The organism is Pararhizobium sp., from assembly GCF_035497515.1.
GTDB lineage: Bacteria > Pseudomonadota > Alphaproteobacteria > Rhizobiales > Rhizobiaceae > Pararhizobium.
Genome location: NZ_DATJDJ010000169.1, coordinates 1 through 57,671 on the forward strand (window position 1 = coordinate 1; position 57,671 = coordinate 57,671).

A 57,671-nucleotide genomic window follows, 5' to 3' on the forward strand; every position below is an offset into this window, starting at 1 on the left:
CGCGCGTCTCTCGGATGCCAAACATTTCTGGACCCGCGACCAGGGCAATCTGCCAGACCTCGAAACGCTTCAAGCCTCCGCCGCGAAATTCGACCTCGACCTGAAAAAGCCGCTCGACCAGCGCATGGCCAAGCTGGATGCGTTGAACGTGACGTTCCACGCCAAGCTGGGCACGCAGGGTGATCGCGTTGCGCGCATTCGAGCATTGGCTGCCGAATTGGCCAAGGCAACCGGAGCCGACCCGGTCCTTGTCGATCGCGCCGTGGTGCTGGCGAAGGCGGACCTACGGACCGAAGCTGTCGGGGAGTTCCCTGAACTGCAGGGCCTCATGGGCCGCAAGTATGCGACTCTGCAGGGCGAGGACGCATCCGTCGCAGCCGCGATCGAGGATCACTGGAAACCCAACGGCCCCTCCGACCGCCTCCCAGGCGACGCCGTCGGCCTGACGGTGGCGCTGGCCGACAAGCTGGATACGCTAGTCGGTTTCTGGGCGATCGACGAAAAGCCGACGGGTTCGAAGGACCCGTATGCGCTGCGGCGTGCGGCTTTAGGCGTGATCCGGATGATGCTGGAGCGAAAGGTTCGGTTGGATCTTGCAAAAGTATTTTTCTCCCATTTTGATTTGGTGGTGTTTTTAGGCGGTGCATTTTCAATCTTTAAAGAAGAAAAGCAGATGGGCGGCGGTTTCTCTGGAAGCTCCATCTCCACACTTGGAATGGCGAGATCAATCGCAAAAAACCTTCCTCAAAATGTAGCAGTCAAGCAAATTTGGGAAGAGTATCAAAGAGCAATGGATCGAACCAGCAAGTTAGAGAGCTACTTGCGGGAAGGTTATCAGTTGCAAATAATTAATTCGAAGGCTGACATTAGGCCGGACGTAGTCATATCTGACCTCCTCTCCTTCTTCCACGACCGCCTCAAGGTCTATCTGCGTGACCTCGGCGCCCGCCATGATCTGATCGATGCTGTGCTGACGCCGGAGGCTGACGACCTCCTGATGGTCGCCCGCCGCGTCGAGGCGCTCACCGCCTTCATCACCTCGGAAGAGGGCCTGAACCTGCTCGCCGGCACCAAGCGTGCGACGCAACTGCTCGCCGCCGAGGAAAAGAAGGGCACGCAGGTCGCCGCAACCGTCGATGCGGCGCTCTTGAAGCTCGATGCCGAAAAGGCGCTTTACGCTGCGGTGACACAGGCTTCGTCAGACGCCAGCAAGGCCATTGCCAGCGAGGACTTCCGGTCAGCGATGGAAGCGCTCTCGACCCTGCGCGGCCCGGTGGACCAGTTCTTTGCCGATGTGCTCGTCAACGACGAGGACCCGGCCATCCGCGCCAATCGTCTTGCGCTGCTCGGCCAGATCCGCGCGGCAACGGGAACGGTGGCGGATTTCTCGAAGATCGCGGGATAGGATCACTCCGGGCGAGCTTGCCAAAAGTTCCATATAGGTTACCATGTAATGCCGGAACTGAAAGAATATCTGAATGTCGATGGTACCAGTCCCTTTGCAGATTGGTTCAATGACCTCGATGCTCAGGCTGCCGCGCGTATCGTTGTCTCATTGAACCGCCTGCAGCGTGGCAATATTTCCAAGGTCAAAGGAATTGGCGGCGGACTGCAGGAATTGAAGATCGACTATGGTCCCGGTTACCGGGTCTATTTCGGAATCATGGGCAATGTGTTGATACTCTTGCTGGGTGGCGGCACGAAGAAGCGCCAGCAGCGCGACATAGACGACGCCCATGCGCGATGGCTGATCTACAAACGTCGGAAAACGGAGACGTGAACATGACGCTGACACGGGATTTTCGCGAAACGATCAAGGCGCGCGCCGATCGCGATGAAGCTTTCCGCTCCGCCTTGCTCTCCGAAGCGCTCGATCTGCTCCTGTCCGGCAATCTGGATGACGGCAAGGCCGTGCTGCGTGATTACATCAATGCGACCATCGGTTTCGAGACACTGGCCGAAAGCGTCGGCATCCCGTCCAAAAGCCTGATGCGCATGTTCAGTGCCAAGGGCAATCCTCGTGCCGACAATCTGTTTAACGTGATCATGCATTTGCAACATGCGGCGGGCATTCGCGTTTCCGTGGAAGTGACCGAAGAGGCGGCATGACCGGCAAGCCAAGCCGCTTGTGCATATTTAAAGTGCTAAAGCGACCTTTGCGCGTCATATTTGACGCGCGGCGCTTTAACGGGATCGCGGTCTTTTCCGACAGGCAGATCAAGGATCTGGCAGCGCGTCTTGAAATACAGGGTTGATGGGCCGCCGCGTTTTCGACATTCGCCGTCATGGAAAATGGCAAAAAAATTGCGCCCCCGCTTCTCTCAGGGACGCAATTTCTCGCCTGGAGGCGAATGCCCGATTCAGCCGCAAAGCACGACTGGCTAGGGCAGGGACTGTTGAGGTCGAATTATTTTAACCGAAGTTCGAACTTTTCGAGATCAACTTCTTGTGAATGGCTGTCTTGCGGCGTGAGCGACGCCATGCTGGCCATGGACGCGGTCTCGAGCGAGCCTGTTTTCGCTGCCGTATCGATGACCGGTGTTGTCGTTGCCGCGGCTTCGGATTGCACCGGCTTTTCGGCTGTTATGGCGGTCTGCAGCGGTTGTTTCAAAGGCGCGGTCTTCGCTTCCGCAGCCTTGATATCATCGTCCGAAGCCTTGCTGATGAAGACCACGGGGGAGCCGCCGAGCCAGGCTTCGGTGCGCACCACCTTCATCTCGCCGTTGATGTTCTTCAGTTCCGTCCGCTCCGAGCCATGGGCGATTTCCGGAACGACATAGAGGTTCTTCCTGGCCACGACCGGTGCAGTGCAATCGGGACAGGAAAAATGTGCGACGCTGCGGTCATCGGTCGGACCGGTTGCGAGGTTTTCAATGGAAGACGCGCTGGCGACGCCGGCGCAGGCCAGGCTGGCGAGAGTGAACAACAGGGCGCGCATAGGCAGTCTCCTCTGAAATCTTCAGACGAAAATATCCGTTCTCCGTTACGTTCCCGTCAGGAGAATTGGTAAAGATTGAATGAGTTTCTTGTTTTCAGGCCGTCTTCTCGCGGGCGACAGCCTGCCAGCCGATATCCCGGCGACAGAAGCCGTTGTCCCAAACCACCTGGTCGAGCGTCGTATAGGCCATGTCCTTGGCGGCACTGACGCTTCCGCCCACGGCTGTGACATTCAGCACGCGGCCCCCGGTCGCCACCAACTGCCCGTCTTTCACCGCCGTGCCAGCATGGAACACCTTCGTGGTGTCGCCCGCCGACGGCAGGCTGGCGATCGGCGTGTTTTTCTCATAGGCGGCGGGATAACCCTTCGACGCCATGACAACCGTCAGGGCGACATCGTCACGCCATTCGGCGCTGACGGAAGCAAGCGTGCCTGTCGCGGCCGCGTGGAGCAGCGGCAGCAGATCGCTCTTCAGCCGCATCATCAGCACCTGGCATTCCGGATCGCCGAAACGGACATTGTATTCGATCAGTTCCGGTCCCTTGGCGGTGATCATCAGTCCGGCGAACAGCACGCCGGTGAAGGGGTGGCCGCTGTCGGCCATGCCAGATATCGTCGGTTCGATGATCTCGCGCATGGTGCGCTCGACCATGTCTGATGTCATCACCGGGGCGGGTGAATAGGCGCCCATGCCGCCGGTGTTCGGGCCGGTATCGCCATCGCCGACGCGCTTGTGATCCTGCGCCGACGCCAGTGCCAGCGCGGTCTTGCCGTCGCACAGGCAGAAAAAGCTTGCTTCCTCGCCGTCGAGATAGGCCTCGACCACGACCTCGGCGCCGGCCGCACCGAACGCGCCGGAAAAGCAGCTGTCGACGGCATCCAGCGCCTCGTCAAGCGTCATCGCGACCGTCACGCCCTTGCCGGCGGCCAGACCATCCGCCTTGATGACGATCGGCGCGCCCTGTGCGCGGATATAGTTTTTTGCCGGCTCGGCGGCGGTAAAGCGCTGATAGGCACCAGTCGGGATGTTGTACTTGGCGCAGATATCCTTGGTAAAGCCCTTGGAGCCTTCAAGCTGGGCTGCAGCTGCTGATGGTCCGAAGACGGCGATGCCGCCGGCGCGCAGCGTGTCGGCAAGGCCGGCCACCAGCGGCGCTTCCGGACCAACGACGACAAAATCGATCGCTTCAGTCTTGCAGAAGGAAAGAACCGCGTCGTTGTCCTCGGTCTCGAGGTCGACGATCGTTGCCTCCTCGGCAATGCCGGGATTACCGGGAGCAGCATAAAGTGCTGACAGAAGAGGCGACTGGGCCAGCTTCCATGCCAAGGCATGTTCACGTCCGCCCGACCCGATCAAAAGAACTCTCATCGCCTGCTCCCGCGCCTTACGTGTTGAAAAGGCGGTTAAGGCGAGGGGGGCGCAAGGTCAAGGAGAAATCCGGGCTATACCAGCATTCCCGGCGTTCAGAGCGGATCGGAGGTCCCGGCGCGGCGCCTGCGATCACCGGCCAGAATGCGGTCGCCGTCACGGCCGCTGATTTCGGCCGTTCGTTTCAGTGCCCAGATCGCCAGATCCGACAGTGTTTGCGGCTTGCTGATGAGATAGCCCTGAAAATGATCGCAACCGGCCGCCGTCAGCATGGCCAGCTTCTCGTTGCTATCCACGCCTTCGCCGACAACCGCCATGTCCTGGGCGTGGCAAAGGGCGATCATGGCTTTCAGGGCCGGCAGCGATTCCTCGTTGGCGAGATTGTCCACCAGCGCCCGGTCGAGCTTGATCGTGTCGGCGGTATATTCGATGATCTGCTGGACGGAGGTATAGCCCGCGCCAAAGTCGTCGATCGAAATACGGAAACCGCGCTCGCGCAGGCTCTCGATATTGCGATGCAACTGGTCGCCAAGCTTGACCGCGTAGGTTTCCGTCAGCTCGATCTCGATCGTCCGTGGATCGAGCCCGTGTTCCTCCAGGCAATTGACGAAATAATCGCTGATCGACTTGGAGTGCAGTTCGGCCGAGGAAATATTGATGGCCAGCACGGTCTCCGGCCCGAACAGCGCCTTCAGGCTGTTGTGTTCGGACATGGCGCGGTTGATCACCCACCAGTCGATCTTGGTGAACAGGCCATTGCTCTCGGCGATCGGCACGAATTCGTCCGGCGTCACATTGCCGAGCACCGGGGAAACCCAGCGCAGCAGGGCCTCGCAACCCGTCACCTTGCCGCCGGCATCGACGATGGGCATGTAGACGAGGTGGAATTGTTCGTCGGGATCGACCAGCCGCAGCTCTTCCTGGATATGGCGAACCCGGTCGCGCTTGTCCTGCAGCGCCCGGGAGAAGCGCGAGGAACGGTTCTTGCCATTGGTCTTCGCCTGATACATCGCCGCATCCGCGTTCGAGACCAATTCGGCGAGATTGGTCGCATCCGTCGGACAGATGGCGACGCCGATGCTGGCCGTGACGGGATAATGCTTGCCGCGGACTTCAAAGCCGTTCGAGAAAAGATCAAGGATCGCGTTGCATGTTTCCCGGACCGTTCCGTCATGCGGTGTCGATTGCAAGAGAATGGCGAATTCGTCACCGGAAAGCCGCGCAATGACCATGGGAGCCAAGGCGCGGCGAATGACGATCGAACCGACAGAAACTTCAATCCGCGCCGCCAGCATTTTCAGGAGTTCGTCGCCGACCTCGTGGCCGTACTTGTCGTTGACGAACTTGAAATTGTCGATGTCGATGAAGAGCAGGCTGCAATGCCGGCCTTCGGTTATCACGTCATGGACGATATCGGCGGCAAGTGTGTTGAAGTGGCCGCGATTGCTGATGCCTGTCAGCGTGTCGGTCCAGGATGCATGCTGCACCAGCTTCAGAGCGCGCTGTGACTGGTCGTGCAATTGCTTGATATTGCCTGTTAAACGGCCGATTTCACCGGCAGCGCCGGTTTCCCTGATGCCTTCGTTCGTGCCGTTCATGACGGCCGTCACCTGCAGGTCGAGCGCCGAGATCGGATTGGTGATGAAACGCCGGATCAGCCCGATCATCAGCCCGACGGAGACGAGGCTCATGACCAGCGCGCCAAAACCGAGCAGCAGCTTCAGTTGGTCCATATTGCCGGACTGGCGATTTTCAGGCGCCGACAGTGTCGCAAACACCGATGGCGCAAGACGGACGGAAGCGGAAAGATCCTCGCGGGCAACCAGCAGCGGTGCGGTGTCAAATTCGATCCCGGCTCCATATTCGGCCTCCAGCGTCTTCTGCATATCGAGAAACTGGGTGGGTTCGATCGCGACCTGCACCAGCAGTGCGCTTGCCTTGGCACTCGGCAACGGCCGGCTGAAAGTGGCGGGGTCGATGAATTCGGAATAGACGATCAGTTGTCGCGTCTGCTCGGCGTGAAGGAATGTCCAGTCCCTGAGCTGGCTGCCGCCCGTCAGCCGGCGCGCCAGTGAAAACTGCGCCTCGCCGATCTCGGCGAAGGGATCTTCGCTGTTTTCGAAATAGTAACCGGTCGACATGTCTGGATTGAGGATGGCGAAGGAGACGAATTTCTTCGGATCGTCGGACAGCGAGCCGATGCTCTGCTGCAGCCGCAGGCTCAGCGCATTGTTGCGATAGGCCTCATCGGTCTCGGACACGAACAGGCGCACCGCGTTGCCCTCGAGGATCGAATAGAGAAAGCTGCGACTCTGGGCGACTTCGCTGCGGAAGATGGCGGCCATGTGATCGAGTTGCTGCGACAGGCGTGCCCGTTCGAGCGCCAGCACGAAATGCCCCTGCGCGATATAGACCGACACGGCGGCAAGCAGGTAGCCTGCCAGTACGACCGGAAAGATCAGGAAAAAAGCGCGTTTGCCAAGCGTCACTGGAAGTTTGCCATCGAGCTGATGATGCGCCGGCGGGTCTGGATCGACTGGACGGAAAGCTCCTTCTGGTACTGGCTCCTGGCAAGAATGTCGGCCGGCGTATAGATTTCCGGATTGTCGCGCATCTCGGCCGGAATGAGTTTCAACGCCGCTTCGCTGGCGGTCGGCATGGTCAGGCTTTCGGCATTGGCGGCAGCGCTTTCGGCCGAGCCGATATAATCGAGCAGTTGCAGGGCAAGCGCTTTGCGCGGCGAGGCCGACGTCACCGCCATGCAGTCGAGCCAGGACAGCGTACCTTCCTTCGGCACGGCATAGCGCCAGACGCCGGGCGTGCCGGCTTTCTCGTTCAGCACATGCTGGTCGCCGCTATAGGCGAGCGCCATGTAGATGCTCTTGCCGTAGCCGGGGTTCTGGATCGAGGTGATCACGTAATCGTAGGTCAGCACGAACGGTGCCTGCTTCTTCATCACTTCGAAAGCGGCCTTCAGCGTCTCGTTATCATTGGCGTTGATCGACTTGCCGAGCAGGACGAGGGGCGCAATGAAGGCCTCGTTGTGATCGTCGTACATGGCGATGTGCTTTTTCAGCGCCGGTGCCGGCGCCATCAGGTCGCTCCAGGAGGTCGGTGTGGTCTTCACCATGTCGGACCGGTAGACGATGCCCATCGTGCCCCAGAGATAGGGCATGGCATAGCCGGCGCATCGCGCATTCCAGTCAGGCTTGTAGTCCTTCAGCGACGCGACATTCCTGTCCGATAGCGGCTCCAGAACACCCCGTTTGCCGAACAGCTCGGCGCCGTTCTCGCCGACCACGGCCAAATCGATGTTACTGTTCGGATCCGACAGCACCGCGTCGCGCGCATCGCCGCTGTCGTAATAAATCTGATTGACGGTAACGCCGGTCTTTTCCGTCCAGCGATCAAGGATGTTCTGGTCGATATAGGATTCCCATATCAGCAGATTGAGCGTTTCGGCATGTCCCGGCGATGCTGCAAACGAAGCGCCCAGAGCGGCGGAAACGGCAAGGAATGCTATGCGCATGAAGATCACCCCGATAGTCCCAGGTGAACCTTAGCGCGCAATGCTTGATGAATACTTACAAGGGGATGCACTTATTCAGCTTTGCCGAATGAGCGACAATATTGATTATCTAAAGTTGTATTTTTAGCGGATTCCCTTTTTGAAATATTTTGTTGCGATGGCGACCTCAGCGCATTTCGTGCATGGGGCGCCGGCAATAAGTCTACGCGTCAGAGATCGAAACGTGACGGTTTCGGGCTGCGAGACAAGCCTTCGAATTTATATGTCGGCGCCACTGTGAAGCGGCGCCGTTGTGAAAAGGTCATAGGGGAGTGTAAGGACGATATGAATATTCTCAACTCACCAACGTCAGGCTCTGTCTTTGGCAGATCAGACGTCAAAGCTCTTCCCTCGCCCAAATAGTGCTTACAGTGGACGCTCGAAAGCAAAAAAATATTCGTGCCCCACATTTTCGCGGGGGCGCCTGTATGAAAGACCGCTTAAGACGAACGGTGCCATGGCTTCAACGTAAAATTTGATCGGCCATCCCCAACCCGAATTACGAAATCTCACTCGATCCTTTGAAATAAGCGCGTCAAATATGATCGTCGAGCCCGGCTTGTGGCAAATTTCCTTGAGGTTGTTGAGATATGTTGTTTTTTCATCGGGATGGACATGGATCGCGACATGAGTCGAATACAGCACATCGCATTGAGCGGCGATCACTTTATCTAACGTGGATTTAATTGAACCTATTGTAGGACGCTTTTCTTCAAGTAAATCCGCGCCGATTAACTCTCTGCCGTATGAGATAAAATCCTCAGTCACATCCAATCCAAAAAAACATCCTTTTGGCTGTCGTTTGAGGAAGTGAGCACCAATTCTAAGGCTTCCGCAGCCGTAGTCGCAAACGGTTGCAGTCTCGGAAATCCGATGAAATTCCAACAGTTCGTTGACGATGGGTTTGCCTGCCTCCCACCAGTCGCTGTCCACCTGCAGTCGTGGGCCGAGTGTGGGATGCGGCCGGCCCTTGCTTATGCCGGCGGCCGTCTTCCGCGCGGAGAAAAGAGAATATTCGCCACCGGGATTCTTCTTCAGCCATTCTGCAAATGCCGCGTCATCGAATTGAGTTTGCTCAGTCATAACAGTCAGACGCCTATTGCTTGTGTGAACGCCGTCGCAGACGCAGCGCGTCGCGCGCTCGGCTGCGAAATCCCAGTTATCACAACACCGGCATTCCGACTGAGTCAATCTGACATCTCCGAGCCCCCCTCAATTCGCGGACCTCGTTGTCGATTGTCTGGAGTTTCCCCTGCCTCGCGTCATGAAGCTCGTCAGGGGAAGCCCCGTTTTCAGATTTACCGATGGCTCGGCAGCTTCGGCAGGAAGACGGTGAGCAAGCCGAGCAGGGGCATGTAGGAGCAGACGGTATAGACGAACTCGATGCCTTCCCGGTCGGCGAAGACGCCGAGGACCGCGGCGCCGATGCCGCCGAAGCCGAAGGCAAAGCCGAAGAACATGCCGGCGATCAGGCCGACGCGGCCGGGCACCAGTTCCTGTGCGAACACCACGATGGCGGAGAAGGCCGAGGAGAAGATGAAACCGATCAGGATGACCAGTGCTGCCGTCCAGAACAGGTTGGCATAGGGCAGCAGCAGTGCAAACGGGATGACGCCAAGGATCGAGAACCATATGACGAAGCGGGCGCCGAAACGGTCACCGATCGGCCCGCCGAAGATCACGCCGGCAGCCGAAGCGCCGAGGAACAGGAAGAGGAGCAACTGTGCGTCCTGAACGCCGAGACCGAACTTATCGATCGTGAAGAAGGTGAAATAGCTGGACAGGCTGGAGAGATAAGCATTCTTCGTCGCCGTCAGGATGACCAGCACGATCAGCGTCCACATGACTTGGCTGCGGGGCAGGGGTAGCGTGCGGCTGACGACCTTGCGACCGGCTGAGCTGCGGCGATGGCGCGTGTACCAGACGCTGACCCAGGACAGGACGACGAAACCGGTCAGCGCGATGATCGAGAACCAGCTGAGGCTGTGCTGGCCTTGCGGGACGACGATGAAGGCGGCGAGCAGCGGCCCGATCGCCGTGCCGGTATTGCCGCCGACCTGGAACAGTGACTGCGCCAGACCATGACGGCCACCGGAGGCAAGCCGGGCGATGCGCGATGCTTCCGGATGGAAGATGGCCGAGCCGATGCCGATCAGGCAGGCGCCGATGACCAGGACATAGAATTCATGGGCATTGGCAAGTGTGATCAGGCCGGCGCAGGTCGACAGCATGGCCGATGGCAGCGAGAACGGCATGGGCCAGCGATCGGTGACGACGCCAACGGCGGGCTGCAGCAGCGATGCGGTAACCTGGAAGGCGAAGGTCAGGAGGCCGATCTGCACGAAGTCGAGCGCGTAATTCGCCTTGAGCAGCGGATAGAGCGAAGTCAGCAGCGATTGCATGATGTCGTTCATCATGTGGCAGAAGCTGACGGCGAGAATGACGGAAACAGCCGTCTTTTCCGCGTTGATCGGAGCGCCCGATGTAATACTGGCCATGGCTGGTGTTCCTTGCCCGTCGTTCACGTATTTTTGGATAAACACCGTCTCTACAATGCTTGAACATGGCCTGCTTTCGTGCTCTGGTCGCATACTTTCGAGAGTGGGCCAAATGCGAACAATCGACCTGACCGGTGCGGCAGTCCAGGACCAACAAGACCATTTCGCCAGCCTGTCCTGGATCGAAACGGCCAATGAGCCGGTCGTGGCGCTTGGGCGTGTCTATCCCGCCGGCTTCCGGGTTCCGGCCCACAGCCACGGCAAGGCGCAGCTCTGGTGCGCGCGCAGCGGTGTCGTGCTGGTCAGCACCACCCGTGGGCGCTGGATGATCCCGCCCGGTCACGCGCTGCTCATTCCCGCCGGCCTCGAGCATTCGACCGAGATGATCAGCGACGTGCGCATGCATTCGATCTATGTCGGCTCGTCCGTCGTCGATGTTCCAGATACGCGCGTGCTGGAAGTGACGACCCTTGCCGCAAGCCTGATCGAGGAACTGGTATTGTCGGATGACAAGCCGATGTCCGAGCGGCGCCAGTTGTTGATCATGGAATTGCTGCTCGACGAGATCGGTCGCCTGCCGGAGCGGCCGCTTGGCCTGCCGTTTCCCGGTAACGAGCGGCTCACCCGCCTGTGCCGGCATTTTCTGAAAGCGCCCGCCGCCAACGCCGGCATCGACGACTGGGCGGGCGCGCTCGGCATGAGCCGTCGTTCCTTCACCCGGTTGTTTCGCGCCGAGACCGGCGTCAGCTTCGTCACCTGGCGACAGCAGGCCTGCCTTTTCGCCTCGCTACCGCGTCTCGCGGCAGGAGAGCCGGTGACCAATGTGGCGCTCGACGCCGGCTATGAAAACATTGCTGCATTCACCACGATGTTCCGCCGCATGCTCGGCAGTTCACCCAGCACCTATCTTAAATCCCGCGCGGCCTGAACGTACCAGAACACGTCGATCGGTCCTAAGCCTATGATGTTGTTGAATATAAGCGGAGCTTCATGGGAAAGAATGGCTAAAGGCATCTGGTTAACGGGATGGTAGGGAGGCAAGGCCTATAACGCCCCGAAACGATCCATGACAGTTTGCCCTTTCGTTGCCGGGACCCCTTGGCATCGGGCGTCCAAGGGCTTGTACCCGGAGTTGCCGCCTTGTTCCGTCCGTCTGCTTTCTTTCTCTCCGTTGGCCTGATTTTCGCCGTTCCGCTGTCTGCCGAAGCGCAGGACGGGCAGCATTTCTGGTCGGGCGACTGGTATTTAAAGGTCGGTGCAACCGGTTTTATCGGGCCGAAATATGATGGCGGCTCGGATCGCCTGTTCCAGGCCGCCCCCCTGATCTCGTTCGGACGCGCCGGCAGCACCGTGCGGTTCTCCTCGCGCAATGACAATCCCGCCTTCGCTTTCGTGGACCAAGGCGCGTTCCGCGCCGGTGTGGCCGGCAAGCTGATCTTCGAGCGCGACGAGGATACGTCCTCCGACCTGAAGGGGCTCGATCCCGTGCGCTTCGGCGGCGAACTCGGCGGTTTCGCCGAAGTCTATCCGACGGACTGGCTGCGCATCCGCGCCGAACTGCGCCAGGGCATCCGCAGCCATCATGGTCTGGTCGCCGACGTGGCGGCCGATGGTTTCGTCGATGTCAGCGACAATGTCCGTCTGTCGGCCGGTCCGCGCCTGTCGGCGGCGACCAGCGATTATTTCGACGCCTATTACGGGGTAAGCTCATCTGAAGCGGCAAAATCCGGCTATTCCAAATATACGCCCTCCGGCGGTATCGGTTCCGTCGGTGCCGGTGCCGCGATCACATGGAAGGCGACCGAAAAGCTCGATACCAGTGCCTTCGTTGAATACAAGCGCCTGATGGGGCCTGCGGCGGATTCGAGCATCGTCAACGAGGGCGGCAGCCGCAACCAGTTGCTCTTTGGCCTTGCGGCGACCTATCGCTTCGATTTCTCGCTGGATTGAGATATTGCCGCAGGCGCGCGGCACCTGATCGCTTGACCGCGCGGGCCCGCCGCTGCAAACAGGCGGCATGAGCACCAGTCCTGCCGATTCCCGTCCAGCAGATTCCGAGCGCGTTTTCGATGCGCCGTCCAACAATTGGGTCTACCGCGTCCTGCCAAGGCTGCTCTGGCCCTATGCGCAGCTCGCCCGCTGGGACAGGCCGATCGGCTGGCAATTGCTGATGTGGCCCTGCTTCTGGTCGGCGGGGCTCGCAGCCAATGCGGCGGCATCGCTCGGCACGTTCTCGGCGGGCCGGTTCGTCCTGCACCTCACCCTGTTCTTCATCGGCGCGGTCGCCATGCGCGGTGCGGGCTGCACCTATAATGACATCATAGACCACGATATCGACATGGAAGTGGCGCGCACCCGGTCGCGACCGCTGCCCTCCGGCCGCGTGACGCGGTTTCAGGCCAAGGTCTTCATGGTGCTGCAGGCGCTGGCCGGACTGCTCGTGCTGTTGCAGTTCAACGGCTTTTCCATTTTCCTCGGCGTGTTTTCGCTGGTGTTCATCGCGGTCTATCCATTTGCCAAGCGCTTTACCGACTGGCCGCAATTCTTCCTCGGGCTGGCCTTTTCCTGGGGCGCGCTGATGGGATGGTCTGCCGAGTTCGGCAGCATCGGTATCGTGGCGGTCGTGCTTTATCTGGCGGCGATCGCCTGGACGGTCGGTTACGACACCATCTATGCCTATCAGGACAAGGAGGACGACGAATTGATCGGTGTCCGTTCGACGGCCCGGCGCTTCGGGGATCGTCCGCGTCCGTGGTTGTTCGGTCTCTACGGGCTGACGGTTTTCCTGCTGTTCGTCGCCTTTGCCTTCGCCGGCGCCGGCTTTCTTGCCTATGTCGGCCTTCTGGTCGCGGCCGTACTGCTGTTCTACCAGATCCTGGTGCTCGACATCCACGACGCCACGCAGTGCCTCGCGCTGTTCAAGTTCAACGGCATTGTCGGCCTGATCGTCTTCATCGGGCTTTGCGCGGCCCTTGTTGTCCGGCTGATATAAAAAACCCTCCGGCCGGGCCGGAGGGCAAGGGTCCACCGCAGCAAACCATCATATTCAAGCCCAGCTCAAGTCCGTGTCGCGGCTCTTCTTCATCCGAGTGAAGCGGGCGGAAATCGCGGCAATCGCCGCGTGGATGAATGTGCGCATGGCTGTCTCCTTCTCGTTGCTGCACTGTGCTGGCCGCATATGGCATCAAGAAGGCTTTGCCGGTGTTTCCGGAAGATCATCCGTAACCGGCTGAAAATACAAAAACAAAAAACCGGCCGCAGGGGACGGCCGGTCTTTTGCACTGGAGGAGCTGTCGAGGATTGTGTCGAAAATCAGTTGCGGGCGATGATTTCCCGGCCGTCGATTTTCATGGTCACGCCGAGGCTGCCGGTGGAGCGGCGCATCAGGAAACGCGGGCGGCGATCGTTAAAAAGCGAATGGCGGCGACGTGGCTTGATTTCGCGGGTGCGGACCTCGCCGAGATGATCTTCCAGCGGCCGGGCAACGCCGTCGGCTTCGACCATCAGCATCGGGATGCGGTAGGCTTCCGACCAGCTGCGCCAATCGGCGGCGATGTCGGCGAGATCGTGGGCGACCAGCAGCGGAATGCACAGGTCCGGATCGTCATGGTGAAGTTCGAGCGTCACGGTCACATCTCCATCTCCGTGGTCGATGGCACGGGCCGCAACACCCTTGAAGGCGCGGGCGGGCAGGGCGATCGACAGGGGCAATCCGCTGGACGGCAGAACCTTGCGCATGACAGCGCCGCGCTCGTCAAGACTGATGGTGACATTGCTCGACTGTCCGCGCAAGCTGTAGCTTGCCTGCTGGGGAAAGCGTTTCGGATCCAGTCGCAGCGTGGTTTCGACCCAAGCCGGTTGAGAAAGTGTCTTCAGCATTTCAATCGCCCTTGTTTTCCTTGAGAGCCGGTTCCCGGTCTTCTCTTCGGGACTTTTCGTCCTCTGTGACCTCAAGATAGGCGGCTCCCGTTTGAGACGACTTAAAAATCGCAGTTAAAAAACTTTGCATTTCCTGATGGTTAGCAAAGACCAACGCGGCACGGTTTCTCAAATGTGAAAAAAATCTGCGGCATTTCGCATAGGCCGGCACGCCTTTGGGAAAGCCACGCGCAAGGCAAACCGTCCATCCTGCCGGCGGTTATGACCGCAGGGTGCGGGATTGCGTCCGTTCGGATGGCGTTCCGTCAACAGTTTCAGGCGATCGGCAGAGCGGCAATGGTTTCCACTTATATCGACTATAATCTCATTACCCGCGATATGAAGACGAGCCTGCAGCGCACCTCCGAACAGGTGCTGGTTGCCCGCGAAAGCCAGTATTACAAGGAGAATATCGGCAAGGTCACGTCGATCGACGACTTCCTCGGCGACTACCGGCTCTACTCCTACGCCATGAAAGCGCATGGCCTGGAAGACATGACCTATGCCACGGCTTTCATGCGCAAGGTGCTGGAAAGCGACCTCAGCGACGATAGCAGCTACGCCAACATGCTGACGGACGAACGTTATCGCAATTTCGCGATGGCCTTCAGTTTCTCGCAATCGACGGAAGTGGTCCAAAGCGACGCACAGGAAGACGCGCTGATCGGTCTCTACAACCAGACCATCGCCAACCAGGATGATGCAGTCAAATCGGACTCGGTCTATTTTAACGCAGTGATGGACACCGTCACCAATGTCGACCAGCTCTGGCAGAACGAGAAGCTTAAGAATTACGTCCTCACCGCCTTCGGCTACGATCCGAAATATATGGACTATGCCCATTTCAAGGGCGTGGTCACCAGCGATGTCAGCGATTCCAGCAGCTATGTGAACGTCAAGGCGGCGGCCTACATCCAGGGCCTGCAGGACAAGATCACCGCCGTCCAGAACGGCGCCACGCCGGCGGATCTCGCCAACAGCAGCAGCGCCGCCAGCAAGCTGATCGCGCAGTATCAGGCTCAGATCAACAACGCACCGGACTACAGGCCGCTCGCCGCCGCCTTCAATTTCCAGGATGACGGGACGCTCGCCAGCGGCGACAAGGCGATGTCGGATGCGCAGAAGGCATCGACCAACGAGGCCTATGTCTTCCAGCAGCCGCGCCTGTCCTCTTCGGCCGCGCAGTTGAACAAGCTCTATTACGATTCGACCATCTCGACGGTGGACAATGTCAGCGACATCATCGGCAACAGCCGGATGTTCGCCTATCTGCGCATCGCCTATGCCCTGCCGTCGGGTTTCCTGACATCGACATTCGAAAACATCGTCACCAGCGATCTGAGCGACCCCACCAGCTACGCCAATACGCAGGGCGGCGAATACAACGTCATCTACAAGGAACTGGCGGCGGCCTTCAACTTCCAGGCGGATGGAACTGTGACTGCCGGTAATGCCCAGACGGCAGCCCAGACGGCGAAAACCGATGCCCTATGGACAGCCCGATATGACGATGCCGACGAGGCGGCCGACGAGGCGCTGATCACGTCCTACAAGACGCTGATCAGCCTCGTTTCCGATGTCGATGGTCTCCTGGCCGATGCCAAGATCATGAAGCTGGTGCTGACAGCCGTCGGACTGGAGGATGAAGGCGATTCCGCGCGCAAGCTGAGGAAGGTGCTGACCAGCGATCTCACCGATCCCAGGAGCTATGTCTATACGCTCAAGGACGACCGATACGTCGAGCTCGCCAAGGCCTTCAACTTCAAGGCCGACGGAACATTGGGCACGCCGATGCTGGCTCAGTCGGAATCGGAAATCCTCAACACCGCCAAGTCCTATGTCATCGAGAAAAGTCGGTTCGGCACGGAAGACGACAAGACCAAGGCGACGGAGGAGTCGAAATATTACAGTGCCGAGGTCGAGAAGGTCAAAACGCTCGGCGACCTCCTGTCCAATCGACGCCTGGTCGATTTCATCGTCGTCGCCGCGGGTCTCGACCCGGAAGAGGTGACGACGGACTATCTGCGCCAGATGTTCGAATCCGATTTCGACGATCCCGGCAGCTTCATCAACACCGAGCCGGACACCGAAATCTACAAGCAGATCGTTTCGTCCTACAATTTCGACAGCGAAGGCAATCTCGCCAGGCCGGGGCAGGGCATCCAGACGCGGCGCGGCCTGTTGGAGACAGAAAACCTCTATCTCAACCAGACGCTGGAAGAGGAAAAGGGCGAGGACAATGCCGGCGTGCGCCTGGCGCTTTATTTCCGCCGCATGGCAGAGGGCGTCAATACCGCCTACGATCTTCTCGCAGACAGCGCGCTGCTGCAGGTCATCCAGACGACCTTCAGCATCCCCGAGGAAATGTCGAGCGCTGATGTCGACGTCCAGTACGCCTATATCAACAGGGTACTCGAGATCGAGGACCTGCACGATCCGGAAAAACTGGGAAAGCTGCTGCAGCGGTTCACCGCGCTCTATGACATCGAAAACAATGTCGATGTTTCCGGCGCGGAACTGATCCTGTCGAGCCGCGGGGGCGGCGGGATCAGCGCCGATACGCTGATGAGCCTGTCCCAGCTCCGCCTCGGCGGCTAATTGTTTATCACCCTTGAGCCTTCAGGACCTTGTCGGGATTCATGATCCCGGCAGGGTCGAAGGCGTGCTTGATCCGCTGCATCAGGTCGATCTCGATCGGCGCGCGCACCTCGGCCAGTTCGTCGCGCTTCAGCTGGCCGATGCCGTGCTCGGCCGAGATCGAACCGTTGTAGCGCAGCACGATGCCGTGAACGATCGTATTCATCTCGCGCCAGCGGGCGATGAAGGCGTCCTTGTCGGCGCCGATGGGTTGCGAGATATTGTAGTGAATATTGCCGTCGCCTATATGGCCGAAGGAGCAGATGCGGGCGCCGGGAATGGCTGCCATCACCGCCGCGTCAGCCTCCGCCATAAAGGCGGGAATGCTGGACACCGGCACCGAGACATCATGCTTGATCGATCCGCCTTCCGGCTTCTGCGCCGGTGACATGCTTTCGCGCATGTGCCAGAGACTCCTGCGCTGGGTTTCGTTGGTCGCGATCACCGCGTTTTCGACCAGCCCGCTGGCGATTTCCGCCTCCAGCAGCGCCTGCATCATCCGCTCGGCGCTCTCGGCCGAATCGGAGGTGGAAATGTCGATCAGCGCGTACCAGGCATGCGTCGTCTCCATCGGATCGCGGACGCCGGGAATGTGCTTTGCCGTGAACTCGACGCCAAGGCGCGGCATCAGCTCGAAGCCGGTCAACGCCGGGCCGCAGAGGCTTGAGGCGCTGTCGAACAAAGCGAGCGCGTCGGCAACGCTCTTCAGGCCGGCAAAGGCGACCTGATGGCCGAGCGGCTGCGGAAACAGTTTCAACACGGCCCCGGTGATGACCCCGAGCGTGCCCTCGGCGCCGATGAACAGGTCGCGCAGGTCGTAACCCGTATTGTCCTTCTTCAGTCGCCGCAACCCGTCCCAGACCTCGCCGGTCGGCAGCACGACTTCGAGACCGAGGCACAGTTGCCGCATATTGCCATAGGCAAGCACGGCCGTGCCACCGGCATTGGTGGAGAGATTGCCGCCGATCCGGCAGGATCCTTCCGAACCGAGCGAGAGCGGAAACAGCCGGTTATGCGCCTCGGCCGCCGTCTGGATATCGGCGAGGATACAGCCGGCATCGGCGACGATGACATTGCCGACCGGATCGATGTCGCGGATACGGTTCAGCCGTTCCAGCGACAGCACCACGTCGTTTTCGCCCGTACGGGGGATTCCGCCGGCCACATGCCCGGTATTGCCGCCCTGCGGCACGATCGGCGTGCCCGTCGCGGTCGCAAGTTTCATAATGGCGGAGACATCCTCGACGCTGCCGGGCCTCAGCACGAGCGGGCTGGTTCCCTTGTAGAGCCCGCGCGTTTCCACGAGATAGGGTGCGACGTCGCCCGGACTTGTCAGGGCATCGGCCGGGCCGACGATTGCCGCGAAACGGGCGATGAGTTCGGGAGAGAGAGCAGTGGTGGTCATCGGCTATTCCCTTGGCGCGGCGGCGCGTTCAAGCCGGTCGAGAATGGCTTCGCCCAGTCCTTCGTGCGGGATCGATCCGAAGGCGATGGTCGAGGCCTTCGAGGCATCGGCCTGCTTCATATAGGCAAAGAGATTGGCGGCGGCTTCGCGCAGGTCGCCTGATAGGCTGAGATCGAGCACCAGCGCGGCCTTGTCCTCGCCCGGCAGCGGCTTGCCGCCGAACCGGATCAGCGCCTCGCCGGCCCGGACATCGGTGGCATCGAGCCGTACGGCCGCTCCTGGCGCATAATGCGACGCCAGCATACCCGGCGCCTCGATCGCGGCCCCAGCGGTTTCAGCGCGCAGCACGGTCCTGCCGGTCAGTTTCTCGATATCGGCGACATCGAGGCCTCCCGGCCGCAGCAAGCGGATATTGTCGCCCTCCACCTTCACAATGGTGGATTCCAGCCCGATATCGGCCGGGCCGGCATCGAGGATCAGGGCGAGTCTGTCGCCGAGGTCTGCTTCGACATGGGTGGCGCTGGTCGGGCTGATCTTGCCGGACGTATTGGCGCTCGGCGCCGCCAGCGGCCGGCCGAAGCGGGCAATGACCGCGCGCGAAAAGCCGTCGGGCATGCGCACGCCCAGCGTATCCAGCCCGGCGGAGGCGAGCGAATGCACGCTGCTGCCGGATTTCAGCGGCAGAATGAGGGTCAGCGGACCGGGCCAGAAGGCGTCCGCAAGCTGGCGCGATATCGGATCGAAGCTGACATGCTGTTCGGCCATCGCGAAATCGGCGACATGGCAGATCAGCGGATTGAAGCGAGGGCGACCCTTCATTTCATAGATGCGGCCGATGGCATCGGGATTGGTGGCGTCGGCCGCCAGCCCGTAGACCGTTTCCGTGGGTATCGCGACCGGCAGGCCAGCCTCGAGCGTTTCGCAGGCGTGCGCCAGGGCGCGGTCGGGTTCGGTGCGTGTATCGATGATCAGGGTCATGCGCTTTCCAAGGGGCGGCGCGGACCTGCAGTCTCGTCGGCCCGGCGCTCTGCCGTCTCCTTTACAGGTCTTGGCGCGGCCTTGCCAAGGGCATTTGCGGCTTCGCCCGCCAAAGGACGGCCATTGCCTAAAATCCGAGGGTTCCGGTTAGAACAACGGAAAGTGGCCCGTGTTAACCCATGTAAATCCCGCGTGAACCCGGAGCGAGAATGGCCCAGAAGAAATCCATGCCGAGCGATCTCGCGCTGCGTATCGCAACGGCCATGCACCAGATGGGCATAGACGCGGTCCCCCGGAATTACGAGCTTGTCTACGAAGCCTATGCCGGCGCCAATCCGGAGCTGGTGCGGGACTTCATCGCACTCGGAAAATACAAGTCGCAGGCTGCGCTGGACGAACTCGGCCGCAAATATCTGCCGCATCATCACGAAGCCAGCGTGCTTGCCCGATCGACCACGATGGTGCGGGACGAGATGAGCAACTTCATGACCCTGCTGACGCGGGAAAAGACGTCGCTCACCGATTACGGCCGCATCATTGGCGAGGCTTCGAAGGCTCTTGGTGACACGGACGAGAATGGCCAGTCGATCCTCAAGAGTTCCATCCGCGCCCTGCAGCAGGCGACCGAACGCCAGGTATCGCAGAATGCGGAACTGGAGCAGAGCGTGACGGCGCAATCGACGGTCATTACCGGAATCCAGAAGGAGCTTGCGGATTTCGAGGCGACAAAATTCACCGATGCGGCAACGGGTCTTGGCAATCGCCGCTCGTTCAACAAGGCGCTGGCGCGCGTCTATAGCGATGCTGAGCGGCCGCAGGCCTGTGGCATCGCCATTGCCGAACTCGATCCCGGCCCGCGCCTGTCCGGCCAGCAGATCGCGGCGCTGCCCGATCACCTGGCCCGCCATATCGGCGGCGTGATCCAGCAGGCATTTCCGTCCAGCGGACTGGCCGTGCGCCTCGACGGCGTCCGTTTCGGCTTCCTGCTCAACAGCGGCGACCAGGGCGAGATCGTGCGGCTGATTTCGCTGTTGCGCGCCAGCCTTCGCGGTACGGAATTCAAACATCCGAAAACCGGCCGAAGTCTTGGAAACGGCACGCTCTCCGTCGGCATCTGCACGGCCGATGGCGCCGGCAACGCGTTCGCCCTCGTCAATCTCGCCGAAAAGGCGATGGCCCGGGCGCAGGCCAAGGGTGGCGACCAGACGTCGGTTCACGGTGTCGAGGACGAGGCGCCGGTCGGCAGGGACTGGCTGATCTACAAGAAATAGGCGCGGCTAGAGGGTGTTGATGATGCGCCGCAATTGTTCGTTGCGTGCGCCGAGCATCAAGACGTTCTTCAGCGCTTCCTTCGGATCGCGGGTGCGGAACAAGAGGCCGTTCTCGTGGATGGCCCGGTTGATGCTGAGTTTGCCGGCCTCGGCGTCCATCTCGGTCGCCACGGCGAAATACATGCGCGAATAGCCCATCTTGATCTTGTCGAAGAAGCGCTCGTCATCGCCGATGTCGGAAAAGAAGTTGGCGATATAGAAGGACCAGCGCACATCGTCGAACTTGGCGAATTTCGTGCGTGCCGCCGTAACATGGCAATAGCCGAGATGCGGGCTTCCCGCCAGCGTGCGGTGAAACAGCATCTTCGGGAACTGGATCGACTGGTGAAAGTTGTTGATCCGCTCGTGCGTCACGGTTCCTGCGGCTTTGAGCTTCTTGCCGGTGCGGGCGGCAACCTCGTCATGGGTCAGGTACCGCCTTTGGGTCGCGTCCCAATTCTCCTTGTGCCGGTTGATGCGTCCTGTGCGCAGGAACTCGGTATAGATCGCGGCTTTCGGCGATTGAACCGGTTTCTTGACGGCGGCAGCGTCGAAATATTTCAGGTTTGACATGGGCCAGCACCAGAATCACAGCGGCTTGCAGAGCAGGCCGGGGCGGAAACTCTCTGTCAGGAAATTACCGCGTCGAGGTTAACGTAATCTTTTCGGACGTTAACGGCCCATCATGGTGCGGCGCTTGCGTTGCGTCGGGATATCGCACGTCGTCAAATGTCGTAAAAAGACGATCGCTCCGCGACTGGTTCGGGCAGCTGGCTGAAAACGCGACTTCTGCTGCAATTTCAGATAATCTCTTTGTTTTTGCTTATAAAATACACAGTTATGCACATTTTTAAGGCAGCGTGAACAGTGTCGTCATTCTGGAAATCGATGTCGCTAATCGACGCCTGTCCGACTTCGACATAGGGCTAGATAAAGACACTCAAGGTGTCGCCTCAATGGGGAAGGCGGAGAATTGGGAAGCCGGTCAAAATCCGGCGCTGCCCCCGCAACGGTGGTGGAGCGAAACCTCGGCAAAAGGCCACTGGAGAAATCCGGGAAGGCGTCGGGATAGTCCGCAAGGGACAGCTCCAGAGCCCGGAAACCAGCCTTGTGAAGAAATTGATGTTTTGGTTGCGGCGGGCAGCCGGAAGATGAACCACGAAACACGCGCTTTCCCGGCGCGGGTGGTTCCTTCCTGTGCGCCGCAACTCGTGAAACGTGGTGAGCACAAGGAACAGACCATGGATCTCCGCAGCGAAGTTCTCCGCAAATTGAAGACCCGGCGTGCCGGGCATAGCCTTGAACAGGCTTTCTATACCGATCCCGATCTTTTCAAGCTCGATATGGAAGAGATCTGGTACAAGGACTGGCTGTTCATCGGCCATGATTGCGAAATCCCCAAGGCCGGCAACTATTTTACCGTGCAGGTTGGCGAATATCCGGTCGTCATCGTCCGCGATCGCACCGGTACCGTCCGGGCGCTGCACAATTCCTGCCGCCATCGCGGCTCGCGCGTTTGCGCTGGCGCCAAGGGGTCGTCCGCCAAGCTTGTCTGTCCCTATCACCAGTGGACCTACGAGCTCGACGGCAAGCTGCTCTTTGCCCGCCAGATGGGCGAGGATTTCGACAAGAACCAGCATGGCCTCAAACCCATCCATTGCGAAACCATCGGCGGCTACATCTTCATCTGCCTTGCCGACGAGGCGATGGATTTCCACCCGGTTCGCGACATGGTCTCCTCCTACGTCACGCCGCACAATCTGAAGGACACCAAGGTCGCTTTCGAAAGCACGATCATCGAGAAGGGCAACTGGAAGCTCGTCTGGGAAAACAACCGCGAGTGCTATCATTGCGCCGCCAATCATCCCGAGCTCTGCCGCACCTATCCGGAAGCGCCGACGGCGACCGGTGTGCAGGGCGCCAAGGACGATCCGATAATCGCCGGGCACTGGGCGAAGTGCGAGGCGTCCGGCCTGCCGAGCGAATTCCGCATGGACAGGAGCGGCCAGTTCCGCGTCGCCCGCATGCCGCTGATCCAGGATGCCGAAAGCTACACGATGTCGGGCAAGCCCGCCGTCAAGCGTCAGCTGTCCGACGATGTCAGCCAGAGCCATATCGGCACGCTTCTGCTGTTCCACTATCCCTCGACCTGGAACCATGTGCTGACCGATCACGCCATCACCTTCCGCGTGCTGCCGCTCGGACCTGAACTGACGCAGGTCACCACCAAGTGGCTGGTGCACAAGGAGGCCGTCGAGGGCGTCGATTACAATCTCGAGGAACTGACGCATGTCTGGACCGAGACCAACGATCAGGATCGGCAGATCGTCGAGGAAAACGCTTTCGGCATCCGCTCGCCCGCCTATCAGCCCGGCCCCTATTCGCCGGAACACGAAGGCGGCGTGATGCAGTTCGTCGAATGGTACACCAACTTCATGGCTGACCGCCTGCACGGAGCCTCCACCCCTCTGGTTCGGGTCGCCTGACATGACGATTGTTTCCTCCTTCCGTCACTTCGACGAACTGCAGCCCTTCAACGACCGGCAGCAGCTTCTGGAATGCATCTCCGTCACCCACGAGGCGCCGGATGTGATGACCTTCGGCTTCAAGGCCGACAGGGACAGCTGGTTCCGTTATCTGCCGGGCCAGTTCGTCACGCTCGAGCTGCCGGTGACGCCGGACGAGCCGGTGCATCGCACCTATACGCTGTCCTCGACGCCATCGCGTCCGTTCTCGATTGCCGTCACCGTCAAGGCACAGGCGACGAGCATCGGTACACGCTGGATGTTCGATCATCTGAAGCCGGGTATGAAGCTGAAGGCCTTCGGGCCGCTCGGCGACTTTTCCTTCGTGCGCCATCCGGGTGAAAAATACCTGTTCATCTCGGCCGGCTCTGGTATCACACCGATGATGTCGATGACCCGCTGGATGGCCGATTGCGCGCCGCAGACGGACGTCACCTTCCTGTCCTGCGCCCGCCAACCGGATGATCTCCTGTTTCGCGAGGAACTTGAGAACATCGCCCGCAACATGCCGAAGATGAACCTTGGCTTCATCGTCGAGACCCATGCGCCGCGCCACGGCTGGCACGGCCTGCGCGGCCGGATCGAAACCTCCAAGCTGGCGCTGCTTTCGCCCGATTTCCGCGAGCGCACGGTTTTCTGTTGCGGGCCGGAACCGTTCATGAAGGGCGTCAAGGCGATGCTGGAAAGCGTCGGCTTCGACATGAATCGCTATCACGAGGAAAGCTTCCAGCCGGCGGCTGCACCCGCAGCCGAAGAACTGGCGATCCGCGACGGAGCGGGACAGGACGGCGAAACCGTTGCTACCATCACCTTCACCATGGCCGGCAAGGAAGCCATGTGCCAACCCGGCCAGACCATCCTGCAGACCGCGCGGTCGGCCGGCGTGCGCATCGGTGCTGCCTGCGAAGGCGGCCTCTGCGGCACCTGCCGCGTCATGAAGATCTCCGGTGAGGTCGAGATGAACCACAATGGCGGTATCCTCGACGACGAAATCGATGAAGGCTACATCCTCGCCTGCTGTTCGCGACCGCTCGGCGACGTGCAGATCGAGGCGTGAGCCCATTGCCCGGAGCAAAGCCGCTGCGCCGGGTATGCCGCTCGACGAGAACTTCGACCGGGAAGATCGCTGAGAAGACGGAGACCGGCCTCAACTTCTCAAAAAATGAAATCGCCCGCGTCCAAAGCGGAAAGCTTCACATTCTTCAGCAGAATGCTGTCGCCGTTCAGGCCATCGATCAGCACGTCGCTGCCGATTTGTGTCATGTGATGCTGGGTCAGGTCTTTGTAGCTGGTGATGCTGGCAAGACCGGTCAGGTCGAGCAGGTCATGGGCTGAGCCGGTGGCCGTGAAGTCGGTGATGGTGTCCTTGCCATCCCTCGTGGCGAAGACGAACTGGTCGGCGCCGCTGCCGCCGCTGAGGATGTCGGCACCGCCATGGCCCCAGATCGTATCATTGCCGGCCTTGCCGTCGATCGTGTTGGCGCCACTGTTGCCATGCAGCAGGTTGGCTTGAGCATTGCCGGTTGCCTTGATGCTGGCCGTGCCGTTCAGCGTCAGGTTCTCGATATTGGCGGCAAGGATGAACGAGACGCTGGATTTTACCAGATCGGTGCCGCCAGCCGCCGATTCCGACAGCTTGATCGTTGCGTCGCTGACCACATAGACGTCGTTGCCGGCACCGCCGGAGACGGTGCCGTTAACCTTTCCGCCGGTGCCGTCGAAATAATCATTGCCGCCGCCAAGCCGGATCGTTCCGTTGATGGTGCCGCTGTTGAAGACGGAATCGACGGCATTGCTGCCGAGAAAGGCGGTGCCGGCCGACTGGATCAGGCCATTGTTGTGCAGGCTCGACTTGGTGGCGCCGGAAAAATCCACCGTTGCCAATGTCGAGAGCGTGCCGGTAATCGTGCCGTAATTGGTAACGGTTTCGCCGGTTCCGGCGGCCTTGATGCCGCCGCCTGCGGTGATCGTCTTGTTGTTGGTGACGATCGCGTCGTCGGCCGAAACCGCAATCGCATAGGCCGAGGACTTGATCAGGCCATTGTTGGTCACCTTGCCGTCGTCGCCCAGGAGCACCAGCGCATCCTTGACGGCCTTGATCGTGCCGCTGTTGGTGACGATGGCGGCCGCCCCCTTCGCCTGGATGGCGATCCCTTTGGTGGAGGTGACCGCGCCGTCATTGGTGATCTTGACGGATGCGCCGGAGGAGACGATGGCGGTGCCATGGCCGATCGCCGTGCCGTGGTTGGTCAGCGTCGCGCTCGCGCCGGACGAGGAAATGGCGGCAGCCTTGTCAGAGCGCAACTCGCCATTGTTGGTGAGAACCACCGATGCGCCCGAGAGTTGGACGGCGTTGGCCGCCGCATGGGTCGTGCCGTGATTGGTGATGACGGAACCGGCGCCGGATGCGGATATGCCGATGGAGGCGGAGGATTCGATCAGGCCGGAATTGACCAGATGGGTCGCCTTGCCGCCGGCGGTGATCGCGGTCAGCTTCGCCGCGATCGTGCCATGGTTGGTCAGTTCGAGGCTGCCGCTGTTGACCTTGAGGCCGTATTCCTTGCCCGTCACCTGGCCGGTGCTGCTGACGACGAATTCGCTCTTGCTGTCGGCAACTGAAGCCGTGCCGAACTGGACGGCGTAGCTCGAGCCCGAGATCACCGTGCCGTTGATGTAGAAGTCGCGCGCGGTCGCAGCGCCCGTCGCGACGATGGCGGTCGCGGCGGTGCTGAGCGTCACGCCCTTGTTGAGCACGAAAATGCTGTCCGTCTGAAGCACCGATACAGGTGTCGCGCGGTTGCTGCTGATTACAATCTTTGTCGTCATCTGCTCATCATGTGCAGGAATTGTCCGTGGTCTGAAACGGTCATACGGTCAAAAGCATGAAAAGGATTGCCCATGAACAGGATTGCCCATGAACAGGATTGCGGGGGCACCGGTCGTTTGGGTCGCCACGGTAAATGGTTTCGCAATGGGTAAGACTATTGTTTGAGGCCGCGTGCAATCGCTAGTTCTAGCGAAGGCCGAAAGGGATTGAAAACCGGTTGATAGACCCCGTCACCACCATGTCCACTCCGAGACCAGTGGATACGTCGGCGTTTGCGGTGGCGATCAGCATCGGCTTTTCCGGCAGCAGTTCGCCCCTTGCCCAGATATTCTTCAATTCAATGGCGTTCACGGCCGCGACATTGACGTCGATATCGTCGAGCGTTCCGGCGACGCGGTAGGGGCAGCGGCGCTTGCCGCAATTGGCCGCGGACGAGAATTGCCAGAGTGCGTAGCGATCCCAGTTTCCCATTGGAAAGACGTTGCGGATGCCCGGCTTGTAGCGGGCATACCAGAGGGGCAGGCGCGACAGGATCGGAAAGCGATCGCGATTGGCGGCGATATGGCGCGCTGTCGAATGATTGGTGTAGAGCATCGGGTAGCGGCCGGTGCGCGCCTTGATATGCCCGGCGAAGATGCCCGCGTCCTCCAGCGACATGTATTTCTCGGCGTCGATCCCCTCGATGTCGAGCACCATCAATTCGTCGTCGCGCGGATCGGCGTAATCGAGGAAATGGTTGGCCTGGTCGATTGGATTACCGGGGCGGGCGAGATGATAGGCGCCCCAGAGCAGGCCGTTGGCGCGAGCAACGAGGCGCCGCGTCTGGTAGAGTTCGCGACTGACCGCGTATTTGCGCCACATGGTCTTGCAGTGGGCGACGGTATCGCCCCCGTGATCGCCGGTACAGGCAAAGCTCTCCGGCAGGCCGTCCGAGGCCTTCGAGACAAAGGCCGCGATCCGCCGGTCCTTCAGCATTTCGTCCCAGTCGATGATGTTCAGTTCATAGGCATCGATCACCAGCGCATGGTTGGTTGAACGCCACGGCATGAGATCGCGCGCATTGGCAGCACCCGAAAGCAACGCGACGCCGAGGAGAACGGCGAGGCGGAAAACCTTGCGCAGACGTGGTTTGCGGCACTTTTCCATCGGATGATGGTGCGGAAACATGGTTAACGGATCGTTACCGCGCCTCTCGCTAGTTCTGATGACACCGTTCATGCCGTTTGTGATTGGAACAAAAAGGCCGTTTCTCCGTTTTCATCGCATGACGATCATGTCGGATAGATGAAATGGAGGAACACCATGGGTGTTTTTGGATTAAAAGCAGCCACACTGGCGCTTTCGGCGGCTATGCTGGCAACGTCTTTCACGCCTTCGGTGGCATTCACGCAGATTCCGGTGCCGGTAACGGCCGAGCGTGCCGGCGACGTCGTGGATGTTCAGTACCGCCACCACCGTCGCGATGGCGATGACTGGCGCCGGGGCTATCACCGTCGTGGTGGTTATTCCTATTACAACGGCCATCGCGGCTATCGCTATCACCGCCACGGCTACCGTGAATATAACGGCATGTGGTTCCCTCTGGCGGCGTTCGCGACCGGCGCCATCATTGCCGGTTCTGCGGCCCAGCCGACGGTCCGTTATGGTGGCAGCCACGTCGAGTGGTGCGCAAATCGCTATCGCAGCTACCGCGCCTATGACAATACGTTCCAGCCGTACAACGGCCCGCGTCGTCAGTGCAATTCCCCGTATTGATCCCATCGGATCGAGAGTTCAAAGGGCCGGATTTCTCCGGCCCTTTTGTTGTTCAGAGAATGCCGATCCGTTTCAGGATCATCCAGGCAAACCCCATCGAAAGCACGATGAACAGGCCGGCGATCATGGTTCCATGCACGCCATCGGCAAAAGGCAGGCTTGACGTGTTCATGCCGAAAAAGCCGGTGACCAGTGTCGGCGGCAGCAGAAAGGCCGTCATCAGCGACAGGATGTAGAGGTGTCGGTTGGTCTCGGAGGAGAGCTTGCTGTCGATTTCCTCATGCAGCAAACGAGCACGCTCCTGCAGCGCGAAGACGTCGCGATCGACCGCTTCGAGCCGGTCAGACAGCCTCTCGGCGACATCAATGAAGCCTGGCGGCACCTCGTCCTCCTCGGAGGTACCTGCGCGGCGCAACAGCGCCAGCAGCGTGCGCAGATGCCGGTGCAGGCGCACGGCGGTTCGCCGCAGCGGCGCCAGCCTCGGCTGGCTGTTATGGCCCGCCTCGCCGTAGACATCGTCCTCGATGATATTGAGTTCTTCCGTCAGTTCCAGCACCAGGCTGATCAGCGTGCGCTGGAATTCCACAACCATCATTTCGAACAGGTCGATTGGCCGGCCGCAGCGGGCACTCTTCTCGACGGCGGATTTTACCCGGTCGATGCTGCGCAGCGGATGCAGGCGGGTGGTGATGATGAGCTTTTCGGTGACGGCGAAGTGCAGCCAGCCGATGGTCTTGGTCTCGGCGTCGAAAGTCCGCTCGAAATCGACCAGCGTGCCGTAGACCATGTCGTCGGATATCGTCACCGCCGCCTGCGTGTCGTGGCTCGTCAGCGTCGACAGTGCGCTTTGTGGCAAGTTGGCAATACGTTCGATCAGGGCAGGGGTGCGCGCGTCGCTGAGCGCGAGATGCAGCCAGAGCCAGCCTTCGCCTCCAAGCAGCGCATCGATCGACGAATCGGCGGCGATGCGGACGCAGCGGTTTTCCTCGGGCAGGAATCGGTAAGCCCAGACGATGCCGGGTATTTCAGTGGAGATCAGGTTCATGCGGCATGGTCCTGAGAGGAAGCCAAGCCTCGCTTTATTCAGGTTTCATGACAGTTTTGTTGCAGCGGCCGCGAATGGCATGACAGGAGCGAGCATTCAAATATTGACGTTTACGTAAAAATCAATAGTTTCTCCGCGAACGAGGAAGCCATCTCTGGACGACCAAACCCGAAAGGTGTCTTGTGGTGGCGGGGAGGAGACAAGATGTTCAAGGCACCGGTGGACGAAATTCTGTTCACGCTCAAGCATGTGGCGGGTCTCGGCGAGGATTTGGCCGAAGGTATTTATGGCGATCTCGACGCGGATCTCGTCGATGCCATCGTCGGTGAAGCCGGCCGTTTCGCCACCGAGGAGATTGCCCCGCTTGCCGAGATCGGCGACCGTCAGGGCTCGAAGCTGATCGATGACAAGGTCGTCACGCCCGATGGCTGGCGCGATCTTTACCGCAACTGGGCGGCCGGCGGCTGGAACAGCCTGACCGCGCCGGAAGAATTCGGCGGCCAGGCGCTGCCGCACATGCTGCAAATCGCCGCGATGGAACTGTGGAACGCCGGTTCGATGGCCTTCGCGCTGACGCCAATGCTGACCATGGGCGCGGTGGACGCCCTGGAAAAGCACGGCTCCGATGCGCTGAAGGCGGTGTTCCTGGCAAGGATGATTTCCGGCGAATGGACGGGAACGATGAACCTGACGGAGCCGCATGCCGGCTCCGATCTCGGCGTCCTGAAGACGCGCGCCGAGCGCCGGGACGACGGCACCTACCGGATCTTCGGCCAGAAGATATTCATCACCTTCGGCGAACACGACCTCACCGACAATATCGTCCATCTGGTCCTGGCCCGGATTTCGGGCGCGCCAGAGGGAACGCGCGGCATCTCGCTCTTTCTTGTGCCGAAATTCCTCGTCAACGGGGACGGCTCGCTCGGCGCCCACAACGATCTGTTCTGCCATTCGATCGAGCACAAGCTCGGCATCCATGCCTCGCCGACCTGCACGATGGTCTATGGCGACGGACGGTTCGGGACTGAGAAGGGGGCGATCGGTTATCTTGTCGGCGAGGAAAACAAGGGCCTCAACTGCATGTTCACGATGATGAACAATGCGCGTCTTGCCGTCGGAACGCAGGGTGTGGCCATGGCGGAGGCCGCGACCCAGCATGCGCTCGCCTATGCCCGCGAACGCACGCAGGGCAAGGCGCCGGGCTGGAAGGGCACGGGCATGAGCCCGATCATCGAGCATCCCGATATCGCCCGCACGCTTCTGACGATGAAGGCGATGACGCAAGGGGCCCGGGCCATCACTTTCGCCTGCGCCCGCGCCGTCGATCGCGCCCATGTCTCGGAGGGCGACAGCGCCCGCCACTGGCAGGAGCGTTCCAGCCTGATGACGCCGATCGCCAAATCCTTCGGGACCGATATCGGCGTCGATGTCGCGTCCATGGGCATCCAGATCCACGGCGGCATGGGCTTCATCGAAGAAACCGGGGCCGCGCGCTATCTGCGCGACGCGCGTATCGCGCCGATCTACGAAGGCACCAACGGCATCCAGGCGATCGACCTTGTCACCCGCAAGCTGCCTCTGTCCGACGGCGCCCATGTGCGTGGCTTCATCGATGAACTGAAGGCGGTCGCGGGAGATGTCACCGCCTCGAACGTCGCCGATTTCGGCGAGACCGGCAGTCGATTGAACGATGCGCTCGCTGATCTTTCGGCGGCGACCGAGTGGCTGCTTGCCTGCCTTGCGGATGGAAAATCGGCCGAGGCGCTGGCCGGCGCGACGGCCTATCAGCGGCTGTTCGGTCTGGCGCTTACCGGCGTCTATCTCGCCAGGGGCGGGCTGGTCGAGGCGGGCGACGCAGGACGCGATGCGCGTATCGCGCTTTGCCGCTTTGCCGCCGAGAATCTCTTGTCCGAAACGGCAACGCTGAAGGACCGCATCGTCAACGGCGCGGCAAGCCTTGCCGCCGCCCGCATCGCCCTTGCCTGAACCGGCCCAAGGAGAATCCCATGACCGACGACGTTCTGATCGAGCGGCCGGAAGCCTTTCCCGGCGTTGAGGTGATCCGCTTCAACCGACCGGCAAAGAAGAATGCCATCACCCGGGCGATGTACGCCAAGATGGCCAATGCGCTGACTGTCGCCGCCACCGATGATGCCGTCCGGGTCACCGCCTTCCTCGGGACCGAGGGGTGCTTCTCCGCTGGCAACGACATGGCTGATTTCATGGCATTCGCCATGGGTGGCACGATGGGCCAGGAGGTCATCGATTTCCTGCGAGCCTTGGCAGGCGCCGCCAAGCCCGTCGTCTCCGGCGTCGATGGCCTGGCGATCGGCATCGGCACCACCATCCACCTGCATTGCGACCTGACGATCGCCTCGGCCCGCTCGATCTTCAAGACGCCCTTCGTCGATCTGGCTTTGGTGCCGGAAGCGGCCTCCAGCCTGCTCGTACCCCGCATCGCCGGCCACCAACGTGCCTTTGCGCTTCTGGCCGCCGGCGAACCGTTCACTGCCGAGGAAGCGCGGGATGCCGGCCTGATCTGGAAGATCGCCGCCGCCGATGCCATCGAGGAGGAAGTGCTGGCGCTCGCCGCCAACCTCGCGAAGAAACCGCCGGAAGCGCTCAGGATCGCGCGCAACCTCATCCGCGGCGACCGCTCCGACGTGCTGGCGCGCATCGATGAAGAGGCGATGCATTTCGCCGCGCAACTGAAGAGCGTCGAGGCGCGGGCGGCTTTCGAGACGTTCATGCGGCGGTGAGGGGGGAACCGCGTACTCGCAAGTAGCCGCCAAAATACGCCTTCCGCTAACCCGCCGAAATGCCCTTTCAACCTTGCCGCCCACCCGCCGCGCTCCATATAGCGTCGCATGCGTGGAGGACTGCCGGCCTTGGGAGGGGCCGGAAAACGAAGGGTTCTTTCATGCGGTCGCATTTCAAATTCTCCTTTTCCGACATGCTCAAGCGGCAGAGGCGCTGGGAAAAGGCCCTGACGAAAGCCGTCAAGGTAACGCGAAAGGCTGTTGCTGCTGCCTCGGCGGCAGCGCCATCTCTTGTAGCGATGAAGGCAAAAACAGCGAGCAGGACGAAGACTGCGAGGCGACTGGAGGAGGTGGCGACCTTCGGCGCCAATCCCGGCCGTCTGCGCATGCTGCGCTATGTGCCGCCGGACCTGCCGAAGAAGGCACCCTTGGTCGTCGTTCTGCACGGCTGCCAGCAGACGGCAGAAGCCTATGATCGTGGCAGCGGATGGTCGACGCTGGCGCGCGAGCGTGGCTTTGCCGTCGTCTATGCCGAGCAGACCCGCTCCAACAATCCCAGCCTCTGCTTCAACTGGTTTCGCCCCAGCAATGTCACGCGGGATCGCGGCGAGGTCATGTCGATCCGCCAGATGGTCGCCAAGATGGCAACCGCCCACGGGATCGACCGAAAGCGTGTCTTCGTCACCGGGCTTTCCGCCGGCGGCGCCATGACGGCGGCGATGCTGGCGACCTATCCGGATATCTTCCGTGGCGGCGGCATCATCGCCGGACTGCCCTATGGCGCGGCGCGGGACGCGCACCGGGCGCTCGCCGCGATGAAAAGCGCGCCGGAGCATGGGACAGGGAAATGGGGCGACCTTGTCCGGCAGGCCTCTCCGGTCAGCCGGGATTTTCCGACCGTCTCCATCTGGCACGGAACGCGCGATCACACCGTCTCGCTGACAAACGCCGACGCCCTGCTGCGGCAATGGCTCGATGTCCACGGGCTGGACAGCGATGCCTTCACGCAGAGTGAGGTCGATGGGCATATCCGCAGAGTCTGGAAGGATACGTCTGGGAAGGCGCTGGTGGAGTTCTACCGGATCGAGGGCATGGGGCATGGCACGCCGCTGAAACCGAGACCGGCATCGAGGCCCCGCGCGGACACGCCCGGTCCGTTCATGCTCGACGCTGGCATTTCCTCCACCATGCATCTGGCAACGGCCTGGGGCTTGAAGAAGCCGCGACTGCTTTCAACGCTGAAGAAGGCTGCGGAATAGCCGGAAAACGCTGAAATGCCGCTTTTTTCAGGTTATTCAATTTTAACGCTGCCTTAAGTACGTCTCTATATCGTTTGCCCATTCGCAGGCCGGTTCATCGGCCGATCCTGCAGGGCCGCATGAAGCGCGCCGTCCCCGCCCGCCGTGGCATGTCCCCATTTCCGTATTCGAAGAAACAGCCCAGCGCCCCGCGCGCTCGGCCGGCGGTTTCGCATGCGGATCAGATCGACTTTCGCCCGGTGGAGGAGCCGGGTCCAACAGGGAAGCCTATTTTGTCCAAAAGATCGAACCTCATGACGCGCATCCTTGTCGCCGCGTCTCTCGTCGTCGTTGCCGCCTTTGCCGGCTTTTCCGTCTATATCGATACGCTGCAGCATGACGTGACCACACGCGCCGTCGAGGAGAACATTTCCTCCTCCGGCAAGCAGGCCGCCCAGAGCGTTGCCAACTGGCTGAATGGCCGCGTCACGCTGACTGCCATGGCAGCCACCGCCGCCGGCAATGCCGCCGATCAGACCGGTCTTGAAGGCGCCCTGAAGAACGACGTTCTCGTCAAGGAATTCATGACCACCTATGTCGGCGACGAAACCGGCAAGTTCACAATGTGGCCGGCATCGCAGATGCCCGAAGACTACGATCCGCGCCAGCGCCCCTGGTACCAGGATGCCGTCAAGGCCGATGCCAACGTGCTGACCGAGCCCTATATCGATGCTTCCAGCGGCGACCTCATCATCAGCGCCGCCGTGCCGGTGAAGAAGGACGGCAAGCTGTTCGGCGTCGCCGGCAGCGACTTCTCGCTGAAGACGCTGGTCTCGATGATCAAGCAAATCGATGTCGGCGGTGAAGGTTTCGCCTTCCTCGTCAACAAGTCCGGCCAGATCCTCGTTCATCCCGATGCCAAGCTGGTGACCAAGACGCTCGCCGACGCCTTTCCGGCCGCGACGCCGACGATCGGCTCGTCGATCACGGAAACCGAACTGGGCGGCAAGCCGATGCTCGTCAGCTTCGTGCCTGTCGCAGGCCTGCCGTCGGTCGAATGGTATGTCGGTTTCGCGGTTGATGCCGACGTCGCCTATGCGGCGATCAGCCAGTTCCGGATTGCCGCCACCATCGCCACGCTTCTTGGCGTCGGCCTGATGATCGTCTTCCTCGCGACCCTGCTCAGCCGCCTCGTCGTCCGTCCGGTGACCGATATGACGGCCGCGATGGAAAAGCTTGCCGCCGGCGACCTCAAGGCTGAAATTCCCGGCCAGGATCGTCGCGACCAGATCGGCTCGATGGCCGCCGCCGTCGCCGTCTTCCGCACAAATGCGATCGAGCGCGCCCGTCTTGAGGGTGAGGCCGAATCCGGCCGCTCGCTGTCGGAGCATGAACGTCGCGAACGCGAAGCTGTGAAGGCACGCGAAACCGCCGATATCCAGCAGGCCGTCGAAGCGCTGGCCACCGGCCTCGGCCGCCTCGCCGATGGCGATCTCGGCTACCGGATCAACGTTCCCTTCGTTGCCCATCTCGACCGCCTGCGCGCCGACTTCAACAACTCGGTCACCAAGCTGCACCACGCGTTGCAGGCTGTCGGCACCAATGCCCGCGCCATCGACGCCGGCGCCAGCGAAATCCGCCATGCCGCCGACGATCTCGCCCGCCGCACCGAACAGCAGGCGGCTTCCGTCGAGGAAACAGCGGCAGCGCTCGAGGAAATCACCACGACGGTCAAGGATAGCGCCCGCCGTGCCGAGGAAGTCGGCCAACTTGTCGCCCGCACCCGCGCCGGCGCCGAAAAGTCTGGCGAAGTCGTCCGCAATGCCGTGAACGCGATGCAAGGCATCGAGAAGTCGTCCGGTGAAATCTCGAACATCATCGGCGTCATCGACGACATCGCCTTCCAGACCAACCTGCTCGCGCTGAATGCCGGCGTGGAAGCGGCCCGCGCCGGTGACGCCGGCAAGGGATTTGCCGTCGTCGCCCAGGAAGTCCGCGAACTCGCGCAGCGCTCGGCCAATGCCGCCAAGGAAATCAAGGCGCTGATTTCGAAGTCGAGCGGCCAGGTGAAGACCGGCGTCGATCTGGTCGGCGAAACCGGCCAGTCGTTGCAAGTGATCGTCTCGGAGGTGCAGGAGATCAACAAGCATATCAGCGCGATCGTCACCGCCACCCGCGAACAGTCGACCGGCCTGCAGGAGATCAACACTGCCGTCAACACGATGGACCAGGGCACCCAGCAGAACGCTGCCATGGTCGAGGAACAGACGGCGGCCAGCCATGGTCTCGCCTCGGAAGCCGCCGCGCTGAACGACCTTCTGGCACAGTTCAAGCTCGGCGACAGCCAGTCCGCCCCGGCCTCCCGCCAGCCGAGCTACGGCCGCCGCGCCGCCTGATCGTCGGACTGTTTGTCTCTCAAGCGCCCGCGCTGGACCTCCAGTGCGGGCGTTTTCATCCGTCCCACTATTGACATTTAGTTTAACGTGGAACTATATAGTTTTATATTAAACTACTTGGGGATGAGTATGGCGACGGCGCGGCGAAAGTTCCTGCAGGTTGTTGGTGGCGGCTTTGTGCTGGCGGCTATTGGTGCAGGCGTCTGGATCTCCAGCCGCGATCCCATCGCCGCCCGCAGGCCATGGCAGGGGGCCGGCCGCGATGAAGCCGATATCCGACGCAAGGTCCTGTCCTTCGCGATCCTCGCGCCAAACCCGCACAACCGCCAGCCATGGCTGGCCGACCTCTCCGTCGATGGCGAGATCACGCTTTACTGCCAGGCTGATCGCCGCCTGCCGCAGACGGATCCTTTCAACCGCCAGATCACCATCGGCCTCGGCTGTTTCCTCGAACTTCTGGCGCAGGCGGCGGCTGAGGACGGTTATCGCGCCGACATCTCCCTGTTCCCGAAAGGTGAACCGCAACCTCTGCTGGATGATCGTCCGGTCGCGCATGTCCGGCTGGTTTGGGATGAGGCGGTGGCGCCGGATTCCCTGTTTGCGCATGTCCTGACGCGTCGATCGAACAAGGAGCCCTATGCGCTCGACCGGCCGGTCGATAGCGGCGCGCTCGGCCGCATCGCTGCCGCCGCCCGCATATCGACCACCGGCCATACCAATGATCCATCGCAAGTCGAAACACTCCGCCGGATCGCCTGGGAGGCGAATCGGACGGAACTCGACACGCCGCATGCGCTGAAGGAAAGCATCGATCTCATCCGTATCGGACGGGCCGAAATCGAGGCCAATCCGGATGGTATCGATCTTTCCGGGCCGTTCCTGGAGGGGCTGTCGCTTGCCGGACTGTTGCCGCGCGCCGAAATGATCGATGCCGCATCGCCGACCTTTCAGCGCCAGATCCCGATCCTGAAGGAGCCTTTCGATACGGCCATGGCCTTTCTCTGGCTGAAAACGAACGGAAACAGCCGCGCAGACCAGATCGCGGCTGGGCGGGACTATGTGCGGCTCAATCTGGCGGCGACCGCTCAAGGCGTGTCCATGCATCCGTTCAGCCAGGCGCTGCAGGAATTCGCGGAAATGCGGCCGCATTTTGCCGCCATGCGCGCGGCGCTGGCGATCGGCGAAGGCGAAACGCTTCAAATGTTCGTGCGTCTCGGCTATGGTCCGGCCATCAAGGGCGCACCCCGCTGGCCCTTGGAAAACCGGATCAGGAGTGCATGAGGGCCACCGAGAGCGATCTTCAGACACTGTTCCGGTTTTTCAACGAGATCGGCATCGTCGCGCAGCTGTCTGCGACGGCCTTCGAGAAAGTCATGCCGCCGGGCATGACACTGCCGCAATTCGTCGTGCTCAATCACCTGTCCCGGCTTGGCGATGGCCGTACGCCGCTGTCGATCGCGCAGGCGGTCCAAGTCACCAAGGGGGCGATGACCAATACGCTCGGCCACCTTGAGGGTAAGGGCCTGATCACCCTTGCGCCAGATCCGCACGATGGCCGCTCCAAGCGGGTGTTCATGACGCAGGACGGTCAGGCCGCGCGGCTTGCGGCGATCGAGGCACTGGGTCCGGAATTAAGCGGTGTCGCCGGCGAAATCGTGCTGTCTGATATCGCCGACGTGCTTCCCGTTCTGGAAAATCTCCGCAAGGTGCTCGACGCGCGGCGCAATCCGAAGATCTGAGATCAAGGGCGTCGCGGCCTATTTTTCCAGCGTCGCCACGACTTCCACATGCGAGGACCAGAGGAACTGGTCGATCGGCGTCACCGAGGTGATGCGATAGCCGGCATCGACGAGGATGCGCAGGTCGCGCACCAGCGTCCCCGGATTGCAGGAAACGGCGACGATCTTCTTCACGCCGGAGCGGGCGATTTCCTTGGTCTGTACTTCGGCGCCGGCCCGCGGCGGATCGAAAACGATGGCGTCATAGACTTTGAGCTCGGAGGCCATCATCGGCCGGCGGAACAGGTCGCGCCTTTCCACCGTCACCGGCTTCAGCCCTTGCGTGTTGCGCGCGGAAAAATCGAGCGCCTTCAGTGGCTTTTCCTCGCTCTCGACCGCATGCACCTTGGCCTTGCGGGCGATGCGCAGGGAAAACGTGCCGGAGCCGGCAAACAGGTCGATGACGCGCTTGGCCTTGCCGAGATGGGCGATCACCAGTTCGACCATCGCCTCTTCGGCGGGCTTCGTTGCCTGCGTAAAACTGCCGGGCGGAGGCGAGACGGAAACGCCGCCGAAGTCGATCACGGGCTTGACCGGCTCGACCAGGATTTCGCCGTTCAGGCTGAGACGGGCAATGCCCTTGAGGCCGAGCACGGTGTCGACGGCCATGCGTCGCTGCCGGTCGTCCATCTGCTTGATGCCGTCGAACGACAGATCGAGGCCCGGCAGGGTTTCCAGCACCGTGACGCGGAAGGGTTCGGCACCGACGGCCATCGCATTGGCGATCGTCCGGATCATTGCAAGCCGCGACACGATGCCGGGGCTTGCGATGGGACATTCGGAAATCGAGACGATGTGATGGCTTTCGGCCTGGTTGTAACCGAGAAGCAGGTCTTTTTCGGTGCGGCGCGCGGTGAACACGGTTCGGCGGCGTTCGCCCGGCTGGGCAAGGATGAGAGGCGCGACATCGGCCTGCAAGCCCTTGGATTTCAGTGCGTCCAGAACCAACTGGCGCTTGAAGTCCTGATAGAGGCTGTCGCTGGCATGCTGCAGCGTGCATCCGCCGCAGGTGCCGTTTTCCCCATCCGGTCCGAAATGCCGGCATTTCGGCTCGACGCGCTCGGGCGAGAGTTCCGACATGGACATGACGGTGCCCCGGTCCCGGTTGACCGCCAGCGCCGCGGTCTCGCCGGGCAGGGTGAAGGACACGTAGACAGGCCCGAACGGGCCGCGCGCGATGCCGTCACCGGACTGGCCGAGCCGCTCGATGGTCAGGGTTTCCATGCTCATTCGCCGTCGTCCCCGGTCGCGTCCTCGTCGATCGGCTTGCGTCCGGCGAGCAGATATTCCTGGTTGCCATCACCGCCGGCAATGGGCGAGGGGATGAGGCCGAGGCTGACCCAGCCCATATCCTCGACCAGCCAGCGCTCCAGCTCGGCCGCCACCGCCGGTGCTGTTTCCGGCTCCTTGAGCAATCCAGCCTTGCTGATCGCCTCGCGGCCCGCTTCGAACTGTGGCTTGACGAGCAGGATGCAATGGGCACCGGGCTCGGCGAGATCGAGTGCCGGCGGCAGAGCCAGCTTCAGCGAGATGAACGAGACGTCGGAGACGACGAAGCCGATTTCCCGGCCGTCCAGATGGTCCTCGTCCAGCACGCGCGCATTCAGGCCCTCGATATTGGTAACGCGGGGATCGGCCTCCAGCCGGGGGTGGAACTGGCCGTGGCCGACATCGATCGAAATGACATGTTCAGCATCGTTGTGCAGCAGCACTTCGGTGAAGCCGCCGGTCGAGGCGCCGATATCGAGGCAGTCGAGGCCAGCAGGCGACAATCCGAAATGTTCGAGGCCCGCCTTCAGCTTCAGCGCCGCGCGCGACACATAGGGCTGGACCGGATCGTCGATCGCGATCGTCACGTCCTCGGGAAAGGTCGAGCTTGCCTTGGTGACGACACGGCCGTTGACGGTGACGGTACCGCGCTGGATCGCGTCGCGGGCGCGCGAACGGCTGGCGACAAGCCCCAGGTTCAGAAGCAACTGGTCGAGGCGGACGGTGGTTTTCGGTTCGTTTGACATGGGTTCTCATGGCGCGTCGAAGCCCGGCTTGCAAGCACTTTGCCGATTTCCCGCCAAATAATGCGCCGCCGCGGGCTCCTGGATGCCGCAAGCCGTCGGAGCAACGTCCATTGTTCGCTCGTCGTTTGCTGAACCTGAACAGGGATCACGAAAACGATCACTCAAAGCCCGAGAAAGATCCCTGCTTTGCATCGCCCATTTTCGGTTCAATGCGCGGCCAAGGCTTGGCGGCCGCATGTTCGGCGTGCCAGATGTTCATCCTGTTCCGGAGGAGAAACCGATGCGCGTCCCATACTGCCTTCTTGCCATCGCCCTGTTGCCGAGCGCAGCTCTTGCCAATGACACGATGGCGGATCTGAAGACCGGTGGGCTGACCTACGTGCAGACGCTGGATGTCGAGATGGTCAAGGAAGACCTGTTCATTTCGCGCGACGAAGTCCGCGTCGACTACGTCTTCCGCAACACGACCGATAAGCCGGTGTCCGGGATCGTTGCTTTCCCGATGCCGGACATTACCGGCGGCATGAACGAAAATATCGCCATGGACGATATGCAGGCTGACAACTTCCTCGGCTTTTCCGTCACCCAGGATGGCGAGCCGGTCAATGTCGAGCTTGAGCAGCGGGCGATCGCCAACAGTCTCGACGTGACGGATGCGCTCCAGGAACAGGACGTGCCGCTCCTGCCTTTCGCCGATGCGACGGCCGAGGCCCTGGCGGATCTCGATGACGATGTCGCCACCGACTTCAAGGAGCGTGGCATGCTCTTCAACGACGTCTATGACGACGGCGACGGCATGAAGGAACATCGCACGCCGATCTGGACGCTGCGCTCGGCCTATTGGTGGAAGGCGACCTTTCCGCCGGGCAGGGATATCCACGTCTCGCATCGCTACAAGCCGAGCGTCGGCGGCACCGTCGCCGTGACCTTCCTGGACGAGGGCAAGCCGCAGGGCGAGCGGTTCGAGGACTACAAGGCGCGCTATTGCATCGACGACGCCTTCGTCAAGGCGACGCAGAAACTGCCGCCGCCGAGCGATGACGGCCAAACGCTCTACACCGAAGCCTGGATCTCCTACATCCTGACCACTGGAAACAACTGGGGTGGCCCGATCAAGTCCTTCACGCTCACCGTCGACAAGGGCGATCCGAGAAACCTCATCAGCTTCTGCAGCACCGGTGTGAAGAAGACCGGTCCGACGACGTTCCGGATGATGGCCGAGGATTTCTCTCCGCAAAAGGACCTGGAAATTCTCATCCTGCAACACAGGCCGGATGAATGATGCGTAACCCGTTCCCAAACTTAAAGAAAAGACAGATCGTTAAAATTGCGCTGGTCGTATCGACTGGGTGCGTAACGATTTGTGCCTAATGCATCTCTCGATCGCGGATTGCGCGATCTCGACAGGCTTGGGAACCGGCAATGAGCGGGCAGCGTGAAAACAGGATCGACCTTCTCAGGGGACTGTCGCTTCTCCTGATTTTCATAGGCCACGCGGAATTCACCTTTTCGCAAACGTTCCAGCAATCGCGCGGCTTTTCCGATGCGTCCGAAATCTTCGTGCTGCTGGCCGGCATGTCGTCGGCGCTGGCCTATTATCGCCCGGATATGGGCCTACAGATGAAGCGCCCCTGGCGACGGGCGCTGCGGCTCTATTTCACCCATCTGATGCTGTTTGCCGTCATGGCGGTGGTCTCGTCTCTCGTGCTCGCGGTCTTCCACGAAGCCGTGTGGGATGGCGCCATGAGCGAGTTCTGGCGGAATCCGCTGCTGCGCGGCATACAGGCCATGTCGCTGTTTTTCATGCCCGGCAATCTCGATATCCTGCCGATGTATGTCGTGCTTCTGCTGTTCGCGCCTTTCGCCTTCGTCCTTCACGACAGGTCGAGACCAGCTCTTTTGGCCGTTTGCGGCGCTGTCTGGCTGCTGGCGGGACTTGGTCACGTCAATTTTCCGAATGTCGCACTGGCAGGCGGGACGTGGTATTTCGATCCGTTCTCCTGGCAATTGATCTTCGTGATCGGCATCTGTCTCGGGATCCGCCTGAAACGCGGCGAGACAGTCTTGCCCTACAGCAGGCCTCTGTTCATCGCCGCCGCCGTCTTTGCCGTGGCGGCCATCCCGGCCAATCTGGCTGTTCATTTCGCGCTCCCGGAAGGCCGGATGGGCAACCTGCTGCACCAGATGGTTTCCAAGACCAATGAAGGTCCCCTGCGGATCATCAACGTGCTGGCAATCCTCTATCTCGCCTGGAACATCGCTTGGGTGCAGAAGGCGGCAAATCATCCGTCCATGCGGCTGCTGTGCATTGCCGGGCGTCACAGCCTGGCGATCTTCGCAAGCGGGCTTCTGCTGGCCTTCTGCGTCATGGTGCTGATGAAGGTCGCTCCCGGCATGTCGCTTGCAGCGCAATTGCTGCTGCTGGTTGGCTGCTGCGCGATCCAGCTGGCGATCGGCCAGTGGCTGGAAACCCGCAAGCAGGCGGTATCGTCCCAACGGTTATCGGCCACACGGATCAGTGATGCCGGGGCGATCGGTGCGAAAAGCGGCTAAAAGAGGTGGCCTCAACCGGCCACGCTCGATCCGACCTGCTGCTTCTGGCCAAGCGTGCGGAATACGGTGGAGACGATGCCGGCGCGGTCGAGACCGGCCTTGGCATACATGACCTCGGGCTTTGCCTGCTCCATCCAGACATCCGGCAGGACCAGCGAGCGGACCTTCAAGCCGTGGTCGAGCAGGCCTTCCTGGGCGAGAAACTGCAGCACATGGCTGCCGAAGCCGCCGACGGCGCCTTCCTCGATAGTGATCAGGACCTCGTGATGCCGTACCAGCTGCCGGATCAGATCGTGATCCAGCGGCTTGGCGAAGCGGGCATCCACCACCGTGGTGGAGAGGCCCGCCGCATCGAGGTCTTCAGCCGCCAGCAGGCAGTCGGCGAGCCGCGTGCCGAACGACAAGAGCGCCACTTTGGAACCCTGCTTCATCACCCGGCCCTTGCCGATCTCCAGAATCTGGCCCCGCTCCGGCATCTCGACGCCGACGCCTTCGCCGCGCGGATAGCGGAACGAGATCGGCCCCTGGTCATAGGCGGCAGCGGTGCGCACCATATGCTTCAGTTCCGCCTCGTCGGCCGCCGCCATGACGACGAAGCCGGGCAGGGTAGCGAGATAGGTCGTGTCGAACGAACCCGCATGGGTCGGCCCGTCGGCGCCGACGAAGCCGGCGCGGTCGATCGGGAAGCGCACCGGTAGACCCTGGATCGCCACGTCATGGACGACCTGGTCATAACCGCGCTGCAGGAAGGTCGAGTACAAGGCAGCGAACGGCTTGTAGCCTTCGGAAGCAAGGCCGGCCGCGAAGGTCACGGCATGCTGTTCGGCAATGCCCACGTCGAAGCAGCGCGACGGATGGGCAAGGGCGAACTTGTCGAGACCTGTGCCGGACGGCATGGCGGCGGTAACCGCGACGATCTTGTCGTCATATCCGGCTTCCTGCGTCAGCGCCTCGGCAAAGACCGACGTATAGGCGGGTGCATTCGGCTTGGCCTTTGCCTGCGCGCCGGTGATCACGTCGAACGTGTTGACGCCGTGATACTTGTCGGCGGCGGCTTCGGCCGGCGGATAGCCCTTGCCCTTCTGCGTCACCACATGGATCAGCACCGGCCCCTTGGAATTGTCGCGCACATTGCGCAGCACCGGCAGGAGATGATCGAAGGAATGCCCGTCGATCGGGCCGATATGATAGAAACCCATTTCCTCGAACAGCGTGCCGCCGGTGACGTAGCCACGCGCATGTTCGACGGCGCGGGTGATCGCCCGATCGACAGTCTTGCCGAGATAGGCTGTGAGCTTCTTGCCGAGATCGCGGAAACCCATATAGGTGCGACCGGAGGCAAGGCGCGCCAGATAGGCGCTCATCGCGCCGGTCGGCGGCGCGATCGACATGTCGTTGTCGTTGAGGATGACGATCAGCCGCGCATCGAGCGCGCCGGCATTGTTCAGCGCTTCATAGGCCATGCCGGCCGACAGGGCGCCGTCGCCGATGACGGCGATCACATTGCGGTGCTCGCCCGACAGGTCGGCGGCGACAGCCATGCCGAGGCCGGCGGAAATCGAGGTCGAGGAATGGGCCGCGCCGAAGGGATCGTATTCGCTCTCGGCGCGACGGGTGAAGCCGGACAGGCCGTTTTCCTGGCGCAGCGTGCGAATGCGGTCGCGCCGTCCGGTCAGGATCTTGTGCGGATAACACTGGTGGCCGACGTCGAAGATCAGCCGGTCATGCGGTGTGTTGAAGACCTTGTGGATGGCGACCGTCAGTTCGACCACGCCGAGCCCGGCGCCCAGATGCCCACCGGTGCGCGAGACGGCATCGACCATTTCAGCGCGCAGTTCGGTTGCCAGTTGCGGGAGGTCCTTGTCGTCGATCCGCTTCAAATCGTCGGGATAGTGGACCTGATCGAGAAGAGGAGTCGCCGGCATCGGATTGACTGGCAATTGTGTCACGCTGAAAGGCCTTCGTTCTCGCGCCGGGAAGGGAGGCGCGATTTCAAGTGATGTATGTCGTCAAGAAGCCGCGTCTTAACAGAATCGATCGGGATTGCAAAAGCGGGTTTTCTTGCGGCGCAAACCGGGAGTTTAACGAATATTACCGTTCCGGCAAAGGGATAAACTCTTCGCTGTCACCCGGCACGATGTCGAACCGGCCGGTGCGCCACTCTTCCTTGGCCTGATCGATCCGCTCCTTGGAGGAGGAAACGAAGTTCCACCAGATGTGGCGGGCCGAGCCGAGGGCAGCACCACCGAACAGCATGACATGACAGCCAGCCGGTCCGGCGGTGACGGTGATCGGGTCGCCGGCGCGGAATACCAGGAGCTGGTTGTCGGCAAAACGGTCGCCGGCAATGATCGCCTCGCCTTCGAGGATATAGAGCGCGCGCTCCTCCCAGGCGGCGGCGAACGGGGCGCTCTTGCCGGCCTCGATGTTCAGGTCGACATAGATCGTGTCGGAAAACACCGAGACCGGAGAGGTCATGCCCTCGAACGTGCCGATGACGACGCGCCCTTCCATGCCATTGTCGCGAAACGAAGGCAGGTTGCGCTTTTCCGTATGGGTGAATACCGGGGCGATTTCCTCTTGATTGTCGGGCAAAGCAAGCCAGGTCTGCAGGCCGGAAATCGACTGCGGTAGCCCACGCAGGTTTTCCGGCGACCGTTCCGAATGCACGATGCCGCGCCCGGCCGTCATCAGGTTGACGTCTCCCGGCGCGATCACCATCTCGGTGCCCAGGCTGTCGCGATGCTTGATCTCGCCATCGAACAGGTAGGTCACGGTCGACAGGCCGATATGCGGATGCGGCCGCACGTCGAGTGCCTGGCCCGCCTTCAGGAGCGCCGGCCCCATGCGATCGAAGAAGATGAATGGCCCGACCAGCCGCCGCTTTGCCGTCGGCAGCGCCCGGCGCACCTGCAGATTGCCGATATCGCTGGTGCGCGGGATGATCAGATGCTCGATCGCATCACAGGCCGGCGCATCGCCGGCTTCGGGGTCGTTTCCGGGGAAAAAGGACATGAGCTGATCCTCTGTATTGCTTGATGGCAGTCTGGAAAGGCGCTGGTCGAATTTTCGCTTGTAGAATCAACCAACGAGTTGGGCAGGCGATTTTGCAGCGACTGAAAAGGGCACGAAATCTTTCAAATTGTTGGTGATGACGGTCAGGCCATTGGCTTTTGCCGTTCCGGCAATCATCGCATTCGTCGCGCCGGGATTATACCCCGCCGATACGGCCGTAGCTTCCAGTTCCCCTGAAATCTTCGTGACGACGGCATCCAGAGGCAGGATGTTGTCGGCATACACAGTTGTCAATCCAAGCAACCAGATCCTCAGACCCTCGGCTTTTGCCGTCGCTCCACGGTGCATCAGCATCCGGATACCTTTTTCAAGCTCGTGCACGGTGACGGCGGACAAAAAAATGTTGTTCGCGCGTTCCTGCTCATCCAGCCAGGCGGCAAACGCAGGAGAAGGTTCGGCGCGCGCGGGAGCAAATGCCGAGATTGCATTCGTATCCAGCAGGAAGCCGCTCACAAATCCAAGTCTCTTGCGGGAGCGGTATTGCGGTCGAAAATATCGTCGGCAAAATCGACGTCGGCGGGAAATGTCCTGAGATAGCGAACGAGGCCTGGCCTATCGGTTCCGAGCGCCTTGCGCGCTGCTTCCGCGGCTCCAACGCTGACGATCACCGCAGCGGCACGGCCGTGACGGGTGATCGTCACGAATTCACCGGAGGCTGCCTTGTCGACAACATGGGAAAACGAAGCTTTGGCGTCTTTCAGGCTGATCGTCGGCATATGGATCTCGTAAAAAGGTCATATATGACCCTTTTTGTCCCTTTCTCCTCAAAGAGCAATCCGATACCCCGATCTCATTCCCCGTCGAGCGGTTCCACGCCCTGCGGCTTGCCGGCGCGGTCCAGCCTGATCTTTTCGATGCGGTTTTCAGCAGCGCCGAGCAGGGCTTCGCAGTGTTTCTTCAGCGCTTCGCCGCGCTCGTAGATTTCGATCGACTTGTCGAGCGCGACATCGCCGCGTTCCAGCGCCGAGACGATGGCTTCCAGTTCCTCGACGGCTTTTTCAAAGGAGAGGGCGGATACGTCGGTCTGCGGGGTGGTCATAGGCGTCATCCTCTCATCAGGCGATAGATATGCGTTCCGGCCGATTCGGCCAGCGCTTGGAGATCGTAGCCGCCTTCGAGCAGGCTGACGATTCGGTTGTTGGCGGTCTTGCCGGCGATGTCGAGCAGCCGGCCCGTCGCCCAGTCGAAATCCTCGGCGACGAGATTGATCTGGGCCAGCGGATCGCGGTGATGGGCATCGAAACCGGCGGAGATCAGGATGAAGTCCGGGCGAAATTCGTCAAGGGCCGTCAACACGCGCGATTTGAAGGCCTCGCGAAAATGGTCGCTGCCGGTGTCAGGCGACAGCGGGGCATTGACGATATTGCCGGCGCCGGTTTCGGTCTTGGCGCCGCTGCCGGGATAGAGCGGCATCTGGTGCGTCGAGCAGAACAGCACCGACGGATCGTCCCAGAAGATATCCTGCGTGCCGTTGCCGTGATGCACGTCCCAATCGACGATGGCGACGCGCTCGGCGCCGTGACGCTGCTGCGCATGGCGGGCGGCGATGGCGATATTGTTGAAGAAGCAGAACCCCATCGCCTTGTTCTTCTCGGCGTGATGACCGGGCGGACGGGACGCGACGAAGGCATTGTCGGCCTTGCCGGCAAACACAGCATCGACTGCGGCGATGGCGCCGCCGATCCCGGTCAGCGCCGCCTGCAGGCTCGCCGGGCTCGCATGCGTGTCCGCCTCGAACGAGTTGATGCCTTCCTCGGGGATCACCGACATCACTGTGCGCAAATGCTCTTCCGGATGGGCGAGCAGCACCAGGTCCTCGTTGCCCTGCGGCGCCTTTAGCCGCTTCAGCGGCGAAAACCGCTCGTCCTCCAGCGCTTGTGTCAGCGCCTGCAGGCGGGCCGGCCGCTCGGGATGGCCTTCCGGAACCTTGTGTTCGAGGAAGATCGGATTTTCGAAGAGGATGGTGGTCATGCGCGGAAACCTATGGGGTCAGGGTTTCAAGGTCCATGCCATAGGTAGGACAATCCGGCCGTTTTCAACAGGCGTGAAAAACGAGAAAACCCTCCCGTGTTGCCACGGAAGGGCCAAAAAGCTCAATTGAGCAGCGATCAGGCGCGTTGCGGCAGGAGCGGATAGCCGGCAAGCACGGCGCGGGCGGCCAGCGTCGCGATTGCGGCCTTCAGGATATCGCCGGGGATGAAGGCGAGCGAGCCGGTGACGACCGCCAGGAAGGGCGAACCGGTGACGACGGACACCCAGGGCATGCCGATCAGGTAGAGAACGACGATGCCGCCGAGGACCGAGGCCAGGAAGAAGCCGGCGAACTGGCGCAGTTCGCTCTGGCCGCCACGAACGAACCGTTCGGCGATCAGGCCGGTGACATAGGTTGCAACGACCCAGCCGAAGATGAAGCCGCCGGTCGGGCCGACCAGAACCGCCATGCCGCCGTGACCACCGGCAAGGACCGGCAGACCGATCGCGACCATCAGGATGACGAGCAGATAGGCAAGCGCGCCGCGCTTGGCGCCGATGATGCAGCCGGCCAGCATCACGCCCATGGACTGGGCGGTAATCGGAACCGGGATGAAGCCGAGCGTAACCGGCGGAATAAGGCCGAGGACCACGATGATGGCGGCAAAAAGCGCTGTTAGCACGATGTCTCTGGTTGTCATGTGTCTTCCCAAGTTAGCAGGGCCATGTTCGCAGGGCCATGTTGGCAGATGGTGCATTTATTAGAATGCGCGCATTTAATGGCGGCGAAAGCCACGGGCGTCAATGGCCGTGGCGATCATATCCGCATCTTTCAGCGTCAGGATGATCAGCGGGCCGAGGATGGTCAAGATCCGAACAGGTAGACCGCGTGCCATATGCGCCTCACGGATCGCCTGGTAGCGGCTGAAAATGTCAGGCACAAAGCGAAGCACCAGCCCCAGCGCCAGACTGACATCGGCGGCCCTCACCAGCCCCATCCGTTCGAAGGGCGCAAGCAGCAGTGTGATCTCGTCCATGAAGGCATCGATCGTCGTGGTGGCGGTGATGGCGGCGGCGAGCAGCACCAGTGTCATCAGTCGCGCGACCATCATCGCCACTTCGCTGGGCGGAATGAGCAGGAGATTGACCAGCGCCAGAAAGACGATGGTGAAGAACACGAAGCCGACCCGCGACCAGGCATCGCGCAGTGTCATGCCGAGCGAGAGATAGAGCGCTGTCGCAAGCAGCAGCGCGGGGACAAGGATCCACAAGGACGAGACTACGAACAGCAGCAGGCTGGCAACGAGAAGGAGGATGAGCTTCGGCCGGACCGCAAGCCGGTGAAACCAGGTCTCGCCCTCGACATGGAGACTGGTCAGCACAGCGCCACCTCATGATAGCGGTGGATCGTCTCGGCAGGGTCTCCATCGGCGATCAGGTGGCCTTCGTGGAACAGCAGAACACGCTCGAAATCGGCAATCAGCGGCAGGTCGTGGCTGATCACCACGGCATTCTGCTCCAGCCCGCCAATGGTGGAGGCGACCATCTGGCGGTTCTTCAGGTCGAGCTGGTTGGTCGGTTCGTCGAGAATGAGGATTTGCGGGCCGGTGACGACGACGCTTGCCATCGCCGCCAGCTGCGTTTCGCCGCCGGACAGTTCGTGCACGCGCCGCCGCGCCAAATGGGTGATGCCGAATCGCAGGAGAACGGCCTGCGTCCGCGCCTCGATCTCGTCCTTCGGCAATCCGCGATTCTTCAGCCCGAAAGCGATGTCGTCGGCGACGATGGGCATGATCAGCTGGTTCTGCGGGTTCTGGAAGATATAGCCGGCCTGGCCGAGCACCGCCTTGTCATCTTTCACCGTATCGAGCCCGTTGACGGTGACGGAGCCGGTGGTCGGCTTGACGAGACCGTTGATCAGCCGGGCAAAGGTGGTCTTGCCGGAGCCGTTGAGGCCGATAATGCCGATGCGCCTCTGGTCAAGCGACAGGGTCAGTGGATGAAGCGCGACACGGTCGCCGAAACGGACCGAGCAATCGGCAAAACGAATGTCCAAACACTGTCCCCCGCATATGATGCCGGCGCTCTATAGGACAGTTTTCACGCTGATGAAAAGAGGCCTGTCGATTGGCTCTTGAACAAAGTGTGAACATTTGATGTGATCAGCCTATGGCGATTCTCGTTTCCAACCGCGATGCGCGGCGTATCTTCCTCAACAAGCAGGGTCTGGCCGGTGCCCCCCACAAGGCGCTCGGCAAGCAGGGTCTGCTCGATCTCATCCATGATATCGGCTTCGTGCAGGTCGACAGCATCGCGACGGTCGAGCGCGCCCATCACCAGATCCTGTTTTCGCGCAATCAGACCTATCGGCGCGAACACCTGACCGAGCTTCTGGAAAAAGACGGCGCGCTGTTCGAGCACTGGACGCACGACGCCTCGATCCTGCCGTCGGTCTTCTTTCGTTACTGGAAACACCGCTTTGCCCGGCGCGAACCGATCCTACGGGAGCGCTGGCTCAAGTGGCAGGGCGAGGGGTTCGACAGCACGTTCGAGGAAACGTATCAGCGCATCGCCGAGAGTGGGGCTGTGATGTCACGCGACCTGAAGGTCGCCGAGCATAAGTCGGGCGGCTGGTGGAACTGGCATCCGAACAAGACGGCGCTCGAATATTACTGGCACACGGGAAAGCTCGCCATCGCCGGCCGGCAGAATTTCCAGAAAATCTACGATCTCGCCGAGCGCGTCTTGCCCGCCCACCATTACGAGCCGGAGGTGAGCGAGGCGGAGTTCGTCGATTGGGCCTGCCGCAGCGCCCTTCAACGGTTGGGCTTTGCCACCCACGGCGAAATCGCCGCCTTCTTCGCCCTGATCAGTCCCGAGGAGGCGAAAGCCTGGGTGACGGCGCATCGCGACGAACTGACCGAAGTGCTGATCGAGCCGGCCGACGGCGAAAAGCCGCGCCTGTCCTATGCCTTCAGCGGTTTTCCCGACAATCTCGGCGATCTCTCCGAGCCACCGGCCCGCCTGCGGGTGCTGAGCCCCTTCGATCCGCTGATCCGCGACCGAAACCGCACGGAGCGGCTGTTCGGCTTCTATTACCGCATCGAGATCTTCGTGCCCGAGCCGAAGCGCGAATACGGCTATTACGTCTTTCCCCTCCTCGAGGGCGACCGCATCGTCGGCCGCATCGACATGAAAGCCGACCGTAAATCCGGAACGCTCGACGTCAAGCGGTTGTGGTGGGAACAGGGTGTCCGCACCTCATCCGGCCGCATGGAGAAGCTGGAGGCGGAACTGGCACGGCTGGCGAAGTTCGCGGGCGTGGAGAGGGTTGTGTTTCTGGATGGGTGGGATGCGACGTGACGCTGTCGTAAAACCGCCCTGTCACGGCATCGCAAAAACAGCAGCGCCTCGTGAAAGCGCGGACTTCACACGAGGCGCATTGGCTCACAGTCTGATGTTACAAAATATCCGTCGACGTAATCTCGATCCCAAAACCCTCGAGCCCGACATAGTGGCGCTCGCGTGTTGACAGCAGGCGGATGGACGTGATGCCGAGGTCCTTGAGGATCTGGGCGCCCAGCCCGATTTCGAGCCATTCGCTTTCGCGCGCCTGCGCCTCGTCATGGCCCTCGTGCCCGTGTTTCGCCGTGCGCGCGGTCTTTGAAATGCCGACGCCGACCGAGCCCTCGCGCAGATAGACGATGACGCCGCGGCCCTGGTCGGCGATGCGCTTCATGATCCTGTCGAGCTGGCAGTCCTTGCCGAAGACGTCGGCGCCGACATTTTCCAGATGCAGCCGCACCGGGATATCGACACCGTCGCGGATGTCGCCGAAGACGACGGCGAGATGCTGCATCGGATCCCAGGGCAGGGAATAGGCATGGCCCCTGGCCTTGCCGTAGGGCGTGTCGATGTCGAAGCTGTTTTCCAGCTCGATCAGCTTGTCCTTGCGCTGGCGGTAGGCGATGAGGTCGGCGACCGAGACCTGCTTCAGGCCGTGGGTCTCGGCAAAGCCCGCCACCTGCGGGCCGCGCATCACCGTGCCGTCGTCATTGACCAGTTCGCAGATCACGCCGATCGGCGGCAGGCTGGCAAGGCGGCAAAGATCGACGGCGGCTTCCGTATGGCCGGACCGCATCAACACGCCACCCTCGCGGGATACCAGCGGGAAGATGTGGCCCGGGCGGGTGAAGTCGGAGGCGCCGACATTCGGGTTGGCGAGATTGCGCACGGTCAGCGTCCGGTCCTCGGCGGAAATCCCGGTCGTCGTCCCGTGCTTGAAATCGACGGTAACGGTGAAGGCCGTCGTATGGGCCGAATCGTTTTCCGCCACCATGGCGTTGAGATTGAGGCGCTTGGCCTCTTCCTTCGGCATGGGGGTGCAGACGATGCCGGACGTATGACGCACGATGAAGGCCATCTTCTCAGGCGTGCAATGCACGGCGGCGACGATCAGGTCGCCTTCGTTCTCGCGGCCGTCATCGTCGGTGACGACGACGATCTCGCCGGCCTCGAAGGCCCGGATGGCATCGGCAACACGCTTCTGGTCAAAGGACATGGGTCTTCCTTGAATATTTATGGCGCTCGGTTATTTCAATCGGCCGGTCTGGCCGCGGTCGCGCAGATAGTGGTCGGCAATGGTGCAGGCAAGCATGGCTTCCCCGATCGGCACGGCGCGGATGCCGACGCAGGGGTCGTGGCGGCCCTTGGTGCGGATATCGACATTGTTGCCGTCCGAGTCGATCGACTGGCGTTCAGTGAGGATGGAGGAGGTGGGCTTGATGGCAAAGCGCGCGATGACCGGCTGACCGGTCGCAATACCACCGAGGATGCCGCCCGCATGGTTCGACAGGAAGATCGGGTGGCCGTCATTGCCCATGCGCATCTCGTCGGCATTTTCCTCGCCGGTGATTTCAGCGGCGCCGAAACCGTTGCCGATCTCGACGCCCTTGACGGCATTGATCGACATCAGGTTGGAGGCGATGTCCTGGTCGAGCTTGGCGTAGATCGGCGCGCCGATCCCGGCCGGCACGCCCTCGGCGATGACCTCGACGACGGCACCGATCGACGAGCCGGCCTTGCGGATACCGTCGAGATATTCTTCCCAGACCGGAACCATTTTGGGATCGGGGCAGAAGAACGGATTGTTGCCGACCTCGTTCCAGTCCCAGTTGGCGCGGTCGATCCTGTGCTTGCCGATCTGCACCAGCGCTCCGCGCACGAGAAGGCCCGGCACGACCCTGCGGGCAAGGCCGCCGGCGGCCACGCGCGCTGCCGTCTCGCGGGCCGAGGAGCGTCCGCCGCCGCGATAATCGCGGATGCCGTATTTGACGTCATAGGTGTAATCGGCATGGCCCGGCCGGTAGCTCTTGGCGATCTCGGAATAATCCTTCGAGCGCTGGTCGGTGTTCTCGATCATCATCGAGACCGGCGTGCCGGTGGTGATCATCGTCTCGCCGTCGGCGTCCATCATCACGCCGGAGAGCACCTTGACCAGATCGTCCTCGCGGCGCTGGGTGACGAAACGCGACTGGCCGGGCTTGCGCTTGTCGAGCCAGGCCTGCAGCTCGGAAAGCGTGAAGCGGATGCCGGGGGGGCAGCCGTCGATGACGCAGCCGAGCGCCACTCCGTGGCTTTCGCCCCAGGTGGTGACGCGGAAAAGGTGACCGAAGGTGTTATGCGACATGATCTGCAACCGGATGTGTAAACGGCGGACGCCCGAGAGGCCCGCCTGCGACATTCATTCGGCCGTGACTATTAGTGGGAAAACGCCGGAAAGGGAAAAGCTTTCTGGCACAATCCGGCAATTGCCGCATGAACGCTGCGTTTCACCACCGGGGAGGGGATCAGGAGGCGAGCTGCAGCGCCTCCTGACCGGCAAAGGTGACGAATTTTTCATAGCTCAGCGGCTTGGCGAAGGCGTAGCCCTGCAGCATGTCGCAGCCGAGCAGGCCGAGCATTTCGGCATGGTCCATGGTTTCCACGCCCTCGGCGACCGTCTCGATGCCAAGTGAGCGGCCGATCTCGATGATCGAGCGCACCAACGCCTGTTCGCTGCGGGACTTCAGGATTGGCGCGACCAACTGCCGGTCGATCTTCAGCCGTTTCGGCTTGATCTTCAGCAAGCTGACGATGGAGGTATGGCCGGTGCCGAAATCGTCGATCTCGATGTCGATGCCGAGCTTCTTGATGCCCTCGATATTGGCGGTGACGATGTCGTCGCTCTCGTCGAGGAAGATCGATTCCACCAGTTCGAAAGACAGTTGACCGGGCGCGAAGCTCAGGTCCGGCAGGGAGGCGAGCAGGTTCTCGTCGCTCAGCCGCTTGGCCGATACGTTGACGGAGATTTTCGGCACCTCGATGCCAGCGGCGGCCCAGCGCACCGCGTCGATCAGCGAGCGATCGAGCACGATGCGGTCGAGCGTCGCGACGACGTTCAGTTCTTCGGCGATGTGCAGGAACTTGTCGGGGGTAAGCACGCCCTCGCGCGGATGATTCCAGCGGATCAGCGCTTCGACGCCGACAAGGCGCAGGGAGACTGCCTCGAATTGCGGCTGGTACCAGGCGACGAACTGGTTTTTCTCGATGCCTTCGAGAATTTCGTCGGCGATACGCTTGGTGGTGATGATTTCCGCCTGCAGCGCTTCGGTGAAGAATTCGTGGCGGTTGCGGCCGTTTTCCTTGGCCCGATAAAGCGCGATGTCGGCGTTGACCAGCAGCTGTCGCTCGTCGATGGCCAGGTCATTGGCAATGGCGATGCCGATCGAGACGCCGAAGCGGCAGGGAAATCCGTTATAATCGACGGGCTGGCGCATCTGGACGATGATGCGCTCCGACAGGCCGGTCAGGAACACCTTGCTTGGCGGATCGGCGACCAGAACGACGAATTCGTCGCCGCCGATGCGGGCGACCATGTCGCTGGCGCGCACGCTGTTGCGGAGAATTTTCGAAGCATGCACCAGCATGGCGTCGCCTGCTGCATGGCCGAGCGTGTCGTTGATCTGCTTGAAGCGATCGAGGTCGATATGCAGGATGGCGATGTTCTGCAGGCCGTCCTTGCGCGCGTGGGCCAGTCTCTCCAGTTCCATGTCGAGCATGCGGCGATTGCCAAGACCCGTCAGCGGATCGTGCAGCGCATTGTGCTCGATCCGGTCCTTGGCTTCGGCAAGCTCGTCGTTCTTCGCTTCCGCCATGGCCTTGGCCGATCGCAGCTGTTCCGTCAGCAACACATCGTCGGTGATATCGAAGGCGATGCCGACCAGTTTCCTGCTGCTGTCCGGCAGGGTGTGAATCTTGCCGACCGAACGCACATGGCGGATCGCCCCGTCGGGCAGGATCACGCGGCTGGATTGCACATAGGGCACGCCATGTTCGATCGTGCGGTTGACGTTGGCGAGCGTCTCTTCGTGATCGTCGGGATGCAGTGTGCCGATCCATTTTTCGCGCGTCGTCTCGCCGCCGTCGTAGACCAGCCCGTACAACTGGTGCATGCGCTCGTCCCAATAGGTGGTGCCGGAGGTGAGGTCGGCGTCCCACATACCGCATTGGTAGGAGGCGAGCGCCAGATCGAGCCGCCGGGTGATGGCTTCAAGCTGCTGTTCGCGCTCGGAAAGACCGGCAAGCGCGGTTTCAAGCTCCGTGTTCTTCTCTTCCGCCGTGGCCTTGGCGCTCCGCAACTGCTCGGTCATCATCACGTCGTCGGTGACGTCCCAACTGATGCCGGTGATTTTCGCCTTGCCATCGGCACCGACATGGGTGGAGCCGATATTGCGGACGTGGCGGACGCTGTCGTCGACCATGACGACGCGGTAGTTCGAGCGATATTCCAGATTCTCGTCGAGCGCCTTGAACAGGGTGAGCGAGGCCGCGGAGACATCATCCGGATGCACGGTCTTGCGCCATTCGGCATAGGTCGGATCGCCCTTGGCCGGCGGCAGACCGTGCAGATGATACATCCGCTCGTCCCATGAGCGCTCCTGCGTGTCGAGATCGATTTCCCAGATGCCGATCCTGGAGGATTCGAGCGCAAGGTTCAGCCGGTGCGACAGGGTTAAGAGTTCGCGTTCACGCGAGCGCAGCTTGGCCATGTTGCGCTGGCGTTCGTTCACCAGTCCGCCAGTCAGGAAGATGGGGATGATGATGACGGCGGCGGCAATCAGGATCGTGGCTTTGAGCCAGGTGCTGTTGGCCGGCACCTGCGCCCACCCGGCTGCCGGAATGGCCGCCAGTTCCCAGACGCCGCCCGGCAGATGGAGTTGGCGGATGACCGGTGATTTCTCGAAGATCTCGGTATCGCCGAAAAACGCGTCCTGAATGTTGTTCGGAACGGACACATCGCGGATCGCCAGCTGGATATCGATCTGGCGAGCACCGTCCTTCGCTTCGTTTTCGTCGGTCTTGTCGTTCACGAGACGGGCGTTGCCGTAGATTTCCTTCTCGTCGATGATGGCTTCGACGAAACCCCAGAACGTAACCTTCTCGCCCGCCTTGGTGAAGACAGGGGAAAAGAGGTTGAAGCCGGTGCGGCCGCTCGGCAGCCGTACGGGGCCGGCGATAACCGGCCTTGCCTTCGACTGGGAGCGATCGACGGCGATGCGGGAGGAGTGGAATTTCTTGAAATCGGTGCCGATCAACCGCTCGTTTCCGGCAAGCGGAAAGGTCATCTTGATGACGGCATCGGGCGCCGCGCTGACGCGTACCATCTGGGGATTCTGGATCAGCAGCTTCGTGGCGAACTGGTCGAACAACGCCTTCGGCATGTCGGGCGCGACGGAAAGATTGTTGGCAAAGCTGCGAAGCGCGGTGATGTTGTTGTTGATCTCGCTTTGCAGACGCGTCGAAACGACGTTGAGCTCGCTCTGGACGTTGCTCTTCAGCTCGTTGCGGAAGTTGGCGCCGTTCTGTTCCTGGAAGAGATATCCGCCGGTGAAGACGACCGCGGCCGCGATGAACGCAGGAACGAGCGACGGTTTTGCAAGCCTCGCGAGCGTCCGGACGCGATGGCGGATCATAGCGCTTCTAGTCACTCTCATGCACCCCATATTCCCCGAAGCCAAAGCTATCGATGGAGTCTTAAGATTGGCTTTAGAGACTGTTCCCGTTATGGAATCCGTGCTTCAACTGTGGAATGGTGTACGTCGATCAAGATTTGGTTAACCCTAAATTTCCAAATCGGGTAAAATTTTAAAAGTCACAGCAATGGGCGATTTTTGCCACAATCAGGGGTCAAACAATGGGCACAAGAAAATTGACTGAATCACTGAAGAGAGCGAAACCGATGCGTTTCATCGTTGCTGCGTTGATGGCTACTGCCGGATTTCTTTCGCCACTCGCCGCTTTTGCCGAGAGCGCCGACGTCGAGGCGGTGATCACTGGCGTCGATACGGACAAGCTCAGCCTGTCGCTCGATGATGGCAAGAGCTATCAGGCGCCGGAAGAATTCAATTTCGACGGACTGACCACGGGCGTGAAGGTTCTGGTGTTCTACACCGAGGTTGACGGCAAGCGCGTCATCAACGACCTGGAAATCGTTCAGTAATTGTCTCGTGGGCGCGGCAGGGGCCTGCCTTCGCCGCCATTCGCGATCTGGCATTGGCATGATCCAGGCGTCTACAGCCAGCCGATCGTGCCATTTTCAATCTTCAAGATCCTGTCCTGCGGAATGGCGCCGAGCGCGGCCTCTTCCGCGTCCATCGCGCCGCACAGCTTGAACAGCGTGCGAATGACGCCGCCATGGCTGACGCAGACGGTCGGGCCGGTCACGCACGATAACCATGCGCCGACGCGCCAGGAGAGGATCTCATAGCTTTCCGCATCCGCGCCCGGCGGAATGAAATCCCATTTCGAAAGTTCGCGCTCCGCCACGCGCTCGGGCATTTCGCGCTCGAGTTCGGCCATCGTATAGCCTTCCCAATCCCCGAACGAGACTTCCTTCAACCGCCCATCCATCCGGTAGCCGGAGGGCGTCAGGCCCATGGCCTCGCGGATGAGTTCCATGGTTTCACGGGTTCTGTGGAGGGGGCTGGAGACGAAATCGAACCGCGCCTCGGCATCGGGGCCGAGCAGTGCCGCCAGGGCGCGGCCGTTGCCGCTTGCCTGCCGCCGCCCGGTATCGTTGAGCGGAATATCCTTCTGGCCCTGCATGCGGATCTGCGCATTCCAGTCGGTCTGGCCGTGGCGGATCATGTAGATGGTCACGGAGAAACTCCGGGGCAGGGGTCATGACGACCCGGCGCAAGGGAGCCGGGGCACCCGCTGAGGGGAGCCCCGGAATACGGTCGTGAAGTGTCAGTCCTTGACGACGGCGATATCCGGCGCGTCGACGGCCTTCATGCCGACGACATGATAGCCGCTGTCGGCGTGATGGACTTCGCCGGTCACAGAGCGCGACAGGTCCGACAGCATGTAGAGGCCGACATCGCCGACTTCCTCGATGGTGACGGTGCGGCGCAGCGGCGCGTTGTATTCGTTCCACTTCAGGATGTAGCGGAAATCGCCGATGCCCGATGCTGCAAGCGTCTTGATCGGGCCGGCGGAGATCGCGTTGACGCGGATGTTCTTCGGGCCGAGGTCGACGGCGAGATACTTGACGCTGGCTTCCAGCGCAGCCTTGGCAACGCCCATGACGTTGTAGTTCGGCATGACCTTCTCGGCGCCGTAATAGGTCATGGTCAGCATCGAGCCGCCATCGGTCATCAGCTTCTCGGCGCGCCGCGCGACGGCCGTGAAGGAATAGACCGAGATGTTCATCGTGAGCGCGAAGTTCGCAGCCGAGGTATCGACGTATCGGCCGGTCAGTTCGTCCTTGTCGGAGAAACCGATGGCATGCACGATGAAATCGATCTTGCCCCAGAGTTTTTCGAGATTTTCGAAGACGGCGTCGATGGTCGATTCATCGCTGACATCGCAATGACCGGCCATGACCGCGCCGAGTTCCTGAGCCAGCGGCTCGACCCGCTTCTTCAGTGCGTCGCCTTGATAGGTGAACGCGAGTTCGCCGCCCTGTGCGTGAATTGCCTTGGCAATACCCCAGGCGATCGAACGGTTGTTCGCGACGCCCATGATAAGGCCGCGTTTCCCTGTCATCAAACCGGATGCTTGCGACATATGA

50 protein-coding genes and 1 riboswitch are annotated in these 57,671 nt (G+C 61.3%); of the genes, 21 read left to right on the plus strand and 29 right to left on the minus strand.

The genetic code is table 11. From position 1 onward, the window contains the following. Positions 1–49: 49 nt before the first annotated feature. Genes VL202_RS17095 through VL202_RS17105 form a run of 3 tightly spaced genes read left to right on the plus strand, consistent with a single transcriptional unit; the run spans position 50 to position 2,109 of the window. Positions 50–1,405: a glycine--tRNA ligase subunit beta gene (locus tag VL202_RS17095; protein WP_414692886.1), complete on the plus strand. Its 1,356-nt coding sequence runs from the start codon at positions 50–52 to the stop codon at positions 1,403–1,405. 48 nt (positions 1,406–1,453) lie between these two features. After that, positions 1,454–1,780 carry a type II toxin-antitoxin system RelE/ParE family toxin gene (locus tag VL202_RS17100; RefSeq protein ID WP_325465290.1) on the plus strand — a complete coding sequence of 109 codons (327 nt, stop codon included), beginning with the start codon at positions 1,454–1,456 and terminating at the stop codon, positions 1,778–1,780. Between the two features lie 2 nt (positions 1,781–1,782). Continuing rightward, positions 1,783–2,109, plus strand: coding sequence for a transcriptional regulator (locus VL202_RS17105; protein ID WP_325465291.1), 327 nt, complete (start codon positions 1,783–1,785; stop codon positions 2,107–2,109). Between the two features lie 298 nt (positions 2,110–2,407). On the opposite strand, the gene VL202_RS17110 is transcribed toward VL202_RS17105, so the two are convergent. The 6 genes from VL202_RS17110 to VL202_RS17135 form a co-directional block, all read right to left on the minus strand. Next, the gene (locus VL202_RS17110; RefSeq protein WP_325465292.1) at positions 2,408–2,938 is read right to left on the minus strand and encodes a plant virulence effector HPE1-like domain-containing protein; all 531 of its coding nucleotides are present in this window, start codon (positions 2,936–2,938) and stop codon (positions 2,408–2,410) included. Positions 2,939–3,032: 94 nt separating this feature from the next. Beyond that, complete coding sequence (gene purD, locus VL202_RS17115) at positions 3,033–4,307, minus strand: phosphoribosylamine--glycine ligase (RefSeq protein WP_325465293.1); 1,275 nt, start codon at positions 4,305–4,307, stop codon at positions 3,033–3,035. A gap of 95 nt (positions 4,308–4,402) precedes the next feature. Beyond that, complete coding sequence (locus VL202_RS17120; RefSeq protein WP_325465294.1) at positions 4,403–6,796, minus strand: bifunctional diguanylate cyclase/phosphodiesterase; 2,394 nt, start codon at positions 6,794–6,796, stop codon at positions 4,403–4,405. After that, the gene (locus VL202_RS17125; RefSeq protein ID WP_325465295.1) at positions 6,793–7,836 is read right to left on the minus strand and encodes a spermidine/putrescine ABC transporter substrate-binding protein; all 1,044 of its coding nucleotides are present in this window, start codon (positions 7,834–7,836) and stop codon (positions 6,793–6,795) included. The genes VL202_RS17120 and VL202_RS17125 overlap by 4 nt, the downstream gene beginning before the upstream one ends. Positions 7,837–8,241: 405 nt before the next feature. Then, complete coding sequence (locus tag VL202_RS17130; protein WP_325465296.1) at positions 8,242–8,958, minus strand: class I SAM-dependent methyltransferase; 717 nt, start codon at positions 8,956–8,958, stop codon at positions 8,242–8,244. 215 nt (positions 8,959–9,173) lie between these two features. Then, positions 9,174–10,373 carry an MFS transporter gene (locus tag VL202_RS17135; RefSeq protein WP_325465297.1) on the minus strand — a complete coding sequence of 400 codons (1,200 nt, stop codon included), beginning with the start codon at positions 10,371–10,373 and terminating at the stop codon, positions 9,174–9,176. A 112-nt stretch (positions 10,374–10,485) separates the two neighbouring features. Between VL202_RS17135 and VL202_RS17140 the strand changes: the two genes are divergently transcribed. The 3 genes from VL202_RS17140 (at position 10,486) to ubiA (ending at position 13,365) form a co-directional block, all read left to right on the plus strand. Then, positions 10,486–11,301: a helix-turn-helix transcriptional regulator gene (locus VL202_RS17140; RefSeq protein WP_325465298.1), complete on the plus strand. Its 816-nt coding sequence runs from the start codon at positions 10,486–10,488 to the stop codon at positions 11,299–11,301. A gap of 212 nt (positions 11,302–11,513) precedes the next feature. Continuing rightward, positions 11,514–12,323: a MipA/OmpV family protein gene (locus VL202_RS17145; protein WP_414692881.1), complete on the plus strand. Its 810-nt coding sequence runs from the start codon at positions 11,514–11,516 to the stop codon at positions 12,321–12,323. Between the two features lie 67 nt (positions 12,324–12,390). Further along, the gene (ubiA, locus tag VL202_RS17150; protein ID WP_325465299.1) at positions 12,391–13,365 is read left to right on the plus strand and encodes a 4-hydroxybenzoate octaprenyltransferase; all 975 of its coding nucleotides are present in this window, start codon (positions 12,391–12,393) and stop codon (positions 13,363–13,365) included. Between the two features lie 320 nt (positions 13,366–13,685). Here ubiA and VL202_RS17155 read toward each other — a convergent pair whose 3' ends face one another. Then, positions 13,686–14,252 (minus strand): DUF6101 family protein, encoded by a 567-nt coding sequence (locus tag VL202_RS17155; RefSeq protein WP_325465300.1) that lies wholly within the window; start codon positions 14,250–14,252, stop codon positions 13,686–13,688. Positions 14,253–14,588: 336 nt separating this feature from the next. Here VL202_RS17155 and VL202_RS17160 point away from each other — a divergent pair, with 336 nt between their 5' ends. Then, positions 14,589–16,889: a DUF1217 domain-containing protein gene (locus tag VL202_RS17160; protein WP_325465301.1), complete on the plus strand. Its 2,301-nt coding sequence runs from the start codon at positions 14,589–14,591 to the stop codon at positions 16,887–16,889. Positions 16,890–16,896: 7 nt separating this feature from the next. On the opposite strand, the gene VL202_RS17165 is transcribed toward VL202_RS17160, so the two are convergent. Both VL202_RS17165 and VL202_RS17170 read right to left on the minus strand, forming a co-directional pair. Next, on the minus strand, positions 16,897–18,333 hold the full coding sequence (locus VL202_RS17165; protein ID WP_325465302.1) for an FAD-binding oxidoreductase: 1,437 nt from the start codon (positions 18,331–18,333) through the stop codon (positions 16,897–16,899). Positions 18,334–18,336: 3 nt separating this feature from the next. Continuing rightward, positions 18,337–19,311, minus strand: coding sequence for an L-threonylcarbamoyladenylate synthase (locus VL202_RS17170; RefSeq protein ID WP_325465303.1), 975 nt, complete (start codon positions 19,309–19,311; stop codon positions 18,337–18,339). A 209-nt stretch (positions 19,312–19,520) separates the two neighbouring features. Here VL202_RS17170 and VL202_RS17175 point away from each other — a divergent pair, with 209 nt between their 5' ends. Continuing rightward, on the plus strand, positions 19,521–20,582 hold the full coding sequence (locus VL202_RS17175) for a diguanylate cyclase domain-containing protein (protein ID WP_325465304.1): 1,062 nt from the start codon (positions 19,521–19,523) through the stop codon (positions 20,580–20,582). A 6-nt stretch (positions 20,583–20,588) separates the two neighbouring features. On the opposite strand, the gene VL202_RS17180 is transcribed toward VL202_RS17175, so the two are convergent. After that, a complete protein-coding gene (locus VL202_RS17180; RefSeq protein ID WP_325465305.1) occupies positions 20,589–21,194 on the minus strand; it encodes a DUF6656 family protein in 606 nt (201 codons plus the stop codon). 353 nt (positions 21,195–21,547) lie between these two features. Next, a riboswitch (cobalamin riboswitch) is annotated at positions 21,548–21,746 on the plus strand. Positions 21,747–21,862: 116 nt separating this feature from the next. Here VL202_RS17180 and VL202_RS17185 point away from each other — a divergent pair. Next, the gene (locus tag VL202_RS17185) at positions 21,863–23,107 is read left to right on the plus strand and encodes an aromatic ring-hydroxylating dioxygenase subunit alpha (protein WP_325465306.1); all 1,245 of its coding nucleotides are present in this window, start codon (positions 21,863–21,865) and stop codon (positions 23,105–23,107) included. A 1-nt stretch (position 23,108) separates the two neighbouring features. Next, on the plus strand, positions 23,109–24,203 hold the full coding sequence (locus tag VL202_RS17190; protein ID WP_325465307.1) for a hybrid-cluster NAD(P)-dependent oxidoreductase: 1,095 nt from the start codon (positions 23,109–23,111) through the stop codon (positions 24,201–24,203). A 98-nt stretch (positions 24,204–24,301) separates the two neighbouring features. On the opposite strand, the gene VL202_RS17195 is transcribed toward VL202_RS17190, so the two are convergent. Further along, entirely contained in the window at positions 24,302–25,972 is a 1,671-nt protein-coding gene (locus tag VL202_RS17195; RefSeq protein ID WP_325465308.1) for a hypothetical protein, read from the minus strand. A 187-nt stretch (positions 25,973–26,159) separates the two neighbouring features. Beyond that, entirely contained in the window at positions 26,160–27,119 is a 960-nt protein-coding gene (locus VL202_RS17200; RefSeq protein WP_414692887.1) for a glycoside hydrolase family 25 protein, read from the minus strand. A gap of 156 nt (positions 27,120–27,275) precedes the next feature. Here VL202_RS17200 and VL202_RS17205 point away from each other — a divergent pair, with 156 nt between their 5' ends. Further along, complete coding sequence (locus VL202_RS17205) at positions 27,276–27,728, plus strand: BA14K family protein (protein ID WP_325465310.1); 453 nt, start codon at positions 27,276–27,278, stop codon at positions 27,726–27,728. 52 nt (positions 27,729–27,780) lie between these two features. Here the strand turns inward: VL202_RS17205 and VL202_RS17210 are convergent, their stop codons facing one another. After that, the gene (locus VL202_RS17210; protein ID WP_325465311.1) at positions 27,781–28,773 is read right to left on the minus strand and encodes a transporter; all 993 of its coding nucleotides are present in this window, start codon (positions 28,771–28,773) and stop codon (positions 27,781–27,783) included. 204 nt (positions 28,774–28,977) lie between these two features. On the opposite strand from VL202_RS17210, the gene VL202_RS17215 reads away from it, so the two are divergent. The 6 genes from VL202_RS17215 to VL202_RS17240 all read left to right on the plus strand — a co-directional run bounded on the left by VL202_RS17215 (position 28,978) and on the right by VL202_RS17240 (position 36,905). Beyond that, a complete protein-coding gene (locus VL202_RS17215; protein WP_325465312.1) occupies positions 28,978–30,759 on the plus strand; it encodes an acyl-CoA dehydrogenase in 1,782 nt (593 codons plus the stop codon). 20 nt (positions 30,760–30,779) lie between these two features. Then, complete coding sequence (locus VL202_RS17220; protein WP_325465313.1) at positions 30,780–31,532, plus strand: crotonase/enoyl-CoA hydratase family protein; 753 nt, start codon at positions 30,780–30,782, stop codon at positions 31,530–31,532. A 161-nt stretch (positions 31,533–31,693) separates the two neighbouring features. After that, positions 31,694–32,791 (plus strand): PHB depolymerase family esterase, encoded by a 1,098-nt coding sequence (locus tag VL202_RS17225; RefSeq protein ID WP_325465314.1) that lies wholly within the window; start codon positions 31,694–31,696, stop codon positions 32,789–32,791. Positions 32,792–33,084: 293 nt separating this feature from the next. Next, on the plus strand, positions 33,085–35,166 hold the full coding sequence (mcpU, locus tag VL202_RS17230) for a methyl-accepting chemotaxis protein McpU (RefSeq protein ID WP_325465315.1): 2,082 nt from the start codon (positions 33,085–33,087) through the stop codon (positions 35,164–35,166). Between the two features lie 129 nt (positions 35,167–35,295). Beyond that, positions 35,296–36,447: an Acg family FMN-binding oxidoreductase gene (locus tag VL202_RS17235; protein ID WP_325465316.1), complete on the plus strand. Its 1,152-nt coding sequence runs from the start codon at positions 35,296–35,298 to the stop codon at positions 36,445–36,447. Then, complete coding sequence (locus tag VL202_RS17240; RefSeq protein ID WP_325465317.1) at positions 36,444–36,905, plus strand: MarR family winged helix-turn-helix transcriptional regulator; 462 nt, start codon at positions 36,444–36,446, stop codon at positions 36,903–36,905. Before VL202_RS17235 ends, VL202_RS17240 begins: the two co-directional genes overlap by 4 nt. 18 nt (positions 36,906–36,923) lie before the next feature. Here the strand turns inward: VL202_RS17240 and VL202_RS17245 are convergent, their stop codons facing one another. Both VL202_RS17245 and VL202_RS17250 read right to left on the minus strand, forming a co-directional pair. Then, complete coding sequence (locus VL202_RS17245; protein WP_325465318.1) at positions 36,924–38,174, minus strand: class I SAM-dependent RNA methyltransferase; 1,251 nt, start codon at positions 38,172–38,174, stop codon at positions 36,924–36,926. Beyond that, positions 38,171–38,959 (minus strand): TlyA family RNA methyltransferase, encoded by a 789-nt coding sequence (locus VL202_RS17250; protein ID WP_325465319.1) that lies wholly within the window; start codon positions 38,957–38,959, stop codon positions 38,171–38,173. The genes VL202_RS17245 and VL202_RS17250 overlap by 4 nt, the downstream gene beginning before the upstream one ends. A gap of 280 nt (positions 38,960–39,239) precedes the next feature. Between VL202_RS17250 and VL202_RS17255 the strand changes: the two genes are divergently transcribed. Beyond that, on the plus strand, positions 39,240–40,241 hold the full coding sequence (locus tag VL202_RS17255; protein WP_325465320.1) for a DUF4424 domain-containing protein: 1,002 nt from the start codon (positions 39,240–39,242) through the stop codon (positions 40,239–40,241). Between the two features lie 140 nt (positions 40,242–40,381). Then, the gene (locus VL202_RS17260; protein ID WP_325465321.1) at positions 40,382–41,512 is read left to right on the plus strand and encodes an OpgC family protein; all 1,131 of its coding nucleotides are present in this window, start codon (positions 40,382–40,384) and stop codon (positions 41,510–41,512) included. A gap of 11 nt (positions 41,513–41,523) precedes the next feature. Here VL202_RS17260 and dxs read toward each other — a convergent pair whose 3' ends face one another. The 9 genes from dxs to VL202_RS17305 form a co-directional block, all read right to left on the minus strand. After that, complete coding sequence (gene dxs / locus VL202_RS17265) at positions 41,524–43,437, minus strand: 1-deoxy-D-xylulose-5-phosphate synthase (protein ID WP_325465428.1); 1,914 nt, start codon at positions 43,435–43,437, stop codon at positions 41,524–41,526. Positions 43,438–43,603: 166 nt separating this feature from the next. Continuing rightward, complete coding sequence (locus VL202_RS17270) at positions 43,604–44,527, minus strand: pirin family protein (protein WP_325465322.1); 924 nt, start codon at positions 44,525–44,527, stop codon at positions 43,604–43,606. Positions 44,528–44,593: 66 nt separating this feature from the next. Next, on the minus strand, positions 44,594–45,040 hold the full coding sequence (locus VL202_RS17275; protein WP_325465323.1) for a type II toxin-antitoxin system VapC family toxin: 447 nt from the start codon (positions 45,038–45,040) through the stop codon (positions 44,594–44,596). After that, positions 45,037–45,303 (minus strand): type II toxin-antitoxin system Phd/YefM family antitoxin, encoded by a 267-nt coding sequence (locus VL202_RS17280; protein WP_325465324.1) that lies wholly within the window; start codon positions 45,301–45,303, stop codon positions 45,037–45,039. Before VL202_RS17280 ends, VL202_RS17275 begins: the two co-directional genes overlap by 4 nt. 74 nt (positions 45,304–45,377) lie before the next feature. Further along, the gene (locus VL202_RS17285; RefSeq protein ID WP_325465325.1) at positions 45,378–45,626 is read right to left on the minus strand and encodes an exodeoxyribonuclease VII small subunit; all 249 of its coding nucleotides are present in this window, start codon (positions 45,624–45,626) and stop codon (positions 45,378–45,380) included. Between the two features lie 5 nt (positions 45,627–45,631). Further along, positions 45,632–46,558, minus strand: a complete 927-nt coding sequence (locus VL202_RS17290) for a histone deacetylase family protein (RefSeq protein ID WP_325465326.1) — start codon at positions 46,556–46,558, stop codon at positions 45,632–45,634. Positions 46,559–46,695: 137 nt separating this feature from the next. Beyond that, a complete protein-coding gene (locus tag VL202_RS17295; protein WP_325465327.1) occupies positions 46,696–47,259 on the minus strand; it encodes a biotin transporter BioY in 564 nt (187 codons plus the stop codon). A 75-nt stretch (positions 47,260–47,334) separates the two neighbouring features. Further along, positions 47,335–47,940, minus strand: a complete 606-nt coding sequence (locus tag VL202_RS17300; protein ID WP_325465328.1) for an energy-coupling factor transporter transmembrane protein EcfT — start codon at positions 47,938–47,940, stop codon at positions 47,335–47,337. Continuing rightward, the gene (locus tag VL202_RS17305; RefSeq protein ID WP_325465329.1) at positions 47,934–48,614 is read right to left on the minus strand and encodes an energy-coupling factor ABC transporter ATP-binding protein; all 681 of its coding nucleotides are present in this window, start codon (positions 48,612–48,614) and stop codon (positions 47,934–47,936) included. The genes VL202_RS17300 and VL202_RS17305 overlap by 7 nt, the downstream gene beginning before the upstream one ends. A gap of 113 nt (positions 48,615–48,727) precedes the next feature. On the opposite strand from VL202_RS17305, the gene VL202_RS17310 reads away from it, so the two are divergent. Next, a complete protein-coding gene (locus VL202_RS17310; protein ID WP_325465330.1) occupies positions 48,728–49,921 on the plus strand; it encodes a winged helix-turn-helix domain-containing protein in 1,194 nt (397 codons plus the stop codon). A gap of 97 nt (positions 49,922–50,018) precedes the next feature. Here the strand turns inward: VL202_RS17310 and ribB are convergent, their stop codons facing one another. The 3 genes from ribB to VL202_RS17325 form a co-directional block, all read right to left on the minus strand. Next, positions 50,019–51,119, minus strand: coding sequence for a 3,4-dihydroxy-2-butanone-4-phosphate synthase (gene ribB / locus VL202_RS17315; protein ID WP_325465331.1), 1,101 nt, complete (start codon positions 51,117–51,119; stop codon positions 50,019–50,021). A 30-nt stretch (positions 51,120–51,149) separates the two neighbouring features. Continuing rightward, on the minus strand, positions 51,150–52,247 hold the full coding sequence (aroC, locus tag VL202_RS17320; RefSeq protein WP_325465332.1) for a chorismate synthase: 1,098 nt from the start codon (positions 52,245–52,247) through the stop codon (positions 51,150–51,152). 160 nt (positions 52,248–52,407) lie between these two features. Beyond that, complete coding sequence (locus VL202_RS17325; RefSeq protein WP_325465333.1) at positions 52,408–55,593, minus strand: bifunctional diguanylate cyclase/phosphodiesterase; 3,186 nt, start codon at positions 55,591–55,593, stop codon at positions 52,408–52,410. A 245-nt stretch (positions 55,594–55,838) separates the two neighbouring features. Between VL202_RS17325 and VL202_RS17330 the strand changes: the two genes are divergently transcribed. Continuing rightward, on the plus strand, positions 55,839–56,099 hold the full coding sequence (locus VL202_RS17330) for a DUF1344 domain-containing protein (protein ID WP_325465334.1): 261 nt from the start codon (positions 55,839–55,841) through the stop codon (positions 56,097–56,099). Between the two features lie 71 nt (positions 56,100–56,170). Here the strand turns inward: VL202_RS17330 and VL202_RS17335 are convergent, their stop codons facing one another. Both VL202_RS17335 and fabI read right to left on the minus strand, forming a co-directional pair. Further along, on the minus strand, positions 56,171–56,758 hold the full coding sequence (locus tag VL202_RS17335; RefSeq protein ID WP_325465335.1) for a histidine phosphatase family protein: 588 nt from the start codon (positions 56,756–56,758) through the stop codon (positions 56,171–56,173). Positions 56,759–56,848: 90 nt separating this feature from the next. After that, positions 56,849–57,667: an enoyl-ACP reductase FabI gene (fabI, locus tag VL202_RS17340; RefSeq protein WP_325465336.1), complete on the minus strand. Its 819-nt coding sequence runs from the start codon at positions 57,665–57,667 to the stop codon at positions 56,849–56,851. Positions 57,668–57,671: the final 4 nt, after the last annotated feature.

Coding starts and splice junctions, on each gene's coding strand:
- VL202_RS17330 (WP_325465334.1), top strand. CDS start 55,839: ATGCGTTTCATCGTTGCTGCGTTGATGGCTACTGCCGGATTTCTTTCG.
- VL202_RS17110 (WP_325465292.1), bottom strand. CDS start 2,938: ATGCGCGCCCTGTTGTTCACTCTCGCCAGCCTGGCCTGCGCCGGCGTC.
- VL202_RS17160 (WP_325465301.1), top strand. CDS start 14,589: ATGGTTTCCACTTATATCGACTATAATCTCATTACCCGCGATATGAAG.
- VL202_RS17195 (WP_325465308.1), bottom strand. CDS start 25,972: ATGACGACAAAGATTGTAATCAGCAGCAACCGCGCGACACCTGTATCG.
- VL202_RS17125 (WP_325465295.1), bottom strand. CDS start 7,836: ATGCGCATAGCATTCCTTGCCGTTTCCGCCGCTCTGGGCGCTTCGTTT.
- fabI (WP_325465336.1), bottom strand. CDS start 57,667: ATGTCGCAAGCATCCGGTTTGATGACAGGGAAACGCGGCCTTATCATG.
- VL202_RS17180 (WP_325465305.1), bottom strand. CDS start 21,194: ATGTCAAACCTGAAATATTTCGACGCTGCCGCCGTCAAGAAACCGGTT.
- VL202_RS17235 (WP_325465316.1), top strand. CDS start 35,296: ATGGCGACGGCGCGGCGAAAGTTCCTGCAGGTTGTTGGTGGCGGCTTT.
- VL202_RS17295 (WP_325465327.1), bottom strand. CDS start 47,259: ATGACAACCAGAGACATCGTGCTAACAGCGCTTTTTGCCGCCATCATC.
- VL202_RS17205 (WP_325465310.1), top strand. CDS start 27,276: ATGGGTGTTTTTGGATTAAAAGCAGCCACACTGGCGCTTTCGGCGGCT.
- VL202_RS17200 (WP_414692887.1), bottom strand. CDS start 27,119: ATGGAAAAGTGCCGCAAACCACGTCTGCGCAAGGTTTTCCGCCTCGCC.
- VL202_RS17220 (WP_325465313.1), top strand. CDS start 30,780: ATGACCGACGACGTTCTGATCGAGCGGCCGGAAGCCTTTCCCGGCGTT.
- VL202_RS17250 (WP_325465319.1), bottom strand. CDS start 38,959: ATGTCAAACGAACCGAAAACCACCGTCCGCCTCGACCAGTTGCTTCTG.
- dxs (WP_325465428.1), bottom strand. CDS start 43,437: ATGCCGGCGACTCCTCTTCTCGATCAGGTCCACTATCCCGACGATTTG.
- VL202_RS17255 (WP_325465320.1), top strand. CDS start 39,240: ATGCGCGTCCCATACTGCCTTCTTGCCATCGCCCTGTTGCCGAGCGCA.
- VL202_RS17165 (WP_325465302.1), bottom strand. CDS start 18,333: ATGACCACCACTGCTCTCTCTCCCGAACTCATCGCCCGTTTCGCGGCA.
- VL202_RS17240 (WP_325465317.1), top strand. CDS start 36,444: ATGAGGGCCACCGAGAGCGATCTTCAGACACTGTTCCGGTTTTTCAAC.
- VL202_RS17140 (WP_325465298.1), top strand. CDS start 10,486: ATGCGAACAATCGACCTGACCGGTGCGGCAGTCCAGGACCAACAAGAC.
- VL202_RS17325 (WP_325465333.1), bottom strand. CDS start 55,593: ATGAGAGTGACTAGAAGCGCTATGATCCGCCATCGCGTCCGGACGCTC.
- VL202_RS17245 (WP_325465318.1), bottom strand. CDS start 38,174: ATGAGCATGGAAACCCTGACCATCGAGCGGCTCGGCCAGTCCGGTGAC.
- VL202_RS17190 (WP_325465307.1), top strand. CDS start 23,109: ATGACGATTGTTTCCTCCTTCCGTCACTTCGACGAACTGCAGCCCTTC.
- VL202_RS17210 (WP_325465311.1), bottom strand. CDS start 28,773: ATGAACCTGATCTCCACTGAAATACCCGGCATCGTCTGGGCTTACCGA.
- VL202_RS17270 (WP_325465322.1), bottom strand. CDS start 44,527: ATGTCCTTTTTCCCCGGAAACGACCCCGAAGCCGGCGATGCGCCGGCC.
- VL202_RS17260 (WP_325465321.1), top strand. CDS start 40,382: ATGAGCGGGCAGCGTGAAAACAGGATCGACCTTCTCAGGGGACTGTCG.
- VL202_RS17135 (WP_325465297.1), bottom strand. CDS start 10,373: ATGGCCAGTATTACATCGGGCGCTCCGATCAACGCGGAAAAGACGGCT.
- VL202_RS17105 (WP_325465291.1), top strand. CDS start 1,783: ATGACGCTGACACGGGATTTTCGCGAAACGATCAAGGCGCGCGCCGAT.
- VL202_RS17290 (WP_325465326.1), bottom strand. CDS start 46,558: ATGACCACCATCCTCTTCGAAAATCCGATCTTCCTCGAACACAAGGTT.
- VL202_RS17130 (WP_325465296.1), bottom strand. CDS start 8,958: ATGACTGAGCAAACTCAATTCGATGACGCGGCATTTGCAGAATGGCTG.
- VL202_RS17175 (WP_325465304.1), top strand. CDS start 19,521: ATGGCCCAGAAGAAATCCATGCCGAGCGATCTCGCGCTGCGTATCGCA.
- VL202_RS17215 (WP_325465312.1), top strand. CDS start 28,978: ATGTTCAAGGCACCGGTGGACGAAATTCTGTTCACGCTCAAGCATGTG.
- mcpU (WP_325465315.1), top strand. CDS start 33,085: ATGACGCGCATCCTTGTCGCCGCGTCTCTCGTCGTCGTTGCCGCCTTT.
- ubiA (WP_325465299.1), top strand. CDS start 12,391: ATGAGCACCAGTCCTGCCGATTCCCGTCCAGCAGATTCCGAGCGCGTT.
- purD (WP_325465293.1), bottom strand. CDS start 4,307: ATGAGAGTTCTTTTGATCGGGTCGGGCGGACGTGAACATGCCTTGGCA.
- aroC (WP_325465332.1), bottom strand. CDS start 52,247: ATGTCGCATAACACCTTCGGTCACCTTTTCCGCGTCACCACCTGGGGC.
- VL202_RS17225 (WP_325465314.1), top strand. CDS start 31,694: ATGCGGTCGCATTTCAAATTCTCCTTTTCCGACATGCTCAAGCGGCAG.
- VL202_RS17280 (WP_325465324.1), bottom strand. CDS start 45,303: ATGCCGACGATCAGCCTGAAAGACGCCAAAGCTTCGTTTTCCCATGTT.
- ribB (WP_325465331.1), bottom strand. CDS start 51,119: ATGTCCTTTGACCAGAAGCGTGTTGCCGATGCCATCCGGGCCTTCGAG.
- VL202_RS17285 (WP_325465325.1), bottom strand. CDS start 45,626: ATGACCACCCCGCAGACCGACGTATCCGCCCTCTCCTTTGAAAAAGCC.
- VL202_RS17155 (WP_325465300.1), bottom strand. CDS start 14,252: ATGCTGAAGACACTTTCTCAACCGGCTTGGGTCGAAACCACGCTGCGA.
- VL202_RS17185 (WP_325465306.1), top strand. CDS start 21,863: ATGGATCTCCGCAGCGAAGTTCTCCGCAAATTGAAGACCCGGCGTGCC.
- VL202_RS17170 (WP_325465303.1), bottom strand. CDS start 19,311: ATGACCCTGATCATCGATACACGCACCGAACCCGACCGCGCCCTGGCG.
- VL202_RS17100 (WP_325465290.1), top strand. CDS start 1,454: ATGCCGGAACTGAAAGAATATCTGAATGTCGATGGTACCAGTCCCTTT.
- VL202_RS17310 (WP_325465330.1), top strand. CDS start 48,728: ATGGCGATTCTCGTTTCCAACCGCGATGCGCGGCGTATCTTCCTCAAC.